This is a genomic window from Hathewaya proteolytica DSM 3090, assembly GCF_900142225.1.
In the GTDB taxonomy this organism is placed as follows: Bacteria; Bacillota; Clostridia; order Clostridiales; family Clostridiaceae; genus Hathewaya; species Hathewaya proteolytica.
This window is the reverse complement of the sequence record NZ_FRAD01000011.1, coordinates 33011-90681: the sequence shown is the minus strand read 5'-3', so window position 1 is coordinate 90681 and position 57671 is coordinate 33011. Positions and strand designations below refer to the sequence as shown.

57 protein-coding genes, 4 tRNA genes and 1 other RNA gene (1 of these 62 cut by a window edge) are annotated in these 57671 nt (G+C 35.3%); 8 read left to right on the top strand and 54 right to left on the bottom strand.

Translation table 11 applies throughout. The annotated features are described in order from the left end of the window. The 4 genes in view from BUA73_RS07595 to BUA73_RS07580 are tightly spaced (at most 19 nt apart) and all read right to left on the bottom strand, a layout consistent with a single transcriptional unit that may run on beyond the window. Positions 1 to 843: the 5' portion of a phosphopentomutase gene (locus tag BUA73_RS07595; protein WP_072903513.1), read on the bottom strand. It extends 348 nt beyond the left edge of the window; only the first 843 of its 1191 coding nucleotides appear in the window; its start codon is at positions 841 to 843; its stop codon lies beyond the left edge, outside the window. Continuing rightward, positions 830 to 1624: a uridine phosphorylase gene (gene udp, locus BUA73_RS07590; RefSeq protein WP_072903512.1), complete on the bottom strand. Its 795-nt coding sequence runs from the start codon at positions 1622 to 1624 to the stop codon at positions 830 to 832. Before udp ends, BUA73_RS07595 begins: the two co-directional genes overlap by 14 nt. Before the next feature lie 16 nt (positions 1625 to 1640). Beyond that, positions 1641 to 2612 (bottom strand): NAD(P)H-dependent glycerol-3-phosphate dehydrogenase, encoded by a 972-nt coding sequence (locus tag BUA73_RS07585; protein ID WP_242942347.1) that lies wholly within the window; start codon positions 2610 to 2612, stop codon positions 1641 to 1643. 19 nt (positions 2613 to 2631) lie between these two features. After that, positions 2632 to 4014 carry an MATE family efflux transporter gene (locus BUA73_RS07580; protein ID WP_072903510.1) on the bottom strand — a complete coding sequence of 461 codons (1383 nt, stop codon included), beginning with the start codon at positions 4012 to 4014 and terminating at the stop codon, positions 2632 to 2634. Positions 4015 to 4135: 121 nt separating this feature from the next. Here BUA73_RS07580 and BUA73_RS07575 point away from each other — a divergent pair, with 121 nt between their 5' ends. Next, complete coding sequence (locus BUA73_RS07575) at positions 4136 to 4603, top strand: GreA/GreB family elongation factor (protein WP_072903509.1); 468 nt, start codon at positions 4136 to 4138, stop codon at positions 4601 to 4603. An 87-nt stretch (positions 4604 to 4690) separates the two neighbouring features. Here the strand turns inward: BUA73_RS07575 and acpP are convergent, their stop codons facing one another. Further along, positions 4691 to 4930, bottom strand: coding sequence for an acyl carrier protein (gene acpP / locus BUA73_RS07570; RefSeq protein WP_072903508.1), 240 nt, complete (start codon positions 4928 to 4930; stop codon positions 4691 to 4693). Positions 4931 to 4947: 17 nt separating this feature from the next. Further along, positions 4948 to 6564, bottom strand: a complete 1617-nt coding sequence (locus tag BUA73_RS07565) for an AMP-binding protein (protein WP_072903507.1) — start codon at positions 6562 to 6564, stop codon at positions 4948 to 4950. A 175-nt stretch (positions 6565 to 6739) separates the two neighbouring features. Between BUA73_RS07565 and BUA73_RS07560 the strand changes: the two genes are divergently transcribed. Beyond that, a complete protein-coding gene (locus BUA73_RS07560) occupies positions 6740 to 7912 on the top strand; it encodes an SLC13 family permease (RefSeq protein ID WP_084672144.1) in 1173 nt (390 codons plus the stop codon). Positions 7913 to 7962: 50 nt separating this feature from the next. Here BUA73_RS07560 and rbr read toward each other — a convergent pair whose 3' ends face one another. The 3 genes from rbr to BUA73_RS07545 all read right to left on the bottom strand — a co-directional run bounded on the left by rbr (position 7963) and on the right by BUA73_RS07545 (position 10364). Continuing rightward, complete coding sequence (gene rbr / locus BUA73_RS07555) at positions 7963 to 8496, bottom strand: rubrerythrin (RefSeq protein ID WP_072903531.1); 534 nt, start codon at positions 8494 to 8496, stop codon at positions 7963 to 7965. Positions 8497 to 8676: 180 nt separating this feature from the next. Next, positions 8677 to 9477 (bottom strand): ABC transporter permease subunit, encoded by an 801-nt coding sequence (locus BUA73_RS07550; RefSeq protein ID WP_072903506.1) that lies wholly within the window; start codon positions 9475 to 9477, stop codon positions 8677 to 8679. Beyond that, positions 9477 to 10364, bottom strand: coding sequence for an ABC transporter ATP-binding protein (locus tag BUA73_RS07545; RefSeq protein ID WP_072903505.1), 888 nt, complete (start codon positions 10362 to 10364; stop codon positions 9477 to 9479). Before BUA73_RS07545 ends, BUA73_RS07550 begins: the two co-directional genes overlap by 1 nt. 240 nt (positions 10365 to 10604) lie before the next feature. On the opposite strand from BUA73_RS07545, the gene BUA73_RS07540 reads away from it, so the two are divergent. Then, positions 10605 to 10680: transfer RNA gene (locus tag BUA73_RS07540), tRNA-Met, on the top strand. A gap of 21 nt (positions 10681 to 10701) precedes the next feature. Here BUA73_RS07540 and BUA73_RS07535 read toward each other — a convergent pair. The 3 genes from BUA73_RS07535 to BUA73_RS07525 form a co-directional block, all read right to left on the bottom strand. Beyond that, positions 10702 to 11841, bottom strand: coding sequence for a YibE/F family protein (locus tag BUA73_RS07535; protein WP_084672142.1), 1140 nt, complete (start codon positions 11839 to 11841; stop codon positions 10702 to 10704). An 84-nt stretch (positions 11842 to 11925) separates the two neighbouring features. Then, positions 11926 to 13452, bottom strand: coding sequence for an alkaline phosphatase (locus BUA73_RS07530; protein WP_072903503.1), 1527 nt, complete (start codon positions 13450 to 13452; stop codon positions 11926 to 11928). 153 nt (positions 13453 to 13605) lie between these two features. Then, positions 13606 to 14313 carry an ATP-binding protein gene (locus BUA73_RS07525; RefSeq protein WP_072903502.1) on the bottom strand — a complete coding sequence of 236 codons (708 nt, stop codon included), beginning with the start codon at positions 14311 to 14313 and terminating at the stop codon, positions 13606 to 13608. 103 nt (positions 14314 to 14416) lie between these two features. On the opposite strand from BUA73_RS07525, the gene BUA73_RS07520 reads away from it, so the two are divergent. Together BUA73_RS07520 and BUA73_RS07515 are read left to right on the top strand one after the other, a co-directional pair. Then, entirely contained in the window at positions 14417 to 15091 is a 675-nt protein-coding gene (locus BUA73_RS07520; RefSeq protein ID WP_072903501.1) for a Crp/Fnr family transcriptional regulator, read from the top strand. A gap of 138 nt (positions 15092 to 15229) precedes the next feature. Continuing rightward, positions 15230 to 15871 carry a hypothetical protein gene (locus BUA73_RS07515; protein WP_072903500.1) on the top strand — a complete coding sequence of 214 codons (642 nt, stop codon included), beginning with the start codon at positions 15230 to 15232 and terminating at the stop codon, positions 15869 to 15871. A gap of 54 nt (positions 15872 to 15925) precedes the next feature. Here BUA73_RS07515 and BUA73_RS07510 read toward each other — a convergent pair whose 3' ends face one another. From BUA73_RS07510 to ssrA, 17 genes are all read right to left on the bottom strand, one after another. Further along, on the bottom strand, positions 15926 to 16552 hold the full coding sequence (locus BUA73_RS07510) for an HDIG domain-containing metalloprotein (protein ID WP_072903499.1): 627 nt from the start codon (positions 16550 to 16552) through the stop codon (positions 15926 to 15928). Positions 16553 to 16594: 42 nt separating this feature from the next. Further along, the gene (locus BUA73_RS07505; RefSeq protein WP_143146988.1) at positions 16595 to 18400 is read right to left on the bottom strand and encodes a hypothetical protein; all 1806 of its coding nucleotides are present in this window, start codon (positions 18398 to 18400) and stop codon (positions 16595 to 16597) included. 22 nt (positions 18401 to 18422) lie between these two features. Further along, complete coding sequence (locus BUA73_RS07500; protein ID WP_072903497.1) at positions 18423 to 21278, bottom strand: hypothetical protein; 2856 nt, start codon at positions 21276 to 21278, stop codon at positions 18423 to 18425. Between the two features lie 103 nt (positions 21279 to 21381). After that, complete coding sequence (locus tag BUA73_RS07495) at positions 21382 to 23082, bottom strand: FAD-dependent oxidoreductase (protein WP_072903496.1); 1701 nt, start codon at positions 23080 to 23082, stop codon at positions 21382 to 21384. Between the two features lie 259 nt (positions 23083 to 23341). Then, complete coding sequence (locus BUA73_RS07490) at positions 23342 to 23719, bottom strand: GNAT family N-acetyltransferase (RefSeq protein WP_072903495.1); 378 nt, start codon at positions 23717 to 23719, stop codon at positions 23342 to 23344. 223 nt (positions 23720 to 23942) lie between these two features. Further along, positions 23943 to 24827 (bottom strand): YitT family protein, encoded by an 885-nt coding sequence (locus tag BUA73_RS07485; RefSeq protein ID WP_093426685.1) that lies wholly within the window; start codon positions 24825 to 24827, stop codon positions 23943 to 23945. Positions 24828 to 25025: 198 nt separating this feature from the next. Beyond that, positions 25026 to 25187 (bottom strand): hypothetical protein, encoded by a 162-nt coding sequence (locus tag BUA73_RS14100; protein ID WP_178139240.1) that lies wholly within the window; start codon positions 25185 to 25187, stop codon positions 25026 to 25028. A gap of 407 nt (positions 25188 to 25594) precedes the next feature. Continuing rightward, positions 25595 to 25954 (bottom strand): zinc ribbon domain-containing protein, encoded by a 360-nt coding sequence (locus BUA73_RS07475; RefSeq protein ID WP_072903493.1) that lies wholly within the window; start codon positions 25952 to 25954, stop codon positions 25595 to 25597. 14 nt (positions 25955 to 25968) lie between these two features. Next, the gene (locus BUA73_RS07470; RefSeq protein ID WP_072903492.1) at positions 25969 to 27297 is read right to left on the bottom strand and encodes a zinc ribbon domain-containing protein; all 1329 of its coding nucleotides are present in this window, start codon (positions 27295 to 27297) and stop codon (positions 25969 to 25971) included. A gap of 17 nt (positions 27298 to 27314) precedes the next feature. Further along, the gene (locus BUA73_RS07465) at positions 27315 to 29465 is read right to left on the bottom strand and encodes a hypothetical protein (RefSeq protein ID WP_072903491.1); all 2151 of its coding nucleotides are present in this window, start codon (positions 29463 to 29465) and stop codon (positions 27315 to 27317) included. A gap of 24 nt (positions 29466 to 29489) precedes the next feature. After that, positions 29490 to 30062, bottom strand: a complete 573-nt coding sequence (locus BUA73_RS07460) for a DUF4352 domain-containing protein (RefSeq protein WP_072903490.1) — start codon at positions 30060 to 30062, stop codon at positions 29490 to 29492. Between the two features lie 36 nt (positions 30063 to 30098). Then, entirely contained in the window at positions 30099 to 30608 is a 510-nt protein-coding gene (locus BUA73_RS07455) for a hypothetical protein (RefSeq protein ID WP_072903489.1), read from the bottom strand. Between the two features lie 140 nt (positions 30609 to 30748). Then, a complete protein-coding gene (locus BUA73_RS07450) occupies positions 30749 to 32161 on the bottom strand; it encodes a LuxR C-terminal-related transcriptional regulator (protein WP_072903488.1) in 1413 nt (470 codons plus the stop codon). A 129-nt stretch (positions 32162 to 32290) separates the two neighbouring features. After that, positions 32291 to 32650, bottom strand: coding sequence for a hypothetical protein (locus BUA73_RS07445; RefSeq protein WP_143146987.1), 360 nt, complete (start codon positions 32648 to 32650; stop codon positions 32291 to 32293). A gap of 172 nt (positions 32651 to 32822) precedes the next feature. Continuing rightward, positions 32823 to 33731: an IS3 family transposase gene (locus BUA73_RS07440; protein ID WP_072903486.1), complete on the bottom strand. Its 909-nt coding sequence runs from the start codon at positions 33729 to 33731 to the stop codon at positions 32823 to 32825. Beyond that, entirely contained in the window at positions 33728 to 34063 is a 336-nt protein-coding gene (locus BUA73_RS07435; protein ID WP_072745205.1) for a transposase, read from the bottom strand. The genes BUA73_RS07440 and BUA73_RS07435 overlap by 4 nt, the downstream gene beginning before the upstream one ends. A gap of 410 nt (positions 34064 to 34473) precedes the next feature. Continuing rightward, positions 34474 to 34827: a transfer-messenger RNA gene (gene ssrA / locus BUA73_RS07430) on the bottom strand. A gap of 284 nt (positions 34828 to 35111) precedes the next feature. Here ssrA and BUA73_RS07425 point away from each other — a divergent pair. After that, positions 35112 to 35771 carry a Rossmann-fold NAD(P)-binding domain-containing protein gene (locus BUA73_RS07425; protein WP_072903485.1) on the top strand — a complete coding sequence of 220 codons (660 nt, stop codon included), beginning with the start codon at positions 35112 to 35114 and terminating at the stop codon, positions 35769 to 35771. A gap of 8 nt (positions 35772 to 35779) precedes the next feature. Here BUA73_RS07425 and BUA73_RS07420 read toward each other — a convergent pair whose 3' ends face one another. The 22 genes from BUA73_RS07420 to BUA73_RS07330 all read right to left on the bottom strand — a co-directional run bounded on the left by BUA73_RS07420 (position 35780) and on the right by BUA73_RS07330 (position 54708). Continuing rightward, on the bottom strand, positions 35780 to 37030 hold the full coding sequence (locus tag BUA73_RS07420) for a M28 family peptidase (RefSeq protein ID WP_072903484.1): 1251 nt from the start codon (positions 37028 to 37030) through the stop codon (positions 35780 to 35782). Positions 37031 to 37132: 102 nt separating this feature from the next. Further along, complete coding sequence (gene smpB, locus BUA73_RS07415; RefSeq protein WP_072903483.1) at positions 37133 to 37603, bottom strand: SsrA-binding protein SmpB; 471 nt, start codon at positions 37601 to 37603, stop codon at positions 37133 to 37135. Positions 37604 to 37616: 13 nt separating this feature from the next. Further along, entirely contained in the window at positions 37617 to 38006 is a 390-nt protein-coding gene (locus BUA73_RS07410; protein ID WP_072903482.1) for a rhodanese-like domain-containing protein, read from the bottom strand. Positions 38007 to 38030: 24 nt separating this feature from the next. Beyond that, positions 38031 to 40181: a ribonuclease R gene (gene rnr, locus BUA73_RS07405; protein ID WP_072903481.1), complete on the bottom strand. Its 2151-nt coding sequence runs from the start codon at positions 40179 to 40181 to the stop codon at positions 38031 to 38033. A 318-nt stretch (positions 40182 to 40499) separates the two neighbouring features. Beyond that, the gene (locus BUA73_RS07400; protein WP_072903480.1) at positions 40500 to 41213 is read right to left on the bottom strand and encodes a pseudouridine synthase; all 714 of its coding nucleotides are present in this window, start codon (positions 41211 to 41213) and stop codon (positions 40500 to 40502) included. Positions 41214 to 41321: 108 nt separating this feature from the next. Then, positions 41322 to 43184 (bottom strand): triple tyrosine motif-containing protein, encoded by a 1863-nt coding sequence (locus BUA73_RS07395; protein ID WP_072903479.1) that lies wholly within the window; start codon positions 43182 to 43184, stop codon positions 41322 to 41324. Next, on the bottom strand, positions 43184 to 43642 hold the full coding sequence (locus BUA73_RS07390) for a YaiI/YqxD family protein (protein WP_072903478.1): 459 nt from the start codon (positions 43640 to 43642) through the stop codon (positions 43184 to 43186). The genes BUA73_RS07395 and BUA73_RS07390 overlap by 1 nt, the downstream gene beginning before the upstream one ends. A 529-nt stretch (positions 43643 to 44171) precedes the next feature. After that, entirely contained in the window at positions 44172 to 44576 is a 405-nt protein-coding gene (locus BUA73_RS07385; RefSeq protein WP_072903477.1) for a protein-export chaperone SecB, read from the bottom strand. Between the two features lies 1 nt (position 44577). Next, the gene (locus BUA73_RS07380; RefSeq protein WP_072903476.1) at positions 44578 to 44778 is read right to left on the bottom strand and encodes a hypothetical protein; all 201 of its coding nucleotides are present in this window, start codon (positions 44776 to 44778) and stop codon (positions 44578 to 44580) included. Positions 44779 to 44998: 220 nt separating this feature from the next. Next, positions 44999 to 45478: a hypothetical protein gene (locus tag BUA73_RS07375; protein WP_072903475.1), complete on the bottom strand. Its 480-nt coding sequence runs from the start codon at positions 45476 to 45478 to the stop codon at positions 44999 to 45001. A gap of 350 nt (positions 45479 to 45828) precedes the next feature. Beyond that, entirely contained in the window at positions 45829 to 45930 is a 102-nt protein-coding gene (locus tag BUA73_RS14370) for a terminase small subunit (protein ID WP_242942346.1), read from the bottom strand. Between the two features lie 29 nt (positions 45931 to 45959). Then, entirely contained in the window at positions 45960 to 47003 is a 1044-nt protein-coding gene (locus tag BUA73_RS07370; RefSeq protein ID WP_072903474.1) for a ParA family protein, read from the bottom strand. Between the two features lie 204 nt (positions 47004 to 47207). Beyond that, positions 47208 to 49205: a tape measure protein gene (locus BUA73_RS07365; protein WP_072903473.1), complete on the bottom strand. Its 1998-nt coding sequence runs from the start codon at positions 49203 to 49205 to the stop codon at positions 47208 to 47210. 57 nt (positions 49206 to 49262) lie between these two features. Beyond that, entirely contained in the window at positions 49263 to 49481 is a 219-nt protein-coding gene (locus BUA73_RS07360) for a helix-turn-helix domain-containing protein (RefSeq protein WP_072903472.1), read from the bottom strand. A 26-nt stretch (positions 49482 to 49507) separates the two neighbouring features. After that, positions 49508 to 50158, bottom strand: a complete 651-nt coding sequence (locus tag BUA73_RS07355; RefSeq protein ID WP_072903471.1) for a sigma-70 family RNA polymerase sigma factor — start codon at positions 50156 to 50158, stop codon at positions 49508 to 49510. A 142-nt stretch (positions 50159 to 50300) separates the two neighbouring features. Next, positions 50301 to 50447, bottom strand: a complete 147-nt coding sequence (locus tag BUA73_RS14095; protein ID WP_178139239.1) for a hypothetical protein — start codon at positions 50445 to 50447, stop codon at positions 50301 to 50303. Continuing rightward, positions 50440 to 50643: a hypothetical protein gene (locus tag BUA73_RS07350; protein WP_072903470.1), complete on the bottom strand. Its 204-nt coding sequence runs from the start codon at positions 50641 to 50643 to the stop codon at positions 50440 to 50442. The genes BUA73_RS14095 and BUA73_RS07350 overlap by 8 nt, the downstream gene beginning before the upstream one ends. Positions 50644 to 50656: 13 nt before the next feature. Then, positions 50657 to 51070: a hypothetical protein gene (locus tag BUA73_RS07345; RefSeq protein ID WP_072903469.1), complete on the bottom strand. Its 414-nt coding sequence runs from the start codon at positions 51068 to 51070 to the stop codon at positions 50657 to 50659. 306 nt (positions 51071 to 51376) lie between these two features. After that, complete coding sequence (locus BUA73_RS07340; protein WP_072903468.1) at positions 51377 to 53800, bottom strand: virulence-associated E family protein; 2424 nt, start codon at positions 53798 to 53800, stop codon at positions 51377 to 51379. Positions 53801 to 53921: 121 nt separating this feature from the next. Next, complete coding sequence (locus BUA73_RS07335) at positions 53922 to 54221, bottom strand: helix-turn-helix domain-containing protein (protein WP_084672138.1); 300 nt, start codon at positions 54219 to 54221, stop codon at positions 53922 to 53924. Next, on the bottom strand, positions 54221 to 54388 hold the full coding sequence (locus BUA73_RS14090) for a hypothetical protein (RefSeq protein ID WP_178139238.1): 168 nt from the start codon (positions 54386 to 54388) through the stop codon (positions 54221 to 54223). The genes BUA73_RS07335 and BUA73_RS14090 overlap by 1 nt, the downstream gene beginning before the upstream one ends. A 122-nt stretch (positions 54389 to 54510) precedes the next feature. After that, positions 54511 to 54708, bottom strand: a complete 198-nt coding sequence (locus tag BUA73_RS07330) for a helix-turn-helix transcriptional regulator (protein ID WP_072903467.1) — start codon at positions 54706 to 54708, stop codon at positions 54511 to 54513. 134 nt (positions 54709 to 54842) lie between these two features. Here BUA73_RS07330 and BUA73_RS07325 point away from each other — a divergent pair, with 134 nt between their 5' ends. Together BUA73_RS07325 and BUA73_RS07315 are read left to right on the top strand one after the other, a co-directional pair. Beyond that, positions 54843 to 55283, top strand: a complete 441-nt coding sequence (locus BUA73_RS07325; protein WP_072903466.1) for a helix-turn-helix domain-containing protein — start codon at positions 54843 to 54845, stop codon at positions 55281 to 55283. Positions 55284 to 56053: 770 nt separating this feature from the next. Beyond that, positions 56054 to 57226 (top strand): tyrosine-type recombinase/integrase, encoded by a 1173-nt coding sequence (locus tag BUA73_RS07315; protein ID WP_072903464.1) that lies wholly within the window; start codon positions 56054 to 56056, stop codon positions 57224 to 57226. Positions 57227 to 57370: 144 nt separating this feature from the next. On the opposite strand, the gene BUA73_RS07310 is transcribed toward BUA73_RS07315, so the two are convergent. From BUA73_RS07310 to BUA73_RS07300, 3 genes are all read right to left on the bottom strand, one after another. Beyond that, positions 57371 to 57447: transfer RNA gene (locus BUA73_RS07310), tRNA-Arg, on the bottom strand. A 51-nt stretch (positions 57448 to 57498) separates the two neighbouring features. Further along, positions 57499 to 57574: transfer RNA gene (locus BUA73_RS07305), tRNA-Gly, on the bottom strand. 21 nt (positions 57575 to 57595) lie between these two features. Next, a tRNA-Gln gene (locus tag BUA73_RS07300) sits at positions 57596 to 57671 on the bottom strand.

Below are 57671 nucleotides of genomic sequence, written 5' to 3'. Positions count from 1 at the left end.
ATAACAAAGACCACTAAAATCTCTTTTGGCTATATCTATGGTCTGCTCCATTCCATGCACAGAGCTCTTAGATTTATTGCTCTCTGTTATACCTTCTCCATCAAATATATCTGAAATTTTGCCCACGGATATCACGTCATAACCAGAGGCTTTTAACGCGTCCAATGCAGTCTTTCCATAGGGTTTTAAGGCGTAATCATGGCGATTGCTAGTTCTCTTAAATTCACCCTTCTTTTTGCCTACATAAGGTCTCGCTATAACCCTGCCAACTTTCCACTCATCCCTTAGTGTAAGCTCTCTAGCTATCTCACAACACCTATACAATTCATCAAGACCAAAGGTGTCCTCATTTCCACAAATCTGAAGCACTGAATCTGCAGAAGTATACACTATCATATGCCCTGTGGCTATTTCCTCTTCTCCTAATTCCTCCAAAATTGCTGTACCGCTAGCACTTTTATTTCCAATGATGACTCTACCAGTTCGCCTAGAAAGCTCATCAATTAATTCTTTTGGAAATCCTGTATCGGTGAAAGTTTTAAATGGTTTTGTTATATGAAGTCCCATCATCTCCCAGTGTCCAGTCATGGTATCTTTTCCCGCACTTTTTTCCTTAAGAACCATATATCGTCCCATAGGATTGCTAAGAGGCTCTACATTTTTTAATTCATGGAGATTTGCAAGACCTAATTTTCTTAAGTTTGGTATATTGAAACTGTGAACACTTTTGGATATGTTGCCAAGAGTATCCACTCCAATATCTCCATATTGTTCTGAATCATCCATAGCGCCAATTCCCATGGAGTCAATTACTATGGTAAAAATCCTTTTATATGCTTTCATGGACAACCTCCTTATGTTTTTCAATTAAAGTTCCAATGGCTTCAACCGCAGCCTTTATTGCTAGTTCAGTATCGTGAGCCACAGGATTTTCAAGACCTAGCTTATCTCTTTCTTGGTTTGCCACCACGAGAAATACAGCTCCCACTCTTACTCTTAGATAATCTCCCACAATAAATAAGGCAGCGGATTCCATTTCTGACGCCTTGCACCCCATTCTTTTCCAGGCTTCCCACTTGTTCTGAAGCTCATATCCTCCTGGCAAAAGTTCTGGGTTATGCTGTCCATAAAAAGAATCTTTGCTTTGTACTACCCCCACATGATGGGACACACCAAGTTTCCGTGCACCCTCTGTCAAGGCGTTAATTATGTCAATATTAGCTACAGCTGGATATTCAATGGGGCAATACTCCTTTGAGGTTCCTTCCATGCGTATAGAACCCGTAGCGATGACTAAATCCCCACCCTTTACTTCGGTGTCAATGCCACCGCAAGTTCCAACTCTTATAAACGTATCGGCTCCACACTTTACCAGTTCCTCTAGTGCAATGGAAGCCGATGGACCACCTATGCCAGTGGATGTAACGCTTACTTTCTCTCCTTTATAGTATCCAGTATAAGTGACATATTCTCTGCTATCTGCCACCAATTTGGCACCCTCGAGGTGTTTTGCTATTTTCTCACATCTCTTTGGATCTCCAGGCATAATTACATATCTACCAACATCACCTGGCCTTATTTGCAAATGGTACTGTAAACCAGTTTCTCCAGAATAATTTTGCATAACTTACTCCTTCCATTTACCATATCTCATTTTTTAATTCCCTATTAAACAACTCATCCAGGGCACTCTTAATACAAACTTTATTGTATATAACGTTGTATATTGCATTGGTAATAGGCAAATCCACATTTAATTTCTTTCCTATTTTCAGTAGAGCCTCTGATGTGTAAACGCCCTCTGCTAATTTAGTGGTCTTTATATCTTTTACCAAATTTTCTCCATAACTTCTATTGTGGCTGTGAGCTGAAAATAAAGTAGCTTCATAATCGCCAAGGTGAGACAATCCAAATGAAGAGCTTCCTTTACCCCCCATGGCAGTTATTAATCTGGCAACTTCTGTGACACCTCTGCTCATGAGAGCGCCCTTAAGGCTGCTCAAATTGAGGCCATCAAGGATACCCGCCGCAATTCCAACCACATTTTTCGCCGCTGCTCCTATCTCTACTCCTATTAAATCATCATTCTTATAAAACCTAATAAGGTTGGATTTATAAGTATTTACTACGTCATTCATTACTTCATCTTTTTTGCTAGATACCACCATACAATTCGGTATATCCCTTGTGAAATCCTCAGCATGACCAGGGCCAACCCACACACATACATTTATATTGTCTCCGAGAACATCTTCAACAACCTGACTTAAACGCATTCCCGTAGAGATCTCAATACCTTTCATATTTAAAATAAATGTCTTTCCTTCATAGTTGTGTTCTTTTATTTTTCCACATAACTCCCTTAGATTTTGTGCATTTATTGATATTATAATTCTTTGAGAAAAATTTATTGCTTCCTCAAGATCTGACGTAAGCTGAATATTGTCTTGTAATTCTACGTATTCATTTTTTCTTGTGGATTTCAGTGACTGATACCTTTCCGATTCTTCCCTTCCCCATATCAAAACATTATGTCCTAATCTAGCTGAGTACCAAGCTAAAAAGCTAGCCCAACGTCCACATCCAAGTAATGTAGTTTTCACATGAAACATCTCCTTACTAAATATTATATTAAATTGTTAGATTGTTAATCCACGCATCTTTTTTTACTAGTGTGTAACCGATTACACATTTTATTATATCAACAAGTTGACAAATAAGATAGATTAACACAATATTCATATTTGTATAGTTTACAAGGATAAAAGCACAAGGTATATTTACAGCCCACACAAACACACTATCAAATAAAAATGTTATTACAGTTTTCCCCCCTGACCTCATGGTAAAATAAGTAGCATTCATAAATGCTTGTATTGGCATGTTTAAGCCAAGTATTATTATGAAGTCAGTTGCAAGTGTTTTAACCTCATCAGTGGTGTTATAAAGCAAGGGAAACGCTGGTGCAATAACCATAAGGAATACACCTAAAATAGCGCACATAACAACAGAAAAAACAATTAGTTTTGTATCTGTATCCTTTGCTTCCTTCATTTTGGCAGCACCTAAAAGCTGACCAATTATAATGGAAATTGCGCTACCTAGTGAAATGTATACTACACTGAACAAATTAGATATTGTAGAGGCTATATTCAGACCTCCTACCACGGCGAGACCTTTATTAGAATAACACTGTATAAGAGTTGTCATACCTGCTGCCCACAATACTTCATTTAACATAAGAGGTGAGCCTTTTATTATTATCTGCTTAATTAGATTTGCTGATACATGAAATTTTTTATATAGGCCACAAGCAAATTTATTAATTTCTTTGTGACTATGTGTCCAAGCTACCACAATAAAACATTCTACAAACCTTGACACCACTGTAGCTGCAGCTGCCCCATTTACACCGAGCTCTGGGAATCCAAACTTTCCAAATATAAAAAGATAATTTAAAATTAAATTTACAAACACCGCTGCCACTCCAGCCTTCATAGGCAAAATAGTTTCGCCTTTCTCTCTTAAGGTGCTGGCATAGGATTGCGTTATCCCAAAGGGAACAAGTCCCATGGTCATTATAAACAAGTATTCCTTTCCATAATTTAATGTGGCTGAAATATCCCCTGTAACACTTCCCTCATGTAAGAAAAGTCCTATAAGTTGCGTGCTGAATAAAATAAAGAATAGCATCCCTAAGGCGGAAATCACAGTGCATATTATAAGTTTAAATCGCAAGGTTTCCTTCAACCCTTGGTGATTTTCTTTTCCGGCATACTGAGCTCCAAAGATTCCAGCTCCAGAAATCGCTCCAAAAATACAAAGGTAGAAAACGAATAGTAATTGATTTACTATAGCAACCCCAGACATAGGATCTGTCCCAATCTGACCTACCATTATGTTGTCTAGTAAACTGACAAAATTAGTTATTCCATTTTGAACCATTATAGGAACAGCTATAGCAAAAACCATTTTGTAAAAATTTTTGTCTCCGAAATATTTTGATGTTTTCATAATTTAGTAAACTCCCAAGTAATTTATGTTATAATACTATAATGTATATTATAGTATAACATAAACCCACTAATCATAAACAAATAATTTGTGAATTTGCTATATAGTTAAGGAGGCTGCCATGCACAATGTTTTAACTGAGGAAAACATCAATAAGCTTAGAGAAGAGCTTGAGTATAGGCTTACGGTAAAACGAGGTCAAATTGCAAAAGAAAAAATGATAGCTGCCGCTCACGGGGATAGATCTGAAAATGCAGAGTACAAAGAAGCTTGTGCAAACTACCGCGAGAACGATAACAGAATCCAGTACCTTCTCACCATGATTTCAACTGCAGAGGTTATAGACAATGTAAACTTAGATAAGTCAAAACTAGGTATAAACACTAAGGCTAAAATTAAATTTCTTGAAGATGACTTTGAAGAGATCATAACCTTAGTAACTACCATAGATTCCGATGCTGAAAAAATGAATATAAGTATAGAATCAGATTTAGGTAAAGCTCTTATGGGTTCGCAAAAAAATGACATTGTAACGGTCCATGCACCCTGCGGTGAATATGAAGTTGAAGTCTTAGATATTTTAGAATGATATTTGAAACAAAAATGCTCTCTAGTGAATTTATTTTAAAATTCTACTAAAGAGCATTTTATCAATATATTTTTCAAAGCATCTATCCTAAAACCTATATTTTAAATTTAGCGACTTCATATAATCTGCTATGTCTCCAACTGTTCTGAACTTACTTATCTGTTTATCTGATATCTTTATATTAAAACTCTCTTCCAACCTCATGACTATCTCAACTATATCAAGAGAACTAAGTCCTAAATCAGCCACAAGTTGTGTGTTTCGCTTTATATTTCCTACTCCTATTTCAGCAAATTCATTTACTATTCTATATACTATTTTCTCCATAAGGCACTTCCTAAAAATCAATATCGTTTTATTTTTCTCGTAGTTGTCTTTAAAAACTCTTCCTTCCTTATCTTAATTCCATTTATTTTTTTGTACCCAGGCATGGAAGAATTAAAAACATCTATTACATTTTTAATATATGCCTTAATATCAAAAATGTGATTCTTATCAATATAGTCATAATCAGGGTATATCTCTGCCTTTAGTTTTCCACCCTCTCCAAAAACAACAACCTCCTTTATTCCCTGTAGTTTTAAAATTTCCATTTCTATTTCCTCTGGGGATACGTTCTTACCATTGGCTAAAATTATTATGTTTTTCATTCTTCCTGTTATATAAAGGAAGGAATCTTTATCTAGATAACCTACATCACCAGTTTTAAACCATTGACCATCAAAAACTTTTTCAGTTTCAGATTGGTTATTATAATACCCCTGCATTACAATATCACCCTTAACAAGTATTTCACCTTCCGGAGATATTTTTACAGTACAAGCTGAAATAGGCTGTCCCACACTGCCATCTCTGTAATTGTCATTGCTACTAGCTGATACAACTGGAGAACACTCTGTAATTCCATATCCATTTAAAACTGTTATTCCAAAATTTCTAAATTCCCTTATATACTTTGTTGGCAGCATGGCCCCTCCACAAACTATTATTTTTAAATTTCCGCCAAAAGAATCTATAATTTTTTTAAATATTTTCCTTCTAAAGTCTAAGTTAAACTTCATGAGAAAATTGCTGATATCTATAGCTGTATTAATGCGTTTACTCTTATTCCCTCCTTCAATTGTCCACCATATTTTTCTACTCATGTTTTCCAAAAACAAAGGAACAACAGCTATACTATCAGGTTTTCCAACCATCATGTCCCTGTACAGTTCTTTTAAGCTAGAATTTATATAAATGCTCTGTCTTTCAATCATAGGTACCAATATACTAGCTGCCATTGGAAATGTGTGGTGTAGGGGCAGTATTAACATACAAGTACCTGAATACTTAACGTGTTCACAAGCCGATATAGCTCCCACCATAAGATTTTTATTAGTTAACATTACACCTTTACTTTTACCAGAAGTTCCTGATGTATATACAATTTCAGCAAGGTTTTCCTCGCTATCCTTTATGTTAATATACCCTTTTTCACCTGATTCAACTAGTGTTCTTCCATGGCTAATGAGTTTCTCTAAATCACACATGCTAAAATAATGCTTTATAGTTCCGCTTTTTCTTTTAATGTAATGTATCATATCCAAGTAGTTATTATCATATATTATAGCCCTGCATTTTGTTTCATTTATTATTCTCAGCACATCATCCCTTGAGGCTTCCCTGTCCAATGGGACAGCCACATTGTTTCCGCAAACTATGGTAAAATAAGAAAGTATCCATTCATAACTGTTGAGTCCAATTATAGCTATATTACAGTTTATTAAATTCATGCTTTGCCACTCTGTACCAAGCCTATCTATATCTTCTTTTAACTCTCCATAAGTAATTTCTTTAATTCTACCTGCTTTCATAAATTTAAAAACTACACTGCTTTTACTGTCTCTATATCTACAACTTATGAGACTTTTTATAGTTTTTTTATTTAACAAAATTTCTTTACAAGAGGATTTAACTTTCACTCAAAGACCTCCACAAAAAGTCATATCATTTAATATTATGATATGACCTTATCTTTTGTACCAACCACCCATATAAAATAGCTTATTTTACAATTTAATATTGTATTTTTTATTAGTTCTGATACAATCTATGTTGGATATTATAAGATCACACATTTTAAAGGAAGATAGTTCTATGAAGAGTACATCATATAAAGTTAAAGACAACCTAACCTGCAATGTAGCAATTATCAACAACAAAAATATTTTTTTTAAAACAATATTACTGGCAAAAAAGCAATTGGTTTTTACAATTGCTCTAATTGCTATGCTTATAACCTGTGCATTTGTTCCCGTAGATAGCCAATACATAGATTATTTTAATTGGAGAACTTTGGCCACTTTATTCTGCACCTTGGCTGTGGTATCTGCCTTTTCCCATATTCATTTATTTGAAATAATAAGCAAAAATATTGTGCTTAAGCTTGGCAACCTTAGAAAAGCTACTTTAGGGCTGGTTTTTATTACCTTCATTGGCTCCATGCTTCTCGCAAACGACATGGCACTATTAACCTTCTTACCACTAGGCTATTATGTACTAAATAGCACTGATAATAGGCAAGCTATGGCCTTTACATTTATAATGCAAAACATCGCTGCCAATCTAGGTGGAATGGTAACAGCTTTCGGCAACCCACAAAACCTGTATTTATATTCATATTACAATATTGGAACATTAGAATTCACTAAAATTATGCTTCCCTCATTTATTGCATCTACCATACTAATAATAATTGTGTGCTGCTTTGTAAAACCAACCCCCCTTTCCTTAAAAAAAGATATAACTTATTCTTTAGACAAGGGCAGGACCTTGATTTACTCAGTTTTATTTATTTGTAGTATTTTAATTGTATTTCGAGTAATACCATATGTTTTAGGAACCATAGTAATCACATTGATTTTGTTTATATTAGATAAAAACTCTATTACAGAAGTGAATTATCCACTTTTGGGAACCTTTTGTGCCTTCTTTATTTTTAGTGGTAACATGGCTAGGATTCCCGCAGTAAGTTCTTTTTTTTCCAGAGTTCTGCCTATGAATACACTGCTATTTGGCATACTATCTTGCCAGTTCATCAGCAATGTACCTAGTGCAGTTCTACTATCACACTTCACCAATGACTATGCTAGCCTACTGCCTGCGGTGAACATCGGTGGTTGTGGAACACTTATTGCATCTTTAGCTAGTTTAATAACCTTTACCGAATTTAAAAAACACAATCCACAGGATGTGAAGAATTATATAATAAGCTTTACTATTCTTAACGCTTTATTTATCCTAGTATTGTATTTGGTAGAAATAATATAAAGAAAGGGTTATTTGCTAAGCAAATAACCCTCTAATTAATTAAACTTACTTTAGTAATTTTCTTTTCTTACTTCAAAATAGCTCTGTGGATGGTTGCATACAGGACATACTTCTGGTGCTTTTTTGCCCATTACAAGGTGACCACAATTTCTGCACTCCCACATAGTCTCTTCACTCTTTTCAAAAACAGCCTTCATTTCTATGTTATTCAATAAAGCTCTATAACGCTTTTCATGTGACTTTTCAATTTCAGCAACATCTCTAAACTGTTTTGCCAATGCAGTGAATCCTTCTTCTTCAGCTTCCCTTGCAAAATTTTCATACATATCAGTCCACTCGTAGTTTTCACCATCAGCAGCTGCTGCAAGATTTGAAGCAGTATCTTTTAGTTCTCCTAATGCTTTGAACCAAAGCTTAGCATGTTCTTTTTCATTGTTTGCAGTTGCCTCAAAGATTGATGCTATTTGCTCATAGCCTTCTTTTTTTGCTACAGATGCGAAATAATTATATTTGTTTCTAGCTTGAGATTCCCCTGCAAATGCCGCCATTAAGTTCTTTTCTGTTTTTGTTCCTTTGATATCCATTTCTTCTTCTCCCTCCGTTAACACACTATTTACATACCCTTCTATAAAAGGGCTATGTATATATATTATTATTCAAAGTTCGAATAACCGTTAATGTGAGTATATCATTGGAAAAAAGTTTAGTCAATGAATTTTTAAGACAATTTAAGTAATTTAACCATTTACAATTTACAATTTTGTTTACAATGGCAGATCTTTCTTTGTAAATACTGATATTGATGCTATACACAATGAAATAGCAATTGTTATCATTATAACATTACTGCACAATACTCCATTGGAATTTGATATAATGTATTTTCCAGGAAATAAAGTATATAATGTGAAATATTTTAGATTTTCCAATTTCCCACCCATATTGGACAACATCTGAATTAAGTAAAATAAAAGTGGTACACCTGCTCCCACCACAAAAAAACCTCTAGTATCATTGAAAAAGCAAGCCGATATAAGCGCTATACTGCTGATTACAAAATGTAATATTAATACACTTAAATTCAAATTAAAGTATTTACCTATTTCTAGTTTACCAGGAAACATAAGTTCACTACTAATAACTCCTATTAAAGTTATAACTGCTATTAGCATTGTAACACTGATAAATATGGACACAATTTGGGTTACAATTATCTTTTTTCTTGAATTGGGAGTAGATAAAAGACACGCCATAGAACCAGAGTCCACATATTTCATTATAGTCTTATTTACAATCATTATTTCAAAGATCATTGGCACAATTAACATTAAAAATCCATACAAATAAGTGTTGATAAATTCTATTAAAGTACCTGAATTCCCATTCATACCCACCGCAGCCATGAACTCTGGCATCATTTCTTTATACTGAACTAGAACATTGGCAAGCTCAGGCTTGAACATCCATATAATAACCACAGTATACATGGTAAGTATGGCAATAAAAATAACCATAAGTTTTACTGCTGAAATCATGTTTCGTTTAAAAAGTGGCATAGATATCATTATTTTTCACCTCCGTAATAATGAAGAAATATTTCTTCTAAGGTTTGAGTTTTAACATCTAAATCCTTTATATTATACTTTGAAAGAATTTTTAAGAAAGGATTTATATCTCCTTTTACTACAGCAGTTACTACATTCTGCTTTTGCTCCATAATTTCCACGTCTTCACTTAAAAACTTTTCCAATTCTCTTACATCCTTAAAAGTAACATTGTAAAATTTCTTTTTCTTCTTTATAAGGGAATTCATATCTTCTACAGAAACTATGTTGCCATTTTTTATAATAGCTGCTTTATCGCAAGTTTTCTCAATTTCCTCAAATATATGCGATGACATAAATATGGTTTTACCCCTACTCTTTTCCTCAAGGATTAAATCAACAAATCTATTCTGCATAAGAGGATCCAAGCCACTGGTAGGTTCATCCAACAGTATTACTTGGGGATCATTCATAAATGCACATATAATACCGATTTTCTGCTTCATACCTTTGGACATTTTCTTTATTTTACCCCTTGCGTCTAACTCAAAGAACTCAATTAATTCATTCATCCTACTTTTATTCTTCATTCCCCTCATAGAAGCCATAAATTCCATCATCTGAGTTCCATTTAGATCATCTAAAAACGATATTTCTCCAGCTAAATACCCTAAACTCTTCTGAATTTCAGCAGCATATTTATAACAATCCATGCCAAAAATATTGCACTGCCCCTTATCAGGCCTTATAAAGCCCATAAGATTTCTTATAGTAGTAGTTTTACCAGATCCATTAGGACCTAGAAATCCATAAACCACTCCCTTTTCTACTGAAATATTAACATCAAAAACACCCTTACCATTACCATAATCCTTTGTAAGACTCTTTATTTCTATTACATTACTCATATACTCCCCTCCAATTAAACTAAGTAAACAATGAATTATACTAATAATAATACTATTATACTAATAATAAAAGACTTTTTTTGCAAAATGCACCCTATACCATTTGCTAGCATATTGTAGTATGTGATACCTTCTGCACCCTAAATCCTATTTTTCAAGATTTTGTTTCTTGCATTAATTATTTCCTTGGGGTATACTAAATGAGTAAGTTAGTTACGGTCTTACAAAACAACATAATGACGCGGGGTGGAGCAGCTGGTAGCTCGTCGGGCTCATAACCCGAAGGTCGTAGGTTCAAGTCCTGCCCCCGCAACCATAGAGAGTGTATTTATTGGGTTTAATGTCCTACTAAATGCACTCTTTTATTTTTTCTATAATATAAATTACCACATATTATAGAAGTTAATGGCGATACTAACACAAGTCCAATACACCCTACAAAAGTGTGCAAAATCTCTGAAGAAATAGTTTTAGAATTAAGTATGCTCATCATAGGTGTTCCTTGGGCCATGTATACCATCATCACCGTTATATAACTTCCCATGTAAGCTAATAACAAAGTTGTAGTCTGGCTTCCCACCACTGATTTTCCAATGGTAAGGCCAGATTTTATTAGGTCTTTTTTCCTTATCTCAGGGTTATGAAGTACAATCTCGTCTAAAGCTGCAGAAATGTCTATGGATAAATCCAAAATAGCACCTGAACATGCAAGATAGATACCAGCCTGGAATATAGCAGTAAGATCCAATTTCATAAATCCTGCGTATAACAATGATTCAGACCACTGCATAACCGCACCGTGAATGTTGAACATTTTTCCAAAACATATGGCAAGTCCACATGTAACTACAGAGCAAATCATAGAACTTAAAATAGCCGCATAGGCCTTCTTTGTAAAGCCTGCCACAAGAATTAGTGTGGCAATAGTTATAAAATTTCCTATGATCAAAGCAACTATTAAAGGATTAAATCCTTTAAGGGTAAATGGAATAAGAACCTTCCAAATAGTTAAAAGTGCAAATGCAAAGGATAGCAATGTTCTTATTCCCGTAAACCCTGAAATAGTAATTATGGCCATTACAAATATACCTATTAATATTATTTCTTTGTTAATTCTATAGTGATCCACCATATTGGCAAAAACAATATTATTATCCTTGTCCCTTTCTAGCAGCACCCACGCCGTGTCACCTGAAACAAATATTTTGTCCATTTCCAATTTTCCCGTAAAAAGATTTACACCATTTACCTTCTCACCTTTATGCTGCCCACTTTGAATTTCTATTAAACATTTTTGATCTCCTTGCTTAATTATGCCTGTATTATAAATCCCAGAGTTGTCCACTGAAATAACCTTTGCCTTAACCCCTTCTGCATTTACGTATATCTGTTTTTCAAATCCTGTGGGAAGGATTATCAGTGCAATTATTAGCAATAAAAAACAAGTTATAAATATAATCTCTTTCTTTATATTCAAAATAACACCCTTTCTCAAAAAAGACCGATATGTTTATCGGCCTGTTTAATTTATATTATAAAAAGCGATGATGCATATAGCAGGTTATTTACATAATTTTATTAATTTTTTGTATACATCTGTATTATCATAGGAACCATTAAATTTCTTTGCTCCTACTCCGTAGGCATAAACAGGTACAGGAGTTCCTGTATGAGAATATGAAGTCCATCCAATTCCAGCTTTATTGTTTAATATGTGGGTTAAAGATACTGAAAGAGGCTCATAACTACCATATAAAACATATGAATCATCGCTTTTTGAGCGTTTATCACTGGCTTTCATGGTTTCAGCAAATCCATCCTTCAACTTTTTAAATTCAGATTCAGTAAGAACCATTTCCTTATTTTTCTCCTCTTTTGCCTTTATATCATTAGGAGCAATAAGACCAAATTTTTCAGTTATTATTGGCATTATTTTTTCAAAACTTATACTTGGATTATTCTTTTTCATCTTTGAAAACATATCATCAAAAGCTACATAAGACATTTTTTGATGTTTTAATATATCAAATGCTGTATTGTACCCAGTAGTAGCATATCCTATGGTCATTCCACCTGTTTCATGGTCTCCAGTAACAATTATAAGTGTTTCATCAGGATGTTTCTTTGCAAATTCCACAGCTTGGTCTATAGCCTTATCAAAAGCTAGTACATCTTCTATAGCACTCATTGCATCGTTAGCATGACATGCCCAGTCTATCTTTCCCGATTCACACATTAAAAAGAAACCTTTATCATTTTCTAAAACTTCAGTTCCTTTTTTTACAAAATCAGCTAATGTTAAATCCCCTTCTTTTTCATCAATAGTATATGGCATTGCCCCTGAATCTTGAAGCACAGGACTTATTGCATATACTTTTCCTGAAGACGAATTAAGAGCTTGTATCTCTTCTTTTGTCCTAGCAATTTTGTAACCGGATTTTTCAATGATACCATATGCATCTTCCTTATCCTTTTGTTTACCCTTTGGCTGTTTTAACTCTCCCCCTGCAAAATAGTCAAAGTTTGATTTAGCTAATTGCAATGATATGTCATAGTAATTATTTCTAGATTCGCTATGTGCATAATATGCAGCTGGTGTAGCGTGATCTAAAGAAACATTGGAAATAATGCCAATCTTTTTGCCTTCTTTTTTTAGCTGTTCCGTTATAGTTGGAGCAACTGTTTTCTTATCAACTTTCATGCCTAAAACTCCACTATGGGTTTTTTCTCCTGTTGAATAAGCCGTAGCAGTAGAAGCAGAATCTGGACAGAATGATGTAGAATCATGAGTAGTAGCGGAACCAACCACTGGAAACCGTGTAAATTTTAAATTTTTCGTAGCTATTTCCCCAGATTTTTTGTTTCCATTTAAAATCTGTGCAGCATTGATCTGAACATGACTCATGCCATCTCCAATGAACATGAATACGTATTTAGGTTTCTTTGTTTCTTTAACTGATGCAGTTAAAGCTGCCGTACTTTGTTCTTGACTTTTTGCTTTGCTTTGAGGCTGTGAACTACACCCTACCATAATAAAAGCTGTTGTAACTATACTTAGAAAAATTGACAATCTCTTTTTCAAAACCATTACCTCCATAACAAATTTTCTATTATCAACAGTTATGATTGTAATACTTCATTGTAAATTCCTATTAATGATAAAGATAAGTCTTTGTAAAATTTAAAATATATAATAAAATTGCCCAGATACCTATTTTGAATATCTGAGCAATTTTATTTATTATATTATAGTTCCGTTACTAGAAATAGTCACAATGCTAAATGGTATAGCTTTACCACTTTGAGAAATGGCAGTTTTGACAGCCTTTTCAATACCTCCACAGCATGGAACTTGCATCCTTGCAACAAGAACACTTTTTACATCATTTTGTTTTAAGATCTCAGTAAGCTTCTCTGAGTAATCCCCATCATCCAATTTTGGACATCCAATTAAAGTTATTTTATCTTTCATAAATTTATTGTGAAAATCTCCATATGCATATGCAGTACAATCCGCAGCAATTAGCAAGTCACAGTTATTAAAATAAGGTGCATTTACTGAAACAAGCTTAATCTGAACAGGCCATTGTCTTAACATACTGTGAATACCTTCACCATTTTCACAAGGTTTTTTTACAATAGAACCTTTACCTTGGATAAGAATTTTAGGCTCACTGCTTTTACATCCACATTCTAAAGTTTTCGCTTTATTCTTCTCCATATTTTCCTTTACAGCCACTTCATCATAGGGTAGCGCCTCTCTATTTACAAAGGATATAGCTCCAGTGGGACATGATGGCAGACAATCACCAAGTCCATCACAATAATCATCTCTCATTAATTTTGCCTTGCCATCCACCATAGCAATGGCCCCCTCATGGCACGCCTTTGCACATATACCACAACCATTGCATTTTTCTTGGTCTATTTCAATGATTTTTCTTATCATCATATTACCTCCATTCAATCTGCTTCTATTGACTTCATAATATATACATTATACTATAATGATATATATTATTGTGTTGTATTAACAACGGAAAGGATATAAAATGAATGCTTACATGGATGCATTAAAAAAATCTCGATTATTTGCAGAAATAAGTGAAGCAGAAGTCCAACAAATTTTAAATTGCCTGTCCTCAACGACTAAAGAATATAAGAAAGGGGAATATATTGTTCACAATGGCGACAAGTTATCCTGTGTATTATTAGTTCTCTCCGGTAAAGTACATATACAAAAGGAAGATTATTGGGGGAATCAAAGCATACTTACTGTCATTAATGTAAGCGATATCTTTTGTGAGGCCTATGCATGTCTCCCCCATACCCCGGTTTCTATAAATGCCCTAGCCGTAACAGACTGTGTTATTATGTTTTTAAATTTAAACCACATCATGACTACTTGCTCCTCAGCCTGCGAATTTCATATAACGCTTATACACAATTTACTTTCTATCCTTGCCTCAAAAAATATGATACTGACAAATAAACTAGAGCATTTAACTCAAAGAACTACAGAGAATAAAGTTTTATCTTATCTCTCACAATATTCTCAGCAGTGCCAAAGTTCCTCCTTTGAAATACCATTTAATCGTCAGCAGCTGGCAGATTATCTCTTCGTTGATAGAAGTGCTTTATCAAATGAGCTCTGCAAATTACGAGATAAGGGAATTATAGATTTTAATAAAAATAAGTTTACCCTGCTAAAGGATTACCAAGAGTAATACTTAGTATTTAAACTCGCTCAATTTATCGAAGAGTTAATTAAATTGCTTTTTCTCTCATTAAAGCTGAATATTTTTCCAATTAATTGTTAATAATAATTTAATGATTGTATATTAATGAAAGGAGAATTTGCTTATATGAGGGGAACAAAATCTGTACTCACCAAAGTCGTAATTTTCATTGATATTTTGTTGCTAATATGTGTTGCTGGGTTTGCAATTTATTATTTTTATTTTTATCCCCAAAACAACAGTTATGAATCCATGAATAAATCTTTGCCAAATGCTGAACGCGAAGTAGATATAGAAATAAACCCAGAAAATATAGATATACCATCAAAAGAAATTACCGTTCTATCCTCAATTAACTTTAGTGAAGAGGAACTTACGGACCTATTTCTTTTATCTTTAAAAGATATGCCAGAGGTAAATCAATACATAAGAGGATTAAAAGTCCGTATTCTTGATGATTGCATCAATCTAGATGCTAATGTTACATACAAAAACCTTCCTCTAAAAGCTACATTTACCTTCCAAGGAAAAGCTTCGAACGGCAAGGGAATACTTCACTACCACCAAGGTAAAATTGGCTTTTTGGATATCCCCGAAAATGTTCTTTTATCAAATTTAAAAGACACCACCTATCTTAAAGTTTCACAAGATTCCAAAGATATAATTCTAGATCTCTCCACCTCTGAATTTATGGAGATTACAGACATTGTAACAGAAAACAAAAGTTTAAAAGTTAAACTAAGAAAAACAATAAGTTTACTTAAATAGCCTTATAAAAAAATAACCATAAACCAGTGTTTACTTGATTTATGGTTATTCTGTTTATTTAATATTCTTTCCTTTAAACTCTTCTATCTTTTTTACGAACATTTCTATATTGGATTTTTCTTTATTTATATCTACACCCTTTCTCCCCATGCGATCACTGTAACCTAAAAGTGCCACTTCATCTGTATCACATTCTCTTATCATATCCATTGTATTAGCAAAAGGCAAATCATTTACTACAAATAATATGTGCATGTGATACCTTACAAGTTTTGATACTTTATTTATAAAAGCTTCATCGTCAGTAAACTGATTAAGAAATTCTACTGCCAATTTTTCTCCAACTTTGTCGTGGTCATATGAAACTATTTTTTTATTCTTTGTTTTGGTGGTCTTAGGTTTACCAATATCGTGTAAAAGCGCTCCCCACATAAATACACATGGTTCTTTACTTTTATCTCTAATACTGGCTGCCTCATCAATAACCATCATAGTATGATTCCACACATTTCCTTCCGGGTGATATATATGCGACTGCTCCACCTCTCGCATATCTGCAAGCATATTAAAAGGATATTCGTGAAATTCAGGTCTATAAAATACTTGCTTCATATATAGTGAGGGCTTGTTATCCTTAAGTAAATGTTCATTTATTTCTTCATATAATTCTTTTAAACTCATGCATCTCATCCTTTTCATCTTGTGTATATTGTTAAGTTATAACTATTTAAATAATTGTTCAAGTACGTACTCCCTATGTTTAAGATCCTTATTGAGATTTAAGGTTATAATTTTTGCTGATGGAGTTATCTCACTACATCTTGACTTGTACCTTACGTTGTTGTAATAATCATAAATACACTCTTCCGTATCATCTGATTTTCCGTTTACAATCCATATTTTAGATACAACATCTTCTTTTTTTATTGTGCTTATAGAAAAAAGATATTTATAAATTATACTTTTGAAGGAATACTGTTTTACTGAATCTAAGTTTGACCATTTTGCATCTAGAATAATATATTCAGTTTTCCCATTCCTACATATTTTTATAACATAGTCTGGAGTGTAATAATAAGATTTTTTGTTTTCTTCATTTATGTCACTATTTTTAAATAGACCAATTTCATTTTCACAATTATTGTAACTTATCACAGGTTGATAATATACAGTAATTTCATCATCTTCCTTAGAAAACACAAAAGTATTGTTGTAAATTGTATTTTTATACTTTGCACTTTCTGGCAGAGTATACTGAAATTGATAGCTTTTTTTCAACTGGTAATTGTGTTTTGTCAAATATTCATTTATTTCTATTAAAATATAGTATTCATAAATATTGCTATCTGTATTACAATTTAGCATAAGTTCCTCATGTTTTAAATCGTAATCACCTTTTTCAAACCATTCCCTTATAACACTGTATATTCTTCTATAATGAAAATCTTTTATAAAAATGGGTGTGGGCTTAGGAACACATTGAACAGGAAGTTCTTTGCACGAAAGTAGGTTCCTGTATTCATAATAAATATTGAAAATCTCCCCTTGAATCTTTCTAAGTGATTCCCTATATGAATTTATCCTATCATCAAAACTATGAAAAATAATGCTAGAAGAACTCATATAATGCTGTTCTATATCCTTCTTCTCACAAGGTATATTAAAATTCTCCATTTTGCATATCTTTTTTTCAATGGTATTGCAAATTTGTTTTAAAAATCCTAAAATAATTTGATTTTCGTATATATCGTAATTAAAAGTATTTTTCATATTTAATATCTTTTTAGGCTGTAAATTGAAACCATTGTAGCGTATTCCCGTATAGTAGTTCACCTTGTGCAGCTCCTGAGGATTACAAGCAATATGCTGAAAAGTTTCCCTACTAAAGTCACTTAATTTATGAAAATCATCCACATATCCAGAGCTTTGAATGGTATATTTCCCACCGTTTTTAAAATAATTCATATTAATTTTGTATTGAAGCAGTATATTGTTTAACAATACCATTTCCTTGTCCATATATGAATTATTATTATAGTCAACTTCAATGGCAGCGTCATCCAAAGCTGGATTTAATGAATTCCATAAATAATTACGTGCATTTTTGATAATGTATCGCTGCATACTCTTAAGCACATTTCCTAAATTATTGTCCCGAACAGCAATGTCAACATAATCAGATTTTAGCTTTAAAGTATGCTCACCTAAATCCATAGAAAGAAAAAACTGTACAAACCCAAAATTATTGTAAAAAACCCTGTTTACAATTTCATTGTTATTTCCTATGAAAATAATTTTTCCCTTAGAATACAATATATCTTTTTCATTGTCATTAATATAAAATTGAACATTATTAATTTCATCCTGAGACTCCATATGGCGCTGCTCATCATAGGAGGTAAGAAATACATCATAATCCTTATCACAATATAGCACATGGTTATAATAGCTATTCTTATGATTCATGTGGTATAAGGGCAAAGTAACGCAGCATTGTGAACCAATATAAAAACTCAATTTATACTCCATATTCATCATTCCTCTACATTAATTAATTGAAGAATTCAAAATACTTCATATTTCTATTGCCAATTTCCAAAATTCTATTTAACATAGTGGAGGACTTACTCATATTGTGCTTGCTGCATTTATCCAATAGTACACTGAGAAAATTCTCATAACCTTCCCCGACGCCACTGATTTTAGGAAGCAATTTTTGGCACACTGCATAGTCCACAGCTATTTCATATTTTTCCGCATTATTCTGGAATTCAAATAAGGAAATCCCCGTTTTTAAATAACCATGTACAGCTTGGTGAATTCTCGGACTTATGGTTATGAAGTTATTAGAGAAAATCTCGCATATCTCCCCATACAAAGAAATTGCCTTACTATAATCCGCATTGTTATTATCCACACCTCTGCAGAAGTATTTTACAAGCTCACCATATGGAATTATGCTTTTAATATCCATATCTCTTCCACTACACATTTTGCCTATTTCATCAGCATTCATAGAAATAATCCATGCCCTATCCAAAAGCCTAGGCGATAAATTTTCCGTTGTGTGATCATAATTTATAGTGGCTAAAAATCTGAGAGTTTGAGGTATCTTAAAAATATAATCCTCTCCCAAGTTAATTTTCCTATTTTCCTTATCAAAATCACACACATTCATAAAATCGGCCCAATAATACTCCATAGAGCTGAGATTTGCCTCATCGAGAAGTATGAAGTACGGGAACTCCTCCACACCTCGAACACATTCCATATTTAAATTTTTGAATGCCTGAAAAAGTGCTTTGTTATTTTTGTCGAAGGTCTTTGTTAAAGGATTATAATACCCAATGAAATCCTTCTTTGATGTCCATCCTTTTTCCACAGAAACCTCCACATACCTGTTGAGATTTTCATCATTACTCAGCCCAAGAACCTGACTTATTATATTGCAAATAGACGTTTTGCCCACTCCCGGTTCCCCAGAGAAAACAGTCAAAAAGCCCTGTGAAACGCATATCATCATATTGATAATGTCATTCATACTGTACTTTCTGACTTTTCTTATATTGTCATATATATACTGTTTAATCTCAGAAGGCTGTCCAAATTCTTTAATTGTTTTAACACCTTGAAAGCTATGTTTTGTGCATATTTGAGAATTGTCCAACTCCTCTTCTACGCTTCTACTCCAATTTAAAGCTGAATTCAATATTTTATCAGCTATTATACCATCAAAAGCCACATCAGCGTATTTTGAAGTGATATTTGCAAATTTGTCTTCAAGTGCCTTTTCAATTTTCTCAACATTTTTCATTCTAGCACTATTTTTTACTGAAAATTCATCTTTCTTTTTTATTTCTTGTTGCAGGCTTTTTTTAAGTTCCCTCAACTCATATTCTAAATTTTCCTTGTCATTTTTAAGCTTTTCTATCTCTAAATTCAGTGTTTCCTTTTCAGATTCCTTTTCATTTTCATTAAAAGTTTTGCTTATGTCGCTTTGCAGCTGTGGCCTTATATCATCTATATACAAGTCGTATACCTGATTTTTATTAATTATTTCACTGGCCCTTTTAATCCTGTCCTGAGACAAGTCAGCAAGTTGATTACTGGCAACAAACTTATCAAAGATAGATTTTACAGTCTTTATTTCACTTCTACTAAGATTTGTGCTTTTCACATTCACATGTTGCTTTATAAGATCCATCAATTCTTCATCTGAAATAGCATCAATTTCAGTGTACACACAGTTCTCCATGTCCATAAAATACAATAACTTAAGTTCTACACTACCTTCTTCGTCGTCAATATATATATCAATGGTGTCTAACCTTTCTCTATTAGCATATAAGTCATATTTATTTACAATATAATCTTCCATTTTATTTAATATATAACCTCTTCCATGCTTTTCAGGCTCATATTCAAAAGGTCCATATATGTATTGATAGTTGGCAATATATATCTGTTTAAAATTTGGTTCATCCTCCAAAGATAAAGAACCATTCACCATATTTTTTTCCAATTCCTCATTAGAACACTGTATCTCCACTAATTGAAATATATTTTCATTGCATATTTCATTGATATTTCCCTTCTTTACTAACTCTTCATCACTTATTCTATATCTTGTCCCACTAGTTTTGAATTCTTCCAATTGATTCTTGTCAATAGTGCAAATCCAAATAGGATTTCTTTTATACTTTTTGAAATTTCTTGAAATATTGCTATTAGGGCTAATATTTATATTTCCGTAATCAGGGAACTCTTCTCTTTCAACTTTAATAAGCTTATGCCCTTCTGTAATATTATAAATTGGGTATATATTGTAAAAAGTTTCATTTTGTTGTTTTATAGATACAATATATTTGTTAGTTGGAATATCATTCTGGCAAAATTCATTTATTTGGTCTATATCTCCTTGGTTTAACTCAATGTCATCTGTATTAATATCTTCTATATGAATACCCTCTACATTTATTTCCTTTAATATATCTGTAGCCACCGTAGATTCAGGCTCACAACTTTTCTTTTCCTCTTCATCAAACTTGCCTTTTTTCTTCACCCTGGAATTAAATTCATCTGAAGATATGTAATGTTTGAAAGAATACTCCTGTGGGAAGTTTTTTAGGCAGTAAATTATATTCCTCTGGAAATTTTGACAATCAATATCTTTAATGCAAGCATTGGCGCTTTCATATTCTATTTCACTACATTTTAATTCATTATACAAATTTTCTACAAATAATGAATGTGCATTTTCGTCGTCTTCAATGCATTGTATTTTATTTTTCACATCTTTAGCTTTCTTTAATTTTCGATTCACCTTACCCCCATAAGTTTTTTCAAAACAAATATTCAATTTATCCCCTGGCAACATTGTGTAAAATTTATTTAGATATTTAATCATATTTATTCCCCCAATTTTTTTATTATATTTTAATTATATGATAAATACAATAATATTTCTATAAATTAATAAAAAGCCCCCAAAGCTTTGGGGACTTTTTCTACTATTTAAAGTTATATTCAGTTACAATGCTCTTTCTATTCATACTCTTATCATTGTAATACTCATAGAAACATAATCCTAAAAAGCTGCCTGTCACGTTAAACACATTTTTGTACCCTAAATTCTGCAAGGCTAAAACTGCATTATAACTTCTCTGTCCTGTTCTACAATGAATATACACAGGTACATCCTTTGGTATTTCATTTACTCTCTGTCTCAGCTCACTCAAAGGAATATTTACGGCATTTATAATGTGGCCCATTTGGTATTCACCTTTTTCTCTAACATCCACTATGAATTCATTATTTTCTACTAGATTCCTCATTTTGTCCACAGTAACTTGCTTAAAGTCCTTGTTTAATAAATTGCATGCTACATAACCCGCATAATTTACTACATCCTTTGCTGTCGAAAACGGCGGTGCATAACAAAGTTCTAAATCCTTTAAGTCTTCTACTGTTCCACCAAACTTTATAACTGTAGCAATGATGTCAATGCGCTTTGTAACATCTCCCTTTCCAATGGCTTGTGCACCTAAAACCTTTCCCGTTGGCACCTCGTACAACATCTTGAAATGCATAACAGATGATGTAGGCATAATACTCACCTTGTCATTTAATATGAGATTTACTACATCGTAATCTATCTTCATATTCTGGAATTTAATCAATCCCTCACTGAGCCCTGTAGCTGCACCATTATAATCAAAAACCTTTATTGCAGAAGATCCTATGTACCCCTTATTTATGGTGCTCTTATTGTTTATATTGTCAGCCACACTTCTAGCAGCCTTCTGAGCAGCACCAGCTAAAGACAGCTTAGTCATTGAATGAGTTAAGCTATGGTATACTTCAACAGCATCTCCCACAGCATAAATGTCCTCGTCACTGGTCAGATAATTTTTGTCCACCTTTATTGCACCTGTGTCACCTATATCTAGCATAGCTTCCCTGGCTAATTTTACTTCTGGGGCAATGCCTATGGTCATAACCACAGCCTCTGACTTAATCATTTTGCCACTTTCCAATACCACTGTGTTTTCTTCAAACTTTTCAACTTTATCCTTTACTATGAGATTTATGCCCTTATCGTAAATTTCTTTATGTAATATTTGTACCATATCATAATCAAAAGGCTTTAATATTTGCTCAGTACCCTCTACAAGAGAAACATTGTATCCAGCTTTTTTTAAATTCTCAGCTACCTCCACACCAATATATCCTGCGCCGATAATTGAAACCTGCTCCACATGTTTTTCCATTAAAAAGTTTTTTAGTTTTTCAATATCGACCACATTTCTTATGGTAAATAAATTCACCTTTTCTATGCCTGGAATATTGGGAACAATAGGATATGCTCCCGTAGACAAAATCAATTTATCATACTTTTCTTCATATATTTCCTTTGTAATTAAATTTTTAACGCATATACTTTTATTGTTTCTATCAATAGAAATAACTTCACTATTTACCCTAGCCTCTATATTATATTGAGCCTTAAACTTCTCCGGAGTCATAAGTACTAACTTACTTGCTGAATCGACAGTTCCGCTAAGGTAATATGGCAGTGCACAGTTAGAAAAGGATACATGTGGACCCTTCTCAAACATTATTATTTCATCTTCTTCGCTATTTCTCCTGAGCCTTGCTGCTGCCGAAGCCCCTCCAGCAACTCCACCTACAATCAAAATCTTTTTTTTCATGATTTTTTCCTCCCATTATTTTCTATTTATTCCTGTGTATGCGCCGAAACCACCTGACACATTAATGGCACCATAACCTTTACTTGTAATCATCATATTTATGTATTATGTGAACAGATATATTTTAACCAATTTCTAATAATAAACTCTCTTTATCATTCTATTATATTTCATCTTTAACTTTTGTTCTGTAACTTTGTCACATAAAGAGTCATTTAACTTTCGCCTACATGACATTTTTGTAATAAAGCATATGATTTTATCTATGCTCATTCAGACTATAAAAGGCGCTTATCCTGAATCCATTTTTAATATATAGTTTCTGAGCTTTATAATTTATTTTATATGTGCAAAGCTTGATTTGTCTACAATTTCTATTTATAAACATCTCCCTCATGCAATACTTTAATATGATTGTACCATAACCCAATCCCTTGAATTTTGATAAAACAGCTATATGATCTAACTCATCCCCTTGAAGCAAATACAGTCCAATAAGCTGATTACCTCTCCACAAAGCACCAAAATCTCCTCGGTGACTTATGTCCTTTAACCACTCTATTTCCTTATCATCTATAGTAATTTTTTCATTGCACTGAATAGCTTGTTCTCTAAAAGCATCCTCTAGTAAATCCAAATAAGCTCTCCAATTTTAGCTAATATCACACGTTTTTTGTTTTAAAACGAAAAGTTACACACCAAAAGCCTATTCTAATATACTTCTATAGTAATAGGAATCTATCTAAAATAGTTTTCCCCATGGATCCTTATATAAATATCGTTGATTATTAACATAACACAAATCCTAAATAAAAAACCGCCAGATAAACTGACAGTTTCTTATAGTCTGACTTTATATTTTATTTTAACAACGCCTTAGGCTTGCTTTTTATTCCCTTTGAACCAAGGTTTCCATATATCTCACTAACAGTGCCTGCAGTCATAAAGGCATCAATTTGTTCTTTTTTAATAAACTCCATAAGATAAGAGAACTCATTTCTTGTCATCAAACTCTGAACTTCAAACTTGTCCTCTCCACCTAATCCACCTTTAACTGGATACAAAGTTACTCCCCTATGCATGTCCTCTATTATAAATCTTCTAATTAGTTCATATTCCTTTGAAATAATACAAACTCTTTTTCTAGAATTAAATCCTATCATAAAGTTGTCCAATACTACTCCATTTAAATAGGTTCCTATTAAACCTACAATTACAGATTTTACATCATTTACAATAAGTGCAGTACAACATATCATTGCCCCTGCAATAGATACCGATAAAGCCAATTCAACATGAAGATATTTGTTTATTATTTTCGCTATTATATCAAGGCCGCCAGTTGACGCATTGTGCCTAAACAAAATAGCCTGTGCAAAACTCAATATCAACACAAAACACAAAACATCTAGCCATGGATCCTTCATAATGGATTGCTGAATAGGCCATATTTTTTCCATTATAGCAATCATTGGCGATAGAATTAATGCTGAATACACAGTTTTAATTCCAAATTCCCTTCCAATGAGAATATATGACAGGACTAACAAAATTGCATTAATAACAAATATTAATATGGGTACAGGTATCTGCGTTATGATATTTATTACAATGGATAACCCCGTAATAGATCCAACAATTAATTTGCTTGGAATCAAGAAAAAATGTACCGATACTGCAGTGATAAACATACCCAATGTTATAATGGGCAAATCCTTAATAAAGGACTTAACATCTTCATTCATTTTTTTGACATCTCCTTAAAGTTAAAACTCTTCATGTTTTAATAGTATTGTTATATAGGCTTCGTTTATAGCCTCATATAGTTTACCACAATTAAAAGGTTTTTTAAATCATAAAGTTCATTATTTTTCGTAAATTATTTTTTACACGCAAATTAAAACCCTTCTGCAAAAAATTATCTTGCAGAAGGGCTTACTGTTTTATCTTACGACTATTGGTTTTGCCTTTTCTTTACCACATTTAGCTTTTCCCTGTATCTCGGGAACAGGTGGCACATCATTCTTTGAAAAATGATTTTTTTTATTACTTTCAGTTCCATGTGGTTCTTTAGGATCTGGTCTACGCATTCCGGCTTTTGCCATAATTATCACCTCGACCATTATTATTTCCTAAAAAAATAATTACTATTCCTCCTAAATATATATTCATGCTATTTTTTCTTTAATATTAAGAAAATGTCATTGTAAATAAAAACACAATCGCAACAAGTACGATTGTGAGCTTTACTGGCAAAGGAACTAACTATTGATAAAATGCACCGGTCAAACCAAATCGTTAAAAGATGCACCGCTTTTGCACACCCCTCGTTTTAGAGGTTACCGATGTATGTTACACACCGTCCATATACTTCAATCAATGACTACCTTTGAGATATTTGTACTCATTGAATCATTCATGAACAAGCAATAGTCGCGGAAGTATTCAATCTCAAAAAGTACGCACACTGATTACGGAAAACTAAAACCACATCCAAATTAGCCTTTTATTTTCATAGCGCTGTTCCACACTGACCGCAAAATCGAGCACCGAGAACAGCGCCTGAGCCACATTTCGAGCAGAACTTTATCTGCGGCTCAGCTTGGTATGTCAGCGGCAGATCCTCATTCGGCGCAGCGTAAGACAGAAACAGCCAGTCTATATCCTCACCATCATCGCATAATCCGATGGCTCCGGCAGACGATACCACATAAAAGCTGTCCTCGTCGATGGGGTTCTCATTGTCGCTTGTCTCGGCAAGCAGCAGCAAGCCATTTACGTCGTATCTTTCATTTGATGTGGCAAAGCCCCAGATCTTGCAGCGTGTGGCGGCAAACTCTGCCGCTTCCAGCATGGTATCGAATCTCTCCATTACGAAAATCCTCCTTATTTGAACAACAGATTATTACACCGCTTGCAGCGGTCATTTTGTATGGGGTTCATCATGGAGCAGACGTTGCAGTAGATGATGCGGTCTTTAGATTTGTCGTACTTCTCGTATGTACCGAATTTGGGATGAAACCGCACCCTGTCACCAACGGACAGATAATCGTACATATCTCGCCCGCTGTCCTTTTCCACGATAGTCTTTTTCTTGCCCGCATCGGTGTTGATGATTGTGGTATATTCCGTATAGGTTCTGTAATTATCATCTTCGCCGCCCCTATGCTCGCTTTTCTCCTTGCTGTACTTATTGACGACCACACCCTCCCACATTGGTTGCTTGGTTCTTCTCAACGCCAGCAGATTAAAGACCAGCATGACAAGAGCAATGCCCATGCCGATGATAATGGATTCTCCAAAGGGGAAATCGTCCATCAGCAGACCGGCGACAGGAAATCCGATGAGCGGCACGAACACCAATATCCACATACATCCAATGGAGAATTTTTTGTTTTTCTGTGCGGCCGCCAGTATCTCAGGGCAGTTATACCTGTCGGAAAAGCCGACCAGCCCCGCGCCGCTCTGTAGGGGCGCGGGAGTTGCTACATGGTGTGGTTCCATCGGCTCCGACGTTGCCGGACTCACTGCCGCTCCACAGCCGATGCAAAATTCGGCTCCCTCCGGCAACTTTGTGTCGCAGGCCGCACACACGCCAGGGCCGCTGTCCTGTGTTTTTACGCCGCAGGCCGAACAGAAAGCTGAACCCTCCGTCAGTTTATTTCCACAGTTGGGACAAAACATATCCGTATCACTCCTTTGCTCGATAATTTGAGATGCGGCGGGCTTCCTCGCCGTTGGTTTCTTCTTTTTCCCCCGTCTGGCTGTGCGTATAACAAGCAGCAGCAAAAGCAGATAACCGATAGGGGCGAGAATGTGGTAAATAATTGCCACTTCGCCCATCTCGCTAAATTCGCACAGCATGGCGGGCTTATTGACATAGGGGAAAATGTCAAGGTAGCGGATGCGCTCGGAGCGCGTTTCGCCCTCATCCAAGCTCGGCCATGCCTCGTCGCTGCTATATATCACATAGCCCCTGTATTCCTTGCCGTTTACCAGAAACCAATAGCCCTTGGAAACGGTGCGGGAGCGGTTTGGTCCCGCATCCGTGTCATCCAGGCGGCTGTCATAGCTGTCCACCGTACCCATGACGGAATCGCCCCATAGCCCAAGCGCCAGAGTGAAAAGGCTGTTATATGTAGCAAACAGCAAAACTGCACAGATAAGAACGAGGATAGGCAGAGGGATGTTTTTACTATTTTTCTTCTTTACCATGAACCCACCCCCGCTATTTATTTTTTAACCCACTCATATTCATAAGCGGTCTTTATCACATTGTTTCCGCCGCTGAAAATAATCAGGATATACACCTTATCACCGTCCTCGTAGCCCATTGGCATTGCGACTCCGGACGTGACGCTTCCTCCGATATAGCCGGTGTTGGTGTCATTCTTATATGTCGTTACATCACCTCTCGCACTCTCATCGTCAATGTTTTGCATATACATGTTCGTTCCGTAGTTGACAAACGGATCGTCATGGTTGACGGGAGTGATACAGGAGGTCAGATTCGCTCCAAGATGAAAGCATATATTGCTTGATGTAGCGGCGCTTACGGTCAGAGTCAGCTGCGCCTGCTCTCCGCCCGCGTAACGGCTGTTCGGAATACTGCTCGTTCCAGTATTGTTGACAAATTCACCGTGACAGTCGTCGTGCGTGCTTGCTGTATACCAATGATTCCCGATAAACTTGCAGTTGTAAGTATAGCTGCCGTTTCCGCCACTCCATGTTTCAACATAATTTTCATTTGATGCGCTTGTTTCATATTTATTCGTAAACGACCGAACTAACTTCCAATAACCTGTTCCTTCTTTTTGTTTTTCCAAGTACCCCATTTCTCTCATCCAATCATAAAACTTTGCTCTGTCCTTACCATATCCAATCCACATCTTGATTGCGTAAGCCAAGTTTTCTTCTCGGTTCTTTTCTCTGCCAAACTTTGACATATCTCCGCCAACGATATTCAATATGTTTCCTCTGATAGCCAATAATGAATGCAGCCTTCGATTTACTGTCATATCTTCCTTGAAGCCATTTTCCGTTCGAGTCAATAATCCCGCATCCTTAAAGGCTTTAACCAATATCTCGTACTCTGCTTGTTTTGCATCGATTTTGCTATCTATTTTTGCCCTTTCTTCGAATTTCTTTTTAAGATCGGATTCAACCTGTCTTTCGATCATGCGCTGTTCATCATCCGATAATGTGTCTTTGCCGCTGATTCTTTTATACTCATCCTTTCTTTCTCTTACGATTTGGTGATAGTAACCTCCCATTTGAGTGATCAAGGTTTCCCAATCGCCTGCATTGATTTTATATCCGTAGGCGTTTCCTTTTGCTAACCCATAAAATACTTTATATGCGCATTCCTCTTCATAATCTTTCCATGCCATAATGCCTTGTTCTACTGCTGCCGCGCCCAAATCCACGAGGGATTTGACTGCGCCTACTCCGCCATATCCTAAAACTGTAGCGCCAAGAGCGGTAAGCTCGCTTGCCGCCTTTCTGTAATTTCCGTCATATAATGCGACTGAGGCTTCGGCGGCATCTCCTACTGAATCTAAAGCGGTAGAAACTGCTTCCAAAACCAATGGATTTTCTGCACATACGTCAACCGTAGATTCCACTATCATATCGGTAACTTTATATCCCAATTCCGCCGTTGACGCTCCGTTTTCTGTCAGGAAAACTGCTATATCCATTGAGCTTGAGGCCCACACTCTTGAAATTATCTCATTTCTCGCCTCTTGGTCATATATACTCAGTCCATTTAAGTAATCATCAACTACCGCTGTTAGTTTTTCCTTTAGCGCTTCATTTCTTGCCTGATTAGTCAGATCATCAATTGCCAGATCTCTGGCATATTCCCTGACTTGCTCGTCGTCCGTCATCTTTTTCCCGCTGTATGATGAAAAATGCCAGGTTTCAAAGGTGAGGTATCCTTTAGTCAGCTCCACCGGATCAGGAATAATTACCTCCCATTCATCTCCCGTCCAGTAAGACATCACATATTGATCGAAGGTACTGTTGTCCGGCAAATTCTTTTCGTCTAATTTCATGCTTATCCTTGCCGGTTCATCCAGTCTGACACTTTCTGTTCCCTCCGCCTTAATCTCGATAGGCGTGGTAAGGAAAGCGGCTTTGCCGTTTATATACGCCTCTGTGCTGTCGGCTACTTTATCCACAGTAACTTTCACATCCTGCTCAAAAGCGCCTGCGGGAATAGAAACCGTCCATCCATCCTTTTTCAAATCCCCAATTACTCCACCCTTATCACCCACAATCAAGGTAGAGCCAAAACCGCTTTTTCCGCAACCTGACAGCCCTGCCGTCAAGGGGAGAAGCATGGCGACTATAAGTAAAATTGACCATATTTTTTGTTTCATTTTGAACTCCTTTCAAACGGGCTATTAGACCGAAAATTCGAAAACAAGAGCGGGTGGCACATTGACAAATCCGGAGTAATAGTGCATTGTAATCTCGCTTTTATCGGCTTGACGTTGATATATCATCCAGCCGCCGGTGGATTCACCGGGAGCAAGATCAACTCTTGACATATATCTTTCATCCCGATCAGCTACCTCCAGCATAACCTGTGAGTTTTCCTCCGATTTCATATCGCTGTCATCACCTGTGGCCCCCTCGGTATACACAATATACAATGCCTTCGCCTTTGGTGATTCTATCGTTTCGTCCGAAATATTTTTAAAGGTAAACCATACTTTGATATATTCAAACCCATCTTTCGCTTTTTCAAGCGTGGTATTCGCTTCGGCTACTGCAACTTTATCAATTGTGATAGAAAGTCCGTTTGCTTCTGCCGCTTCACCGATACCATACACCTTTGCTTCTTCTTTTTTTGAGTTATCGGACGTTGTGCTGCCGCCTGTGGGCGTAGAGCTTTCCGATGGTGATTCACCGCCGCAAGCGGCGAGGGAAATCATCATCATAAGTGTTAGAAAGAATGTAATAAACTTTTTCATCGTGTTCCTCCATTATTCAGATATAATTTTACTGGATTACCAGCCGTTGACAACTGCCGTTACGCCGGTTTCACGAAGCAGCTTTTGTGCGGCATCCAGTAACGCCTGCTTTTGAGTCATTCCGTGCAGCAGCTCTACCCGCATGGTCTGATCCTTATCGCCAAAGGTCAGGTACATCCGCTCCTTATCAATTTGAACGGCGCTCAGGCGCACGCCATGTACCCCGTCGAGACCCCATCGGTAGATTCTGCTGCCGATTAACATGCCAAAGGTAGATACTACAGTTTCCTCAGTGTCTTTTTTCATTTGGCGGCCTGGCATGGAGATGAGAGCAGATGGCACCGCAAGGATGCGATTATCCCAAATAAGCGTTGCATCATAGAGCCGACGGCCCTCTCTCACCAGTAGAAGGAGAAAGATAAGACTGATAGCTCCAAAGACGAAAACAGCTTCTAACATAAATGTTACACCGAGCCACACCGCCAAACAAATACCGGCTACGAACAACAAGGCATATTCATTGCGCCGTTTGCGGATTGATTTCATTTGCACCATCCCTCCTTCATCATATAGTTTAGCGAAGTATGACTGAAAAACATCATTCCAAAGGATGATTTTACGAAAAAAGCCTCTCACCCAAAAGGGTGAGAGGCGGGTTAAACCCAGTATTTATGCAGTTTTATGTATCATCTAACCATTTGGTTTTTCAGTAGGGTGCTGATGAGCTCCGCACGGCTTGAAACATCGTATTTTGAAAAAATACTTCTTGCGTGTGTTTTAACGGTATTCTCACTGATGAACAAAGCCCCGGCAATCTCACGGTTGGATTTGCCGGAAAGGATGAGCTGCAATACCTCCTGCTCCCGGACAGTCAGCGGATCAAGCGTTTTGACCTGCCGTACAATATCCGTTTGCTGTGACTGGCTCATATTGTCATAAGCGGCAAGGTAAGCATGGCTTTTCAGCAATAGAACAAGCTGGTGGTTCAGCGGCGGCAGCATAACCAGTGTAACGCAAACCACCGTCAGGGCAATCACCGCTACCTCCGCACCGGGAAGACCCATGGATGTCACAGCCATTCCCAGGACGCCTCCGCAAAGGACACCGAATACATTGGCGGAAAGACCGATGCCAAAGGTTTGTGCCGGGTTATCGCTATAATCCAGCATTTCTCCGAGGATGCTCCACCAAAACAGGTCGAAAATACCGCAGGCGCCGAGCATCAGCGTATCCACAGTCAGATAGTCGGAGGTATTTCGCCCCAGCAGCATAAAGCTGATGAACGCTCCTATAATCATTGCCATCCCGATATACAAAATTCTGGAACGCTTTGCTTTCATAGGCAGGTTGCGCATAATGGCGAGCGCCACGATATAAGGCGCGGCCCAATACCAGCTCACCAGCCCTGTCAGATGCTCAAAAGCGGGGTTGATGACCTGATACATCAGTCCGGAATTAATTGTAATGATACAGACAAAAAGACACAGCAATATTATCTGGTTTTTAATGCCGCCATGCGTCTTGTTTTTAAATGTTTTGTTCTGCACATTCTCCTGCTCCAACGGCAGGATCAAAATGAAGACCATACCGATTACAAGACAAAGCACAGAGAGGCCAAGCCCGATAAAGGTTGACCTGTTCATGGCCACCACGTTGACTGCAATCATCAGCAAATTGGAATAAATCAGAACGTCGGCACAGGATTTAATGCGCTCGTTCTTGGGAGTAAAGGCCCTGAGAAAAAATCCCCATGCCGCCACCGCGCAGCCGCTAAAGTATCCGCTGACAATCAGTCCACTCAACCATAGAGAAGTAGGCGCAAAAAAGAAGGGGACGGTGGCAACAAGGCATATGCCCATGCCGCCGAGCATTATGCTTTTGGCTGCCGCCCGGGATCTGACGAACAGACCGCAGGTGAGAAGCCCCATAAAATGCGCGATAATTGCAGCCAGCATGTAACGGTCGGCGTCTGCTCCACGCAGATCCAGCAGGCTATACAGCACCTGCCCCTCAAACTGAAATGACAGAATATAGGCAAAGAGAAATGAAAATCCGGCAACAGAAATCCTGCGGGCATTTATTGTTATATGGCCGTTCATGTGATAACCTCCTCTCTTGATTCTTTCATTTTTCTATGCCGGTTCGCATTTCAAATCTCATTTTTTCATCTTTAGTTAACAGAACCTTTTTATATCGACTGAATTATGTTCCAGATTATTACAAATAACTCATTCACATTCGCCAGACATTTTGAGATAGTGCGATTTTTGGCTCATCGCTTCGAAAATTATCTCGAACACATCTTTATAAGCCGGTATGTCGTGGTCGGGTGCGTAATTAATGCCGTCGCCGGTATCGGATTTTTCGTCATAGATGAAGCGAAGTATTTCATCAGCTATCCGCTGTTTTTTGTCGTCCCCGCCGAGGTGGTTTTTCACCCGCTCTCGCAAATCCTCAATGCTGTAACTACAAAGTTGAAGAAAATAGTATTCGACAATTCTCTGAATTACACTGAGAAGCGTTGCCGGAAGCCTCGCGTCCCTGTATTCGCACCATAAAGCATCATATGAGTTTTTAACAGGTGACACGTTTTCTACGCCGCTTTCGTTCGTGACGCATTCCATTTCATTGATTTTAACGGTAGAAACATTCTCATCCGATTTCTTGACAAAGAAAAACGATGATTTCTTAACGATGTCGTCTCTGCTCGTTTTGATATTGTCAATATTACTTGACAGTTTTTTCTCGCATAGTTCGTTATTAGGCAGCTTGGTTTAGAGATCCATAGTATCTCTGTCTTTTAACCATAGGAGGTAGCCCACCATTGGCAGAGCAAATCCTCCTGTTGTTCCAATAACTGATGAAATAACGCCATATAAGAATCTTAAGTTCTTCAACAGTCATTTCTTTAGTGTTGTAACGATTATAAAGCAGCTCTTCTTTCATTCTGGCCCACATACTTTCACACCTTGCATTGTCATGGCATCTGCCACCATCACTGTTCATACTTTGCTGTATGCCATATTTATTTATTACATTGCGATATTCATTGCTGGTGTACTGTGTACCTCTATCAGAGTGAACAATGGCACCCCTAAGTTTAGGATAAGCTTTAAAAGCATTATCAAGAGTATTTACACACAAGGTGGCTTTCATATTTGTATCCATTGAAAGCCCAAAAACTGCTAAATCATAGCAGTCAAAAATTGCAGATACATAAAGTTTACCATCTTTTGCTTTAATTTCTGATATATCTGTTACAGTCTTTTTAAGAGGCTCAGATGCTCTGAAATCACGTTTAAGAAGATCATCAGATTTTCTGGCTTCGCGGTCAGCTTTGGTTATACCATTAGGCTTACGTTTAGGTTTATGACTAAGACCAATTTCCACCATAACTCTATAAACAGTACGTTCACTAGGGATATGGACATTTTCAGGGTTTTTTAGAAGTAAGGCTTGATGCATACGGATTCTTCCATAGGTATCATTGTACTCATCTTCAGAATTGATTTTTATCATTTCTTCAGCGAGAGCCTCATACTTCCAAGGTTTATCTTTATTTGCAAGATAATTATGAAAGCCTTGACGGCTAACTTTAAGCATCCTACAATAAAATGATATTTTACCCGTAATCATGCCGTCATTAGTCTTAATAGCTATAAATCTCATTCGTGAGTTTTTACTGACTTCCGACGGCTGGCGGCGAAAAAAGCGCTTGCTTCCTCTAGAAATTCATTCTCTTCCTTCAAACGTTTGATTTCCTTACTCTGCTCTTTAACTTGCTTTTTTAGGGTCATAAGTTCTTCTGTAAGGGAAAGAGCACTATCAGGAGTATGTGAACCAGCACCTAAATCAAGTACACCTTCTTTAGAGGCTTTTACCCATCCGCTTACTGTGCTTGGAGCAATTCCTATTTCTTTTGCAGCTTTATTAATACCAATTTCCTTGGCTAACTTAACTGCTTGGACTTTATAATCCTGGTCATAACGTTTTTGTGCCATAATAAGCACCTCCTTATTTTCTTAATTATATTTTGAATTATACGAGAATAAGGTGTCAACTTTATTTATACAACATCAAGAAAAAACTGTCAAGTAATATTGACAATATCACAAGATGGCGCAATGACATTCAGATTCAAAAACGGCTCGGAAGTCACAGCTTAACATTCAACTATTTACGGCTCGCCAATCGGCGGGCTGTTTTTTTGCCGTAACAGTATCTTTTAACGATTACAAGGCAAATCGTTAAAAGATGCACACCCCCAGAGGTCTAATCGTTAAAAATAAGCACTTGGCAGCCACAGGTTAGTGTCAAGTATCCTCCGAAAACGGCTTAAATCAAGCACTTTCGGGCAAACAAAAAACCACCTGCTGACAAAATTTCTTTTATCAATAGATGGTATTTGATTTGGTGGAGGCGAGGGGAGTCGAACCCCTGTCCGAAGATCGTCCCATTTAGCTTTCTACGAGTGTATTTTATGATTTAACATTCCCTCTACTAGACGCCCATAAACAGGCTTCTAGTTTCAGTAGCTTCATTAATTCCGTTCTTAGCTCAAAGCTTTGCTAAGCTCGGGTCCCCACTAGTCGACGCCCTATCCCAAGCCGTGGGACTCTCGGGTAGAACGTAGCAGACTAAGCTGCTAAAGCAAAATTATCTTCTGCGTTTATCTTTAAGTTTCTAGCTGATTAACGAGGCTCCAGAATTTCCTCGACCCGCTTACTAAACGCTACGTACCCCCGTCGAAGCCAAGTACGCCCCCATGTTATCATGAGAGTCTGCACTTCCTTTTTCCGAAGGCACTCCACATATTTAATTGTTTTAAGATACAAATTATATTTTACTATAAAACAGTATTTTTATCAAGAGCAATTTTATATTTTGCATTAATTACCATAGATTTAATTTAATTATATCACATATTAATAAGATATTCATCATAATGTGAAATCTATAATCATATAAAAATATATGATAGGTTTTAACCCAGTTAACTTCAGAACTAACCAAAAAATTTCTTATCACTGTGCAAAGGAGGTATAGAGTATGAGTGAAATTGAAATTAAAAAAAACATACTGTTCATCAGCAACAATGGTGATGTGTTAAAACGCTTTGCCAATTATTTTTATGGAATAGGCATTTCCATAGAAGCCTTTGGAAACATTCCAGAAGGTACTTTAGAAAATGGCACAACAATTGTGGGGAATTTAAGAGATGCCAGCCTCATTAATTTTGTTATACAGCAGTATAAGCCAGATTATATTATTTATTTTATTAACGATGCGGTAAGGCCTGAAGCAATGGAGAAAAAACTAGGTCCATATATTGAAGCTATGTCCAATACTTTAAATCTACTACAATGCTTAAAAAATTATAACAATCCTTGTTCTTTACTTTGTGCTAGCTATAATAGTGCAAAAAAGGATGCAGTATCGGATAGCTGCACCCAAAATAATCATTTTAATATGCAGAATATGTCCTATGCTGATGCCATGAATATGCTTGAAACATACCTGGACATCGGAACATCCTGCAATATACTTATTAACTCTTATAAGAAATCTTTTTTTACCAGCGCCTACAATTCTCATATATTCGTAAGCACCATAAGTTATGATGAACCTATATATGATACACCTAAAAACATTGATAGTTTCTTGCTACAATGTCGTAGGCAACTGGAAAACATGGGTGAACTAACTTAAAGTAAAAACTACTTTAAATTCTTTTGAAGATACTCGTCAATTTTTTTAACAAGATCTTCAGGAATCTTTCTCTCCACTGGCATAGCACCTGCATTTATAAGTTTTTCACTGAAATCTCGTACAAAAACCATGGTGTTATACAATACTTCTGGTGACAATACGTCTATTAAATCGTATCTATTGTGAATGGATGCAGCCCCTGGTGCACCAAATCTCATAAAGTTTATAACTGGAATACCTTTGTCAGCGAAGGGAATGCAATCACTAGAGTATATATCCTTGTCCACTTTTAATGGGAAACATACCTGTTTTGCATAAAAATCTACCATATGACAAAGGCTTTCCTCTGCCAGTACTGTAGCTTGGTCGCACCCAAGTATTGCACCACCAACATCCACATTTATACCCATTTTTACATTTTCTAGCTCATTTTCATGCGCTTTCACATATGCCTTACTTCCACAAAGACCTATTTCCTCTGATCCAAACCAGATAAATCTTATAGTTCTCTTAGGTGGATTTTCTTTATAATATCTTAAAATCTCCATGATATTTACAGAACCTGCTCCATTATCGTATACTCCTGTACTAAATGGAACACTATCATAATGGGCCATGATAACCACAACTTCCTCTGGAAACTGTGTACCCTTAAGTTCAGCTATTAAATTATGAGAATCAGCTTCTCCCTCTTCTTGCTCCAAAGTCATACGAACCTTTTTGGCTCCACTTTTCATAAGTTCAATGGCATCGCTTACTCTCATGGTTACGCCTGGTATTTTTCCAAACTCAATATGTTTTTCTCTTATTCTTCTATTTTCTAAATCCGTAGAATTATTATCGTCCATGAATCGACCGCTGAAGTTTATATAGCCTACAGCACCTGACCTAACTATATCTCTATATCTTTCATAATTTATGCTATTTACTAAAACTATTTTCCCCTTTGCCTCTAAAAGATTTATTGGCAAAGCATTTTCTACATATAATAGCTCAGCTTCTAATCCATCTTTTGCTGCGTTACCTGTAAGACCTACACCAGTTACCTCTATTTCTCTATACTCTGGCTCTAATATCTCTAGTTTAGCCTTTTTAATGTTATAGTTTAATACTTTAAAAGGCTCAATTTCACTTTCAACACCAAGGTTGTCCAATTCTTCTTTCAAAATGTTAACTGCTCTCAATTCTTCTTCACTGGCACTTGTTCTGACAAATCCAATTTTCTTTAATAGTTCAAACTGTCTTTTTGCAATATTCATCACAAATCCCTCCTGACTAAATTTATTAAATTCGCTCAATTTTTATTATAACATGTTTTTAAACTAAAATCAGACATTATTGAATAAATATTTAATTTTAAACTAATATTTATTCATTTCTTTAAAATGCTTTGCTACCTCTCTCACAGCTTGTTTCTCTTTTAAAGCTTCTCTCTTGTCATAATTATGCTTACCTTTTGCCACTCCAATTTTAACCTTTACTTTTCCCCTTACAAGATATAAAGACAGTGGAATAAGAGTATATCCCTCTGCGGAGGCATAGCTTTCCAATTTTAGTATTTCATTTTTGTGCAACAAACACTTCCTGTCTCTAAGGGGATCTCTATTGAAAATATTGCCCTGCTCATAGGGACTAATATGCATATTACAAATAAAAACTTCTCTATTTTTTACGAAGGCATAACTATCCTTAAGATTGGCCTTTCCCGCTCTTATAGATTTTACCTCTGTTCCCACAAGGGATAAACCAGCTTCAAAAGTTTCTTCTATAAAATAATCATGAAACGCTTTCCTATTTTCTGCTAAGTTCCCCTTAACCTTTTCTTTTTTCATTTTTTTACACCTCTTACTTTTCTATTTCACCTTTGTAGTCAATTATCCCACCAAAGTCGTATACATTATTGTACCCCATATCCACCAACAGCTTTGCCGCCCTATTGCTCCTAGATCCAGATCTGCAGTATATTAATATCTTTTTATTTTTGTCTTTTAAAACCTCTTGGGCTCTTTTACTTATCTCATCTAGGGGAAGTAACACAGCTCCTTTAATATGCCCACTTTCATACTCTGGTTCTGTCCTTACATCCAATATTATAATATCGCTTTCATTTTTAATCATGGATTCTCCCTCAGTTGCACTTATAACTTTAACGCTGTTTACACCGTCATTATTCCCGCCACATCCAAACATGAACATTCCCATTACAATAATTAATATAACACCATAAGCCCTCATAATTCACCTCATATGTGTTTTACTTTAATCATCACTGCCATCTTCAGCCGTATCGTTTTGTACTAATTCAAAATAGATTTCGTGAGTATCCATATTAACTCGACTCACCAAAATCTTAACTTTGTCACCTAGTTTATACATCTTCTTAGTGTGCTCACCAACCAAGCAAAGGTGTACATCGTCAAAAATATAGTAATCATCGTATAAATCAGTTATATGAACAAGTCCTTCTATGGTATTAGGTAATTCTACAAACATACCAAACCCTGTAACAGATGAAATTATACCTTCATACTCATTCCCGATTCTATAACTCATATACTCTGCTTTCTTAAGATCATCTACAGCTCTCTCTGCTTCCATAGCCGCTCTTTCTCTTTCAGAAGATTTCAAGGCTGCCTCATCTACAATGCTTCTAAGACGAGCTACCCTTTTGTCATTAATTTTGCCATTGATGTACTCTTTTATGATTCTGTGTATCATTAAATCTGGATATCTTCTTATTGGAGATGTAAAGTGGCAGTAATATCTAGCAGCTAAACCAAAATGTCCACTGCATTCTGGCGAATACCTTGCTTTCATCATGGATCTCAACATAAGAGTGCTAACCACTACCTCTTCTTTTTTTCCTTTAATATCTTCCAATATCTCTTGGAATTGAGATGGATGTATTTCTTTATTAGACTTCATCACATAACCTAGATTGTAAACAAAATCCCTGAAATGAGCTAATTTTTCTTCGTCGGGGTCTTCGTGTATTCTATAAACAAAAGGCATTTTAGCCCAATACATGTATTCAGCCACAGTCTCGTTGCATACAAGCATAAATTCTTCAATGATCCTGTTAGCAACAGCTCTATCAAAAGGTCTTATATCTATTGGCTTTCCAGTCTCATCTAGTATTATCTGGCACTCTTGGAAGTCAAAATCTATAGCCCCTCTGCTCATTCTCTTTTTATTCAGTATTTTAAACAATGCTTCCATATCTAAGAACATAGGGTATAGAGACTTGTATTTTTCAATTGTTTCTTCATCCTTATCTCTTAGAATCTTATTAACATCTGTATAAGTCATTCTCTCACTGGTTTTTATTATGCTTTCAAATATATCCTGTGATACCACTTTACCACTTTTGTCTATCTCCATCATACAAGTAAGCGTCAACCTATCTACCTTTGGATTAAGACTGCAAACTCCATTGGATAATTTCTTTGGCAGCATTGGAATAACTCTGTCAATTAAGTAAACAGAAGTTCCTCTTTTTAGAGCTTCTTTATCTAGAGGATTAAGTTCTTTTACATAATTCGTAACGTCAGCGATATGAACTCCTAAAAGATAATTGCCATTTTCTAATTTCTCACAGGATACTGCATCATCCAAGTCCTTGGCATCTTCTCCGTCAATAGTGACTATCTGCATATTTCTAAGGTCTTTTCTTCTGCTGTACTCCTCTTGTGGAATATTCTCCTCCACACTTTCCGCGTACTTTTCAACCTTTATAGGAAATTCCTCTGGTAAGGCGAACTGTCTTATTATGCTTAAGATATCAACACCCTTATCTCCCTTGTTTCCAAGAATCTCGATTATTTTTCCTTCAGGGCTTCTCCTATTCTGAGGCCACTTTATTATCTCAGCCACCACAATTTGACCATGCTTTGCTCCGTTTAAATTTTCTTTTGAAACAAATATATCTTGGTTCAACCTCTTATTTTCAGGCACTACAAAGCCAAAATTTTTATTATCTTCTAAGATACCCACAATTTTTTTATTGGCTCTTTCAACGACCTTATAAATCTCCCCTTCGCATTTTTTTCCACGTTCTTCATTTCTTATAACGGCTACAAGAACTTTATCTCCGTGCATTGCTCCATTTACAAACATAGCTGGTATAAATATATCGTTTAAATTCCCATCATCTCTTATAACAAAACCAAAGCCCTTTGCATTGCTCTCAAATACACCACTTACAAAACCCATTTTTTCTGGAACTCCATAATGGCCTTTGCTATTACAAATAACTATTCCCTCTTGCTCCATTAAGGATAAAAGTTGCTTAAAACCATCCAGATCGCTTTTAGCTATATTAAATATTTTTGATAATTCTTTCATTCCCATAGGCTTATAAGCTGTTTCTTTCATAAAACCAATTAATGTTTCTCTTAAATTCTCCGGCATAAAGACCATCTCCTTCAATTTTGGATTTTCTTTTATACTCCTTTATTATATCATATGTATATATTTTTAACTGTATTTTGCATTTTTATTCAAAATATAATTTTTCTAAAAACAAAACAGCATGTTACAATAACATGCTGTTCTGCTTCTGTCGAATATTGTTTAGGGGTTTCGACATATTACGCACTAATGATATCAGGGGATTGATTTACACTAGTGCTAAAAAAGGGGTTGTTTTTTCTTTCATATATATTATATTAAACTTTATTTATAAAATCAAGTTATTTTATAAAGTTTTTTATTATTTTTTTCGACAAATTACACAAGCTGTAATAAAGCCATTTCTTTTTCATTTAATTCCCTGTAACATCCTTCCTCCAAGCCTTCATCTAGAACAATCTCGCCAAATTTTATTCTCTTTAAAAAAGTTACTTCTTTGCCAAGACTTTTAAACATTCTTTTTACTTGATGGAATTTTCCTTCTTGGATGGTAACATATACTTCTGATGTTTCTCCACTTTTTATTATTTCCAAAATTCCAGGCATGCATACATATCCGTCATCGAGAGTTATTCCCTTTTGGAAACTTTCTATATCCTCTTCGTCCACAACTCCCTTTATGTGTGCATAATAAACCTTATCAACATGGTATTTAGGGGAAATAAGCTTGTGGTTTAAATCACCATCATTAGTCAGAAGCAACAATCCCACAGTGTCTTTGTCCAAACGGCCGATGGGAAAGGGCTGAAAGTGCTGATGTTTTTCATCCAAAAGATCAATTACAGTTTCATCATAATTATCGAAGGTTGCCGATACTACTCCTGCAGGTTTATTCATAATAAGATAAATATACTTTCGATAATTTATACTTACCCCGTCGATCTTAATTTCATCATATTGCACATCTACTTTTATAGAACTATCTTTTATTATTGCATTGGATACTTCTACTCTGCCTTTTTTTACAAGTTCCTTTATTTCTTTTCTACTACCGTATCCAGCATTAGATAGAACCTTGTCTAGTCTCTCCATATCTTCTCTCCATTCTGTATCAAAGTAAAAAATATCATAATGATACAAATGAATTATAATTCATAGGTTAATATCAGTCAACATTTAGAATGGATAACACCAATTTTCCTATAAATCAAGAGAGCTAATATCAGTTAAGCTAGAATATTGACTTTTAACATCAAATTTGCACATTACAAACTCATCGTAATCATTTTTACTATTTGTATTTTTAGCCAAAACAAGAAGCTTATAAGTTCCAGCTATCTTAGGTGTTAAAGTATAATAACTCTTTTCATTGTACTCTTGTACACATCTCCACTCACTGCCATTGTACACGTAGAATTCATACATTACCTTTCTACCACCAACTACAGTGGTCATGAAAGTTACTTCTTGACTACATATAATACTTGTCTTATCGCAGCTAATTCCAATACTTTCTATAGGAAGGCACTCTGATACGTAGATCTCCTTTACCTTTATAAATTCTCTATTTGAATTAGCTTTTTTAGCATAAAAGACCATTTTATACGTACCTTCATATGGAGGCGTAAAGGCATAAGTTTTGTCCATGGAGTAAGGCTTTTCTATAATTACTTTATCATCGTAATATAGTGAATATCTTACAAAAGTCTCACTAGGATTAGGGCACAATAAAGTACACACAATTTGAGAGCCTTTGTAATAATCTTTTTTAGGAGCAGTTAAAACATATTTTATAAGTTCTTCTTTTTTATTATTAACATCAAACAAATCCACCACAGCATCAGGCATCATCGTTATCTCCTGTTCAAAGCACATATCGTTTATTTGCTTCTCAATGGTACTCTGTGCATTTTCGATATGCTGAAGTTGAGTATCAACACCCTTTATATTTTGAAGATTTTCATCATCAGAACCATTGTCTAACTCTCTAAAATTATTACTAATCCTATTAAATTGTCCCTTTATAATATTGTTTGGCTGCTTTTCTTTGAATAATTCCTTGTTTTCCTCTGATGTTATACCTATATTATAGCTATTATTGCTGTTAGAGAATTTATTAATGGAAAAATCGCGGTTTTCACTTGAAATTTTATAGGAAAACTTGGTGTCCATGTTCTGTATTTTAGGCATTTCCTTTTCGGATGAATTTACACTTTCTGCCTGTTTAATGAGTTTTTCATACTCTGGTATATAATCACTGTCTTCCTCACTATTGTCCTCTTCATCACATTCTTCTTCATAGTTGTCAATCTCATCTGCTTTAGAACTATTTTCAAAGGCAAATGTTGTAGATTTGAAATCCATATCTTCATCTATGGACGTATCCTGTACAATTTCAATCTCGTCATCTAATTCTTCCTCTATTGCCTCTATTTCGTCCTCTTCTTCCCCTATAACTTCAATCTCATCTGGCTCTACTTCCGTTTCATCTGGTTCCTCATTTTTAACTAAATCATGTTTAACAAGTTCTATTTTTTCTTGAACAATTTCTTCCTTAGCTACCTCATCCTGAACTACATCCTTTTCTTGCTTGTCATCCTCTTCCTTTAAAGATTCATTGTAAATAGTCTTTAATGGATCTAGAATATCCTCCATTGATTTCTGCTTCATCTTTTCTTCAAATAGTTCAAAATTTCTTTTTTGTTTTTCCTGAAAACTCATCATTTCCTTGTTGCCAATCTTTTTGCTGGAAATCATATCTATCTTTTTTATGAAATATCGGTCTTCCTTTTTGATGTACTCAAGCCTTTCAACATAGTCAAAGGCATTTCTACTTTCTCCAGTCTTTCCTTGAACCATAATAAAACACCTATTTTCAGTTTTCATATCATACTGACAGGTGTTCTTGTCACTGTAATCTTGGAGCATCTTCCATGAACCATCGTAGCTGACAAAAAATCTGTACTGCAAATTTTGTTCAACAATAGATTCAACTGAAACAATAATACTTGTACCATTTTTTCTTACTATTTCTTTTTTTAATTTAACCTTCAAACCGCTCATTATCTTTGAAAACCTCCCTTAAACAAAATCTTCTGTATCAGTCTTTCTAAATTTTGCTTTAATCTTGTTTCATCTTTATAATCTCTTTTTTTTGCATTGGCTACTCTTCCGCCACCTCTTCTTACCTTTGCGGAAAGATATCTAGTTTCTAGCATCTGATCTATATTATATTCGTCATAAATAATACCATTGGGATTTATAGCAAGACATCCCATGCCAAGTACCATAGACGCCACTCCGTAATCCTGGGTGATGACAATATCACCCTGTTTACAACTGTTAGCTATTTTCATGTCCACTGATTGAAATCCGTCATCTACTAAAATAGTTTTACCCTGTGTACTATAAAAAACATTGCTGAAACAGCAATAATATACCAACTCTACTTCATACTTAACACAAATTTCTTCAATCAGCGATTTAGATGGACACGCATCAGCATCAACATGAATTATCATTTTACCAACTCCCATGTTATTATATCATAATTAACAAAATATTAATATTATATAATCAACTTTTTTTATATTTTATGCAGTTTTATACAGCTTTTTTTATGAAAATTAATGGTTTCTTTATTTGTATTTAATATTATACAGAAGTCATATAATTTATCTTATGGCTAGCCCTTGCAGCACATCCTCTTTTATCTGTTTATAAGGGGCAAAATGAGGGGCAAACAATAAAAAATGACTAGTTCCAATTTCTTAGAACCTAGTCATTTCAACGGTTTATGGTGCACCCAACAGGGGTCGAACCTGCCACCTCCGGATTCGTTAATGCATGATTTTATGAACTATACGTTTGGTATTAAACGCAGTATTTCCAATGGTTATAGAGTGTGTTTGCATATATATTCAGTGCTTGTCCATTTTAAGTTATTGCACCCGTTGCACCCGTGTTGCACACTCTCTATCGTCCTCAATAATATTGTTTTCAAATTATATTTTATTATAAAAAAGTACTCATATACATATGAATACTTTTTTAAATTTCAGAACTTTTATTTTTTATATATTCCACAACATTTATTGGTGGTAATATCAACGGTGGAACATTACACAATGCAGTATAATTTGATATTAAAGCTCTTACATACGGAAATAATATTGCCACTGCATTCTGTTTAACAAAGTTTTCCTTTTTTCCTGCTTCCATGGATTCTATTTGGAAGAAACCAGTTACTTTTACACGCATTTTAAACGGTGATATATCTAAACTTTTAAAAAGTTCCACTACCATATGCAATTCAAAATTAGTTTCATCTTTAAAATTAACATTAGAGTCTATATCAAAATCAATATTAAAACTTTCTTCATCACTGTAATTATTTTTAAATATTATTTCATCTACTACATAATCCGTAAACTTTAGCACAGAATTTTTTTTCATTTTAAGCAATCTCCCTTATTCCTGCATATACATCATATGATTTTTCTCCATATGCCTCTTGAAATGTGTAATTATTGACATACCTTTGTTGTTTATAGCTGAATTCTAACATAGGATCTACAATATATTCTCGCTTTGTTCCCCCATTTCTATCCAACATATCTTCAAATTCATCAACAGTCATATTTTGAAAAAAAATCATCTATTTTTTTGAGTTCTTTCTGTAAATTCATCTCGAACCACCTCTCTTTTTTTTTATTATAGGTATATATATATCACATGGTTTCTTAGTATTATCTTTTTCCAGTCGTTCAACAAAATGTTCAAACTGATCAAAGTTCTCTTTAAAATTGCTTTCTTTAATTTGCTTTATCACATCAATATTTTTTATACAAACCTGCTTCTCTATATATCCCTTTTGTCTAGTTTTTTTTATTCCTATTCCTATTTGCTTTCGTTACAAAAGCACCAACAAAAATATCAAATTTTTGGGCGTATCCCAGTTCGTTAAACATGCAATTTATGACAACACCATCTAGACTATCAAAATCTTTATATTTTTCAATATATTCTTTTTTACTATTTACATTGTCCAGAAAATATTCAAAAATTAATTGGTGCTCGAAATTATCAACTATATTAAATACTTTCTTTTTATCTACCTTTATCTTACATTCCAAAATCATGTATGAGTTCACCAATTCACTATATGAAAAGCTCTTTTTTATCCTATGAAAAAACATTTTTCTTATCCAGTTATATGCTAAGAATTCTTGAACATAGAAGTATACTCCATCTCCTAGCCAATGTGAATCTCCATGAGATTCTTCCATTTTTTTGTTCTTTATAAATCTTAATCCTCTATTTCTTTCTGTCCCATGAAATAAATATTCCTCACACATCGCTTATCCATTCCTACTTTATAGTATATCCATATATTAATTTTATATGCTTTTATTTTTTCATTGATATATCTTCTTAAAATCTCATTCTTTATTATTCATTATATACTCCTTTTGATATTTTGTACATACAAAGTCAATACATTGTACGTACAAAGTGGATGTTTTGAAATAATTTAAGGTACTTTCAGTGTAGCTAGGGTTACTTTCTAGTTTTGGGTTCATGTTTCAATGCATTTCATTCGTTTTCATGCTATTATTGTTCATTTTAGCACTGCTTATATAATATATACGTTCATTACATATAAAATACCTTCATAAAAAAAGAAACCTACAATTATATAAATTCCTTAAAATATAAAGCATACTACTTTGCATAGTTTGCTATATGCTCTAGTAGCATTAAGGTATTCTTCTACAAATCTTTGTTGTTTTGGAGTTAGCTTTGTCACAATGCCACCTCCTTTTATCTATAAATATTTTATATTGTTAGTTGAATTACAATGTCGGCTAATCTAGAAAATACTTGATGAAATTCCTCTCTTGAATTTTTCATCTTTTCTAATACATTACCACTTTGTTCAATTTGAGCATCCGTTAGTGCAAAAACAGGTACATTATTCTTTTGAGATTGTGCAATCAAGCTGTTAAAATCCGATATATTAATAATGTTATATGGTTCTTCAGGAATAGATACATTTTTAAATTTATTTTTATCAATTATCATATTATATTTAGTCAATATAGGTACTAAATTCCCCTCTACATTGGCATTGATTCTATCAATCCATTGTTGAAAAGATCTAGCGGCGCCACCATTCCTTGGCCTATATCTTTGCAATATAGTTCCTAGGAACTTAGGATTTTTATCAGGTAATTTATATATAGCATTTTTAAATGCTGGATGTAACTTTATATTTCTGTATGTTTCATACCACATAGGTATAACTTTGCTTAGTGAGCTTATCGCCATATTACAAAAATAATCTGGACTGCATGGGACTATGAAATAATCACTTTGTATAAATAAATTAGCATTTGTTGCGCTTACACTTGGACTCATATCGATTAATATATAATCAAATTTATATTTATCTGCGGTTATTCTTAGTAGTTGGCTTATTGCTCCAGGAATATTTTGAGCTATTTTCATACTGCCTGTTAATTCTTGTGCTATTCCTATAGAAACATCAAACTCTGAAAAATCTATATGTCCCGGTAACAAAAATAATCCTTTTTTATTATAAAATTCGAAACATTTTGCAGGTTCTAATGGTATAGGTTGTCCATCAAATACTGGTGTTAGCGATTTTTTTAGATTATCATATTTATCATTCAAATAAAAATCTTCAAATTCACTGTTATCGGATAAACTTAAACAAACTCCAGTAAGATTGCACTGCGGATCAGCATCAACAATTAAAACCTTATTGCCTTTTTCCGCTAGTATCCAACCCAAATTAAACACAGTTGTTGTTTTACTTACACCACCCTTATGATTAAATAAAGAAATAATTTTTGCCATTCTACTTCCCCCTTCAATATTATTCAAAATGTAAAATTTATAACATACCATATATTTCTCCACAACCTTCAAAACTCCTTCAAAATATTATAAATCTTTAAAATATAAAAAACACCCTAATCATTTCTGACTAAGATGTTTTCAGTAGAAGTTTTATGTTCTCTGACTGTTGGTGGTATTTAAAGGATTCGAACCTTCAAACTATCATTTAACCCCTCCGGCTCGTTGTTTAGCCTTGATTATCTCTCTACATATTTCTTGTGTTATCTCGTAAGCACTGCCACTGTTATTGTTTATACTAATATTAAAATTGTTAATCTCATTATTAGTGTTAGAACTTGCGTGTTGCTTATCTACTACCTTCTCGCCCTCATGGAGCTTGTATAAGCCATCATAAGGCACTCTATTAAGCCCTGTAGCAAAGCCGTTACCCCATTTGAAGTTAGGGTTTCTTAAGTCTGCACTAGATGGCATATTAGCCATGCCTTTCTCTGCAATACTGCTTGTACTGTTCTTGCCACTCATTATAGCTGTTTTTAAGTCTAAAGCACTTGCCCAACCTTTGCTGAAATCCTCCGCAGCTAATTGTCCATCTTTTACATACTGTCCATTTTCTCTAATGCTTTTTTGGATACTAGCAACTATGCTTCTTTCATTCTCTATTCGTTGTAGCATTTCAGGAGAGCCTCTATACTTGGATATGGCATCAGCCTCGGCTTTCATTAGTAACCTTCCCATCTCTGCTCCATTATCGCTCTTCCAAGCTTTTATGTACTCGGTCGTGCCTTTCATCTCATCCATTGCTTTTCGTTTGGCTTCTTCCGCCTTATTGTCCATCTCGGCCTTGTACTTTCCTATAAGTTCCCTATCATAGGTACCTAGATTTTCACGATAAGATTTTTCTTCTTCCAGCCCCTTTTTTCTTTCGTCTGTATAGCCCTTGCCTTCGGCTCTATCACCCTTGGCTTTTAAATCTTCCAGGGTAGATGTTAAACCTTTGTACGTTTCGGACTGTTTCTCCATGTTGCCTTTAAACTGCTCACCCATGGCATTCAGTATTACAGCACTGGCTTTTGCACCATCAATGGCACTTTTAGATATCATTTCGTAGACTTTTTTCTTGTCCGTGTTCATTGACTTTGCTAAGTATCCTATTGCGTCGATTCCACGTTCCTGGACAAGCTCAATATACTCTAAGCTAGCCTTTCCACTAGATTTCATCCTTCCAAGTCCAGTAGCTACATTTGCCTGGTCTTGTATGCTTAGCCCCAAGGCAGAACCCGCATCTCCTATTTTCTCTAGGGTTGGTAATAGTTCTTGCTGTTTGTATCCATAGGTCAATAAATTTTTAGAAATCTGTAATAAGTCTGTCTGAGTGAAAGGTGTTTTGCTAGCAAAATCCTCTGTATCTTTCAAAAACGAATTGGCCCTAGAGCTGCCACCTAACAAAGTTCCAAAACTAATTATATTCTGTTCTCTTGCACTGGCTAAGTCTATACCTTTTTGGCTATTGGCGTTAGCACTATTCTGTATAGTAGAGTAAATATCTTTAACTTCACCTTTGAAGTATCCGTCAGCTTCTTTAATTTCATTGCTAGCACTGGTTAAGGCACCTGTAATGGCACCAATGCCAGCCCCTATAGCTGTTCCTATACCCGGTACTACACTCCCCATCATCGCCCCCGCCATTGTACTGCTCGCTATTGTGCCTATTCTGTTTCCAATCTTATCACCATAAGCACTTGTTAGCACTGTACCGGCATAGTTACCAATGCTAGTGCCTAATTCTTTACCTAGTCCAGCTTTTACAAGAGTACCAGCCACATCAGTTGTTCCGCTATGGTTATTATTGTTTCTACTTCTGCTTTCTATAAGCTCCTTTTCAGCTCTATTGGTATCCCTTACAACTCGTGTTAACCGTCTGTACTCTTCTTGCATTTGCTCAATTTCTTTAGACTTTGCTTTAAATGCCTCGGCGGAACCTTCTTTGTTTTCCTTTATGGCGCTTTGCAAATCCTTAAGCTCTTTTTTTACCTTGGTCATATCATATTTGAGCTCTACCTTTTTATTAAAAGCATCATCTTGTATTTTCCTGTATTCGGTCACGTCATGGCTAAGATCATTAACGTTTTTCTTCATTTGCCTTACACTATTGCTTAAATTGTCACTAGCCTTAAAAACTATAGACACATCTCTACTCACTACTTATCCCTCCTTATCTTGATATACTAATTTAAATTGGTGTGCATCCTATATCTTCTAGAATTCTTTAATGTTATCTAAATCGGTAAAGTCTTTCCCACTCGCCCAATCTAGAAATCTCATAAGTTCTTTTCTAGTAACTTTTATCCTTCCTAGCTTTAAACCTACTAGGATTTTCTTGCTTATTAATCTTCTCACTGTAGCCTCGTCTGTTTTTAAAAGCTGAGCTACTTCCGGAACTGTATAAAGTACATCTTCAAATTCTTTCTGTTCCATGTTTAATTCCTCCTAAAGTTTTTTAGTTATAGCTGTTCATATAATTTTCGTCCCTCATTCATACCCCATTTACTATTTTTTAATTTTCTAAGACTGTATTTTCTAATAGCTTGAATGTTACTACCAGACACCCCAAACAAATCCCCTATATCTTTATCAATCATAGGACGCACACCATCAATGCCGTAGGATAAGTCTAATATCTGCCTTTGCTTTAAGGATAGGTATTCATTCATACACTCATGTATGTTATCCCTTATTTCCCTCATGAATACCTGTTCTTCTACGTTCTCATAGTCATAGTTAACATCATCTAAACAAGACATTAGCTCCGTATTACAGCCCTCTTCATCATTGGCATATGCTGGGGCATTGAGAGACACTTCGTCATTAGTATTTTTCTGTTCTAAAAATCTGTGTATCTTTTGAAATATCCACTGAAAGGCATAGGTGGAAAATGAGGCTCTACCATCATAATCACATTTATACATTTCGGCTGCTTTCATTAAACCTAAATACCCCTCTTGAACTAAATCTTCATAATCTATCGAGTTAGTTTTTTCTGTATAGAAATTTTTAGCAATTTTATAAACAAGTCCTGTGTTATTATCTATTAAAGTTTCCAAGGCTTGTTTATCGCCTTCTTGGTACTGCTTTACAAGTTCCTCATTAGTCACAACATCACCTCTTACAATATAAAAAATAGCCGCAGAAAACAACTAACAGGTATAACCTATTAATCATTTCCCGCGGCTAATTAAACCTTACACTTTATCAAGTGTGGTACTTAAGTATATTATATCATGTCTAAATAATAATTTAAATATTGCAACACTCCAATTCAACATATACCCTGTAGTACTTACCACTTTTGGAGGAATTACTGATGGACTTTACCCCCTCAAGCTTGTCTATGATCTTCTTCTTTTCTTGCTCCGTCTCGTAACTTATCCTTAACTTAACCACAAACAATCTCCTTTTTTATATCCTGTAGATTATTTCTCTTTAGTAATTTGTGCAGTACCCTTGACTGCTCTGCTTTACCTAAACTAAGGTTTATAAAAACTATTGACACTTTATTAATTGCATCAGGCACTATACACCCCTTAAAAACTTTAGTTGCTGCTAATGAATACTTTTTACCTTCGTACTTGAAAACCATGTTTATCTCTCCTTTAATTAAAATAATATTTTAAATTTATTGGGTAGGCCTCGTCTTTCCTATCTATAACAGCTACTGGAACCTTATACATAGATAAAATAAATTTTACAGTTTCATTGGACACATACCCGCCTATTTTGTTCTGCACCATGTGCTTTATATCATAGCTTGTTTTTATCCTTCTACCATACTTTTTAATTCTCGGTATGAAGTGCTTAACTAGACACTGCTCTATTTCTTTATATCTATCATCTCCCACACAAGTCTTATATTCATCACTGCCTTGTCCTAAAAGATATTTATAGTGGCACTCTATAGGATTGAAAAATTTTGTCCCTTTTACCTCTAATAAATACCCTAGTGTCTCATACCAAGTGGGCTTTGTGGTGCCATCTATGTGAATATATTCAATTAAATCTATTTCCATATACTAAATTTCTCCTTTATTATTTTTTATGGATACTTTTACTACTAGGGTTACAATTAGGGATACATCTCTACCTTAGCAATATCAAGGCTTACAGGGGTGCTGTATCCATAGTATCCCTTTTTTTCTGTTTTCCTTATAGATATATATCTGTATGATTATACACATATCTAATACCATATATACAATATAAAATATAGTTTATATATATAATAGGGATACAATGGATACTGTTAGGCTCCAGCTGTTGGTATGACTGGCTTAGGGCTGTATCCCTAGCTGTATCCATACCATGCAAATGTATCCCTACTTTGGGATACTCTTAACATAAGCCGTTTTTAAGCCATATGCTCCAAACCTCATTCTCCCTCTACTTTTGTCGTATTTACGCCATCCAGCCCTTATTAACAAGGTTTTTATTTCATTCTCTACTTCTCTAGATAAACCTTCTCTAGATTTCTCAGGTTGCACCTCTTGAATAAATTCTTCATACACCGCTTTAATACATATCTTGTCTCTTATTTCTGTCTCCCCTTCTTTAGCTTCACCTAAGAATTCCCCTTCTGGGTACAGGTATGATATTCTCTCTACTAAAGGTAAGCTGTACCAATCTTTATCTTTTACAGCCAATATAGGCTTGTCTAAGTATTCCTTGAACTCCAGTTCATCATCATGTGCATACATGTACAATTCCTGTTGTTCCTCCGCTAATTTATTTTCACGACTGTTTAAGTAAGTCTCATAACCTTCTTGATAATAACTATAAGCCTCCGCCCACACTTGGTCTATTTCATAATCTCCTATATTAAAAACATCTTTTTGTGGAGTTTTTACTGCTACTTTTATAGGTAAATATCTTCTGTTCCCTGTCCTATCTGATAGAAATTCTTCATTGTTGGTAGTCCCAACTATTATAAACTGCCTTGGTACTTTGCTTACTCTTCTATCATAGGCTTTTCTTGTTTTATCTACCTTGCCTGACATAAAGGCTTTTATTGCATCTGCATCACTGCTTGATAATCCTTTGAGTTCACCTATCTCTATTATCCATGATCCTTCTGTTTGCTCTATTGCTCTTTTAATATCAGTTTTTATGTGGTTAAATGTAAGGCTATCAGAGAACCACTGTTTCCCTAATCTACTTAGTATTGTTGACTTCCCTACTCCTTGGCTAGTACTAACTAAAATCACTAGTTCCTCATATTTACAGCCAGGCTCAAAAACTCTTTTAACCGCAGCAACTAACATTTTTTTAGTAACCATTCTGTTATAAGGTGTATCCTCTGCCCCTAAATAATCAATGAACAGTCTTTCAGCTCTTTGTTCGCCATCCCAAAGTAGTGATGTTAAATACTCTCTTATTGGGTGAAATGTGTTCTGCCCTTGTATTATATCTAAAGCACTTTTTATGTCGATTGCGGAAAACTTAGCATAGTGTTTTTCTAAGTACCATCTTAACCCGCTATCGTCAAAATCAGACCACTCAGAGCCAGGTTCAAAGTCTACATTGCTCCACGGAAGCTTACTTTTTATTTTAGGCAGCTGTTCAAAGGTATCAAAATATATATTGTCCTTTAACAAGCAATCATTTTGCAATATTTTTACTATGTTATCTATAGTTTTAGCTATTGAGCCCTTAGCGGTACGTGTAAGTTCAGTAAGCCATTCTATATCCCCCTCATAATCGCCGAATTCTTCCTCTAATTTTTCTCTCTGAACTTTTTCATCCTTTACACATAGCTCTATCATCTTTTTAAAAGAAGGAAGGTTTTCAGTTTTGGTGCCACTCTTCACTTCTTTGTCCTCTTCGCCATACAAATGGATTCTCACAAGGTCAAACGCATTACATAATATGCCTTGTGTTGGGTCGCTATCGTGGTATGAATAGCTAAATGTATTATCAAATATTAAAACACCATTTGAGGTTGTACCGCTCTTATATGTTGCCCTGGTGCCATCATCAGATAAGCTGTATAAATCTGATAGAAAAGTTTTCACAGCATCTGTAATTGTGTAGGTTCTGCAGAATGCGCCAATAAGGCCACTTTTAGTAGTTGGATCCTGTTGTTCTTTAACATCTGTTTTTATTATATTATTCTCTCTGATACTCTTAGGCCATGACTCCATATCACTCCACCCAAAGGTGTATTCACTTAATACACCGTCAGCTTTTAGAACTTCCCCCTCATCAAATGGAACCTGTTCAAATACGTATTCTCCGTCTATTGGAGTACTTGGCCAGTACATTAATCGTTCGGGTTGATGTGTTGTAGTATCAAATATTTCTATCCCTATCTTGTAGGCTACCATTCTTGAAATTGCCTCATATTCTTCTGGCTTTACATCCCTATCTAGTGGTATAATTAATCTAAGACGAACGTTATCAGCTCTGTGTGAGTGTGTGGAATACATACAGCACACTTTACCGAATTTCTCTATGGTAGGCCATATATCATTTTGGCAATGGTCTATATCTAATGTCAGTAAGTCTCTTGTTTCTATGGTGGACTTGTTTCGTGGGCCATCTTCTTTAAGCTTACCACCCACAAATCCACCTTTACAATTCTTAATTCTTCCTTTTTCTTTTTTATTCATGATTTTGAATTCTTCTAGTGTCTCACTAGTCCTGTAAGTATTACTCAACTTTTGAACAAACTCTGTCCATTTAAGAACTCTGTTATGCCATTTTTTAGATTCACAGCTTCTCGCTTCTGCAATTTTTATGTCCATTCAGCCACCTACCTAAATGCCATCTTGAAATGTGTCAGTCCCTCATATGAAGGACTTATATGTAATTCCTTGCATAGCTGCATATACTTTAAAAACATATCTACTCTCATGTAATCACCTCTTAAAATATTTGTCCTACGTTCTTATCCAACCATTCATCAAGCTTGGATATTATAACTCTTCTACTTCTACCTATACATATCACTGGGAACCCTTTCGCATGGGTTAATTGCCTTGCTTTTGCCTCAGATATGCCTAATACTTCTGCCATTTCCTTAGTTGTATAGGTCCTTTTGTCAATGTTCTTCTTATGCTCCTGTATCTTCTCTGTAATATCTACATAGGGTTTCTTGGGTTGCTCCTCTACCTGAAAAGTTTTCAAGAATTCAATCTGCTCTGGTGTAAATTTTACTTGCTCCATTATCTACTCCTCTCCTTCCTAGCATCTTCAAAAGACATTTCATCAAATGCCCATCTTAAACCTTCCAACACTTTATCAGTGTGTTCCTCTAAGTCTACGTTCTTTAGCGCCCTAATTAAATACCCTCTGCAAGTCTCATTGAAATTCAACTCTGATATTTCGTTCATATTTTCACCTACTTTTTAGCTTGTTTTAGAGGTGTTGCGCCTCTTACTATGTAATTCTCTGCATTGTCATTTTGGTTGGCTCTATTGCCTTGTTAGGTGGGCTGTTTCATGTCTCCTAGTGACTACTCCTCACTGAAAAATAATTCTTGAACTGATGTATCAAGTAATTCTGATATTTTTTTCATTACCGTGATACTTGGGTTTGTAGCTCTGCCATTTTCAAGGGCGTTCAAGTATTGGGTTGATACACCTATGTTAGAAGCTAAATCTTTTTGTTTAACCCCTTTTTCAATTCTTTTAAGTTTTAATTTTAGCCCCATTTTCTCACCTCCTATGTTTCATTTGTTATCTTTAACCCTATTATACGTTTCATTTGTTATCTTGTCAATAGTTTTTTTATAATTTATGTTTCATTTGTTATCTTATATGGTATAATATATGTGGAGGTGCTTTTATGAGTATTGGAAAAAAAATAAAAGAATTGCGACTAAGTAAAAATATGAAACAAAGTGATTTAGCTGAAAAATCCGGTATTTCAAGAGTAGCAATTGGTAATTACGAAAGAGGGGATAGGATTCCCAAGGCTGATGTACTAAGTTCAATAGCGGCTGCCTTAGGTGTTTCTGTGTACGATCTTACGATGGATAGCGCCCAGCAAAAGGAAGATATGAAAGTAATTAAGTCTATGCCGGAGGTAGAGGCAATAGCCCAAAGGTTCAATATCGACATAAAAAAATCCTTTGATGATGACGGTGATGGGGAGTACCTTAGATATGTTTATATTTCTTATGAGGGCAATGAATTTAGGCTAACTGGCGCTCAATATGAGACACTATGCAAGCGAATAACTGATTCAGTTATTATTAATATACTGGCTAGTGACAAATATAAATAACTGGTATAAATGCCATTTTTTCAAATAATATTACATTTATATACCCATTTCGGGAAATATGTGCGACTGGAGGGGCTCTCAGGGTATTGGATAGCGTTTGGGAGGTTTTGCCCCTCCCCCCGGGGGTGTTTATAATATTATACCTTTTTCCACATGAAGCTATACAAAAGCATATGAGCCTTGGGATAACAGTAATAAACTTAACGTTACCAAAGTTCAACCAGATACCACCGACAAATAAACCAATGCTTTGAGCCATCCCAATAATATTCAGACGGCTCATATGCAGGTAAATAATATTTACTTGGTTGCACTCAAGCCAACACGAAATCCATTCGTACTTAAAATACGATTCCTATATCATAGGAGTTGCTCATTGGTTCTAACACACAACGAATTTCGTCACCTGTTAGTCAAAAAGACTATTAGCTCTGTAAGGCTTTCATCATTTAGATGAATAGCACACACCAAAATTGGCTCTCAAAACGGGTGATTCAAAACCACCGAGTTTGACGGCGAAAAATTTCGCTGTCAAACTTGAACTCTCTAATTGTTCATAATCCAATTTTGGATTATGGTCAAAACGGAAAAATCCGTTCTGATAAATATTGAATTAGCAAGTTTGAATAAGGTAAAATTGCTTTCTTCAAAAGAGAAAACTAGCTAATCTAATCTTAACCCCCCTCAAAATTGAGGAGTGATAATTTAGCGAATCCAATTTTGGATTGGCCAAATTTAAAGTATGGTAACCATAGAAAGGAAGTGATAATATGGGTAGAAAATCCAATGGAGAGGGCACCATATACAAAAAGGATAACGGCACCTGGAGAGGGCAAGTCACTGTAGGATATAAAGAAGATGGAACCTTGAAAAGGAAATCCTTCACGGGTAAAACTAAAATAGAAGTGGTTCATAAAATGGACGAATTCAGAGCCTTAAATAACAGAGGTATGCTACCTAATGATGATGTTATTACACTTGCTGAATGGTTCCATATATGGCTATTCAACTACAGGAAAAATGACTTAAAGCCTTCCAGCTTTGAAAAGTACCATAGTATATATAAGAACTATATAGAAGAGTCTGCTCTGGGTAAAACTGTGCTAAAGGATCTAAGGACTTCACATCTGCAAGTATATTATAATGAGCTGCTTACCAATGGCAAACCAGCTTCTACAATTAAAAATATTAATAAGTACCTCAAGGCCTGTTTAACTCAAGCCACAAAAGAGAATTACATCATGAAAAACTATTGCACCCTGGTAACATTACCAAAGGCTCAAGGCTCCACAGATACTATAAAAGCCTTTACTTTAGAACAACAACAAATGTTCATGCAAGAGGCTCTAAAACATGATAAAGGTATATTATATATCTTTGCACTTGGTACCGGCCTAAGACTTGGTGAATTGTTAGCTCTAAGGTGGTCTGATATTAATCTTAAAGATAAAACTGTATCAGTAAATAAGAATATCAAGGAAACCTATACATTTGACGATAAGGAAGAAAAACATTATACAGTGGTTGAACAACTACCTAAAACAGATACATCCATCAGAACGGTACCACTGAATGATAATTTAATTGAATTGCTCCAGGAGCATAGAAAAAATCAACTTGTTGAACGTGATAAAAATATAGATATATACTTTGATGAATATTTTGTATTTGCTACTCCTACTGGCAACTACTTAAACAGTAGTAATGTTAGAAAAATATTTAAAAGGATATTAAAAAGGTGTGGCCTCCCTGAATTCAGATTACATGATCTAAGGCATACATTTGCTACCAGGTTGTTTGAAAATGGTGTTCCACCTAAAACAGTCCAGGTTCTCATGGGACACAGCGATATAACCACTACAATGAATATTTACACGCATGTAATGGATGGCACTAAAACTGAAGCTATAAATTTACTAAATGATATATTCAATATTAAATAATATAAGCCCTCTTCCAGTAGGAAAAAATCCATGTGAAGAGGGCTATTTTTTATACAAAATATTTTGGGTTGCACCCGCGTTGCACCCTTTTAATGAAAAATGACTAGTTCCAATTTCTTAGATTCTAGTCATTTCAACGGTTTATGGTGCACCCAACAGGGGTCGAACCTGCCACCTCCGGATTCGAAGTCCGTAACTCTATCCAACTGAGCTATGGGTGCATAATTATAATGTAGGTAAAACAAAACTCACGTCATCACGTGAGTCATTATTGGAGCGGGAAACGGGGCTCAAACCCGCGACCTCCACCTTGGCAAGGTGGCGCTCTATCAACTGAGCTATTCCCGCATGACATACAAAATCTCTTATTGGCTGGGGTAGCAGGATTTGAACCTACGAAATGCCAGAGTCAGAGTCTGGTGCCTTACCGCTTGGCGATACCCCA

Coding starts and splice junctions, on each gene's coding strand:
- BUA73_RS07505 (WP_143146988.1), bottom strand. CDS start 18,400: ATGGAGTATAAATTGAGTTTTTATATTGGTTCACAATGCTGCGTTACT.
- BUA73_RS07335 (WP_084672138.1), bottom strand. CDS start 54,221: ATGGAGCAAGTAAAATTTACACCAGAGCAGATTGAATTCTTGAAAACT.
- BUA73_RS07420 (WP_072903484.1), bottom strand. CDS start 37,030: ATGAATATTGCAAAAAGACAGTTTGAACTATTAAAGAAAATTGGATTT.
- BUA73_RS07425 (WP_072903485.1), top strand. CDS start 35,112: ATGAGTGAAATTGAAATTAAAAAAAACATACTGTTCATCAGCAACAAT.
- BUA73_RS07585 (WP_242942347.1), bottom strand. CDS start 2,612: ATGTTTCATGTGAAAACTACATTACTTGGATGTGGACGTTGGGCTAGC.
- BUA73_RS07545 (WP_072903505.1), bottom strand. CDS start 10,364: ATGAGTAATGTAATAGAAATAAAGAGTCTTACAAAGGATTATGGTAAT.
- smpB (WP_072903483.1), bottom strand. CDS start 37,603: ATGAAAAAAGAAAAGGTTAAGGGGAACTTAGCAGAAAATAGGAAAGCG.
- BUA73_RS07580 (WP_072903510.1), bottom strand. CDS start 4,014: ATGAAAACATCAAAATATTTCGGAGACAAAAATTTTTACAAAATGGTT.
- BUA73_RS07460 (WP_072903490.1), bottom strand. CDS start 30,062: ATGAAAAAGTTTATTACATTCTTTCTAACACTTATGATGATGATTTCC.
- BUA73_RS07350 (WP_072903470.1), bottom strand. CDS start 50,643: ATGGTTTTCAAGTACGAAGGTAAAAAGTATTCATTAGCAGCAACTAAA.
- BUA73_RS07380 (WP_072903476.1), bottom strand. CDS start 44,778: ATGATTTTTTTTCAAAATATGACTGTTGATGAATTTGAAGATATGTTG.
- BUA73_RS07370 (WP_072903474.1), bottom strand. CDS start 47,003: ATGGCAAAAATTATTTCTTTATTTAATCATAAGGGTGGTGTAAGTAAA.
- BUA73_RS07330 (WP_072903467.1), bottom strand. CDS start 54,708: ATGGGGCTAAAATTAAAACTTAAAAGAATTGAAAAAGGGGTTAAACAA.
- BUA73_RS07500 (WP_072903497.1), bottom strand. CDS start 21,278: ATGATTAAATATCTAAATAAATTTTACACAATGTTGCCAGGGGATAAA.
- BUA73_RS07470 (WP_072903492.1), bottom strand. CDS start 27,297: ATGGTAAAGAAGAAAAATAGTAAAAACATCCCTCTGCCTATCCTCGTT.
- BUA73_RS07465 (WP_072903491.1), bottom strand. CDS start 29,465: ATGAAACAAAAAATATGGTCAATTTTACTTATAGTCGCCATGCTTCTC.
- BUA73_RS07345 (WP_072903469.1), bottom strand. CDS start 51,070: ATGGAAATAGATTTAATTGAATATATTCACATAGATGGCACCACAAAG.
- BUA73_RS07550 (WP_072903506.1), bottom strand. CDS start 9,477: ATGATATCTATGCCACTTTTTAAACGAAACATGATTTCAGCAGTAAAA.
- BUA73_RS07515 (WP_072903500.1), top strand. CDS start 15,230: ATGAGGGGAACAAAATCTGTACTCACCAAAGTCGTAATTTTCATTGAT.
- BUA73_RS07340 (WP_072903468.1), bottom strand. CDS start 53,800: ATGGACATAAAAATTGCAGAAGCGAGAAGCTGTGAATCTAAAAAATGG.
- BUA73_RS07520 (WP_072903501.1), top strand. CDS start 14,417: ATGAATGCTTACATGGATGCATTAAAAAAATCTCGATTATTTGCAGAA.
- BUA73_RS07575 (WP_072903509.1), top strand. CDS start 4,136: ATGCACAATGTTTTAACTGAGGAAAACATCAATAAGCTTAGAGAAGAG.
- BUA73_RS07530 (WP_072903503.1), bottom strand. CDS start 13,452: ATGGTTTTGAAAAAGAGATTGTCAATTTTTCTAAGTATAGTTACAACA.
- rbr (WP_072903531.1), bottom strand. CDS start 8,496: ATGGATATCAAAGGAACAAAAACAGAAAAGAACTTAATGGCGGCATTT.
- BUA73_RS07485 (WP_093426685.1), bottom strand. CDS start 24,827: ATGAATGAAGATGTTAAGTCCTTTATTAAGGATTTGCCCATTATAACA.
- BUA73_RS07455 (WP_072903489.1), bottom strand. CDS start 30,608: ATGAAATCAATCCGCAAACGGCGCAATGAATATGCCTTGTTGTTCGTA.
- BUA73_RS14090 (WP_178139238.1), bottom strand. CDS start 54,388: ATGAACGAAATATCAGAGTTGAATTTCAATGAGACTTGCAGAGGGTAT.
- BUA73_RS07375 (WP_072903475.1), bottom strand. CDS start 45,478: ATGTGTGAGGAATATTTATTTCATGGGACAGAAAGAAATAGAGGATTA.
- BUA73_RS07400 (WP_072903480.1), bottom strand. CDS start 41,213: ATGGAGAGACTAGACAAGGTTCTATCTAATGCTGGATACGGTAGTAGA.
- BUA73_RS07410 (WP_072903482.1), bottom strand. CDS start 38,006: ATGAGGGCTTATGGTGTTATATTAATTATTGTAATGGGAATGTTCATG.
- BUA73_RS07390 (WP_072903478.1), bottom strand. CDS start 43,642: ATGATAATTCATGTTGATGCTGATGCGTGTCCATCTAAATCGCTGATT.
- BUA73_RS07440 (WP_072903486.1), bottom strand. CDS start 33,731: ATGAGATTTATAGCTATTAAGACTAATGACGGCATGATTACGGGTAAA.
- BUA73_RS07560 (WP_084672144.1), top strand. CDS start 6,740: ATGAAGAGTACATCATATAAAGTTAAAGACAACCTAACCTGCAATGTA.
- BUA73_RS07450 (WP_072903488.1), bottom strand. CDS start 32,161: ATGAACGGCCATATAACAATAAATGCCCGCAGGATTTCTGTTGCCGGA.
- BUA73_RS07360 (WP_072903472.1), bottom strand. CDS start 49,481: ATGGAACAGAAAGAATTTGAAGATGTACTTTATACAGTTCCGGAAGTA.
- acpP (WP_072903508.1), bottom strand. CDS start 4,930: ATGGAGAAAATAGTATATAGAATAGTAAATGAATTTGCTGAAATAGGA.
- BUA73_RS07325 (WP_072903466.1), top strand. CDS start 54,843: ATGAGTATTGGAAAAAAAATAAAAGAATTGCGACTAAGTAAAAATATG.
- rnr (WP_072903481.1), bottom strand. CDS start 40,181: ATGCCGGAGAATTTAAGAGAAACATTAATTGGTTTTATGAAAGAAACA.
- BUA73_RS07525 (WP_072903502.1), bottom strand. CDS start 14,313: ATGATAAGAAAAATCATTGAAATAGACCAAGAAAAATGCAATGGTTGT.
- BUA73_RS07495 (WP_072903496.1), bottom strand. CDS start 23,082: ATGAAAAAAAAGATTTTGATTGTAGGTGGAGTTGCTGGAGGGGCTTCG.
- BUA73_RS07435 (WP_072745205.1), bottom strand. CDS start 34,063: ATGGCACAAAAACGTTATGACCAGGATTATAAAGTCCAAGCAGTTAAG.
- udp (WP_072903512.1), bottom strand. CDS start 1,624: ATGCAAAATTATTCTGGAGAAACTGGTTTACAGTACCATTTGCAAATA.
- BUA73_RS07475 (WP_072903493.1), bottom strand. CDS start 25,954: ATGGAGAGATTCGATACCATGCTGGAAGCGGCAGAGTTTGCCGCCACA.
- BUA73_RS07385 (WP_072903477.1), bottom strand. CDS start 44,576: ATGAAAAAAAATTCTGTGCTAAAGTTTACGGATTATGTAGTAGATGAA.
- BUA73_RS07510 (WP_072903499.1), bottom strand. CDS start 16,552: ATGAGTTTAAAAGAATTATATGAAGAAATAAATGAACATTTACTTAAG.
- BUA73_RS07315 (WP_072903464.1), top strand. CDS start 56,054: ATGGGTAGAAAATCCAATGGAGAGGGCACCATATACAAAAAGGATAAC.
- BUA73_RS07395 (WP_072903479.1), bottom strand. CDS start 43,184: ATGAGCGGTTTGAAGGTTAAATTAAAAAAAGAAATAGTAAGAAAAAAT.
- BUA73_RS14100 (WP_178139240.1), bottom strand. CDS start 25,187: ATGGCAAAAGCCGGAATGCGTAGACCAGATCCTAAAGAACCACATGGA.